This is a genomic window from Nocardia aurantiaca (assembly GCF_009708175.1).
Lineage (GTDB): Bacteria > Actinomycetota > Actinomycetes > Mycobacteriales > Mycobacteriaceae > Nocardia > Nocardia aurantiaca.
In genome coordinates this window covers 1-57,671 of the sequence record NZ_WMBB01000021.1, presented here as the reverse complement: position 1 = coordinate 57,671, position 57,671 = coordinate 1, and the positions used below count along the sequence as shown (strand labels likewise).

Here is a 57,671-nt window from a genome sequence, read left to right as displayed (position 1 = left end):
CACTACGCGGCGTGGCGGTTCGAGGGCCTCCACGGTCCACTCGACCCGGTCGGCCATTCCCAGCATCAACACGTCGGCAATGATCGTCGACCCCACGCTGAGCCGGTCCGGTGGCGGGACCACGAAATCGCGGTGGAGGCTGAACCAGTGCTCCCAGGTCGAGGGTCGAATCAGCGTGTCGAACACGGCATCCGGCGTGCCGGGTAGGTCCCGGCGGATTGCGATGAATCCCATGAAGCTCCTCGTCTCGAGCCCCGCACGGTGACCATGGGCGACGACTCGTCGAAATCGCGTGCACAGCACAGGGTTTCGCGCATCGTTGCGGAGAAATAGATGACCGGCGCCGCGGTGAAGCATGGCGCGGTAAACCGATTTCAGGAGATCTTGGCACGCTATCAGTGCATACGCAACCTATAAGTTAATGAATATTCTCATTGTCGGCCAGAGGGTCGCGATGTGCCGACGGCATCGTGGCGACAGGCCGCGCGACAAGGGAGAAGACGCGCTGCTCGATCTGGTGGCGGCGCTGCGGGCGCGCCGGCACTCAGTCCCACCAGAACGAGATGGCGGCGATGTCGTACTGCGGGGCGACGGGAATCCGGCTGTACTGGCCGCCTTCACACCGTGGCGCCCTCGGCGATAGCGTTGTACGCCACTGCCTCGGCTCGAAAGACGCGGTGGCTGACATCCGCGGCAGCCAGCAGCGCCCGCGCCAACCTCATGCCCGGTATTGACGGAGTTCTCGGCTGCTCGAATGGCAACGCGCACCGGTCGTGAAACCGCCCGCTTCGGTTACAGGAGTTTTCAGACCTCGTCACCGAAACGACCGGTCGCCAAAGCAGCATCGCGAAGTCGCGTTGGAAAACCCGGCCCCAGCCGCGCGGAAATATCCTCATGCCGCAAGGGCTCCCGGCAGTGCGCGCACACGACCTCGGCGTGAGTATCGTGGTCACAGGCATTGTGGTGCAGAACAACCGGCTCGCCGGATTCCGGGGCCAGGTACCGGTCCCCCCATGCCATCATGGCCGCGAGGACGGGAAAGAAATCGCGTCCCTGATCCGTCAGCCGGTATTCGTGGCGAACCGGCCGCTCCTGATACGGAACCTTGGTCAGCAGCCCCGTCTCCACCAATCGGTTCAGCCGCTGGGTAAGGATATTGCGGCTGAGACCGAGGGTGGACTCGAAATCGTCGAAACGTTTCGCGCCGTAGAAAGCTTCGCGCAGAATGAGCGGCGTCCACCAATCGCCCAGCAGATCGACGGTGCGGGCGACGGTGCACGGCCAATTCGCGAAACTTGTTCGTTTCATACGATCACGGTATCCAGGCGGGCGGGGACGTACTTGTGCCAGGGGGTGCCGACCCATTCGTCGCGGGCGTCGAAGGAGGTCAGCTCGTTAGGGGCGGTTCCGGTGGTGATGGAGACACCGTCGTTGTCGGCGACGGAGAGGCCGAAGCCATTGGGCAGGGACAGGTGGCCGGGGCGCATGCGGTCGGTGGGCTCGACGGGAACCTGCGCGGTACCGCGACGAGTAGTGATCTGGACCAGGTCGCCGGTCGTCAGTCCGAGACGCTCGGCATCGCTGGTGCTGATCCGCAGGGTGCCCGTCGCATCCCGCTTGCGCCAAGCCGGGTCGCGGAAGATCGTGTTGGCCGTGAATGCTCGGCGCTCACCTGCCGAAAGGATGAAAGGCCAGTCCGCGGTCTCGTCCTCGACAGCCTCGGGCAGGGTGGAGACCACCTCCAGCAGCTCCGGAATCTCCAGCCGGATCACCTTGTCGCGCACTCGATTCCAGGTCTCAGCGTAGTCGTCCTCGGAGATCACGATGCCGTGTTCGCCATGGAGGATGGCCTCGAACAGCCGCTCTCCCGCCTCCAAACCCGTTCCGTACCCGGCACGCTCGACACTGGCCGGGAACTTGCGCACCATGTTGTAGGCCGCCCCCCACAGCACCGCCGCCGACGCCGCACCGTCCGGCAGCGTCTCCCCCAACGTCCGGTACAGCAGCACTGGAGCGAGTTTCGACCGCACCGGGTCACCGAGAACGCCCAGGAACGCCATGGCGAAAGCCTCACGTCCCTGTGCGAGAGCGGCCCGCAGCGGCGCATAGTCCGCCTCGGTCAGCACACCGGCGGCCTCGACCAACCGGGCATGGATCTCGGGCTCGGGCAGCACCCCCTCCGGCGCGGGCAGCACCGGGTGCCGCAGGTGGAAGATGTTGCGCGGAAAGTCGAAGTTGAAGAAGGTGGCCTCGTACTTCTCGAACTGGGTGGGCGCGGGCAGCACATAGTCGGCCAGGCGCGCGGTCTCGGTCATGGCGACGTCGACGACCACCACCAGCTCCAGCGCCTCCAGCGCCTCTCGCATGCGGGCCGAATCCGCCAGGGAATGAGCAGGATTCGCACTCTCGATGAACATGGCCCGGTGGCGCGCCGGGTGATCGGTGAGGATCTCCTCGCTGATCACATTGCACGGCACCAGCCCGCTCACGATCTGCGCGCCGGCCACCGGACTCTTGGGCCCCTCGCCCGCCGGATGTCCGCGGTCATGGCCGATATTGGCGAGACCGGTGAAAGCGTATTGGGTGCCGGGCTTTCCGACATTGCCGGTGAGCAGCCAGACCAGCTTCTCGACATAGCTGACCACCGTCGAGTACCGGTTCATCTGCACGCCGAGGTCCTCGAGCGCGGCGACCGAGTTCGCACGAGCCAACCGGTGCGTCGCGGCCGTCACCAGGTTCAGATCGACATCGGCGATAGCGCAGTACTTTTCGATCGGCACGGCCCGCAACACCGGCAGCACCGCGTCCAGGCCGCTCGTGTGCTCCGCCAGCCATCCTTCGTCGATCAGGTTGTCGCGCACCAGGATCGCCGCCATGGCCGTCAGCAGGTACACGTCCGTCCCCGGCCGCAGCTGGAGGTGGAAGTCCGCCAGCTCCGCCGTCTCGGTGCGCACCGGATCGAGCACGATCATCGACCGCGCCGGATCCTTGGCGATCTCCTTCAGCACCGTGCGCGCCCGCGGAAACCCGTGCGACTGATACGGATTCTTGCCGATGAAGAACGCCACCTCGGCGTGCTCGACATCCGCCCGCATCGGGTAACCGGTCATCCGCGCGCCCACCCAGAAGTCACCGGTCTTCTCCTGCGCCAGCGCGCTGGACCGATACTTCATGCCGAATGCCGCCATGGTGGCCGGGGCGTACGCGCCGCCCAGGTGATTGCCCTGGCCGCCGCCACCGTAGTAGAAGATCGACTCCCCGCCGAAGTGATGCTCGACCTCGAGCAGCCGGGCAGACACCTCGGAGATCGCGGTGTCCCAATCGATTTCCTCGAAGCTGCCGTCCGCGCGCCGGCGCAGCGGCGCGGTCACCCGGCCGGTGTGCCCGTTCTGATAACGGTCCAGCTGCAGGGCCTTGTTGCAGGTGTAGCCCTCCGACGCCGGATGCAGCTTGTCGCCGCGGATCTTCTCGAAGGACCGGCCGTCCGGCCCGAGCAGCACCTGGATGCCGCAATTGCACTCGCACAGGATGCACGCCGTAGGCCGCCACTCCGTCATGTGAGCAGCGTAACGCGAGTTAGTTCACTAGCGCTACCGACTAGAGGTCCTTGACGGTGATTCCGAGTGCGTGGGCGAAGACGGGTGCCAGCTCGAGCAGTTGCGTATGGGTGACCATCGCACCGGACAGCGACTCGATCCCGCCGGAGATGCCGATCGACCGGGCTTCCCGCAGGTCGACCTGCTTCAAGGTGGCATTGCGCAGGGACAGCCCGGAGATCTCCGAACCCGGGAAGGTCACCGAGGTCAGCGTGGCCTCGGCGATGTCCACATCTCGCAGCACGCAGTCCACGAAGGTGACGTCGGTGAGCACCGCGCCGCGCAGGTTCACCGAGTCGAACTTGCAGTTGTGGAAGCTCACCCGCCGCAGCACCGAACCGAACGCTTCCACCCCGGACAGCGCCGCGAGCACGAATTCCGCTTCCAGCCAATTGGTTTCGGACAGATCGGTGCGAATCCACCGGGTGCTGCCCAGCCACACATCGTTGAATCTCGAGTGCCGGAAGAAGCCACCGTTCACGGTGGTGGCCGAGATCGCGCATTCGGTGAAGCTCACGCCGCGCAGGTGCGGGTCGTCGAGGGAGAGGCCCCCGAAATGGGCGCAGTCGTATGCGCCCTCGTCGAGCAGCGTGTCCTGTTGTTCCAGAAAACGCGCGAAGGGCAGGTCGGCCAGCTCACGTGGCATATCGGTTCCTCACCTGGTCGAGGTGGCGTGGATCGGGTCGCTGTCCCCGACCGTAGACCAATCTCCCGACAGCCGAGCACAGTCCACTCCGTCGACACGACCCAAGCGAGCTGTCGGCCCGGGCAGCGCCTTCAGCGGTCGATGCGATCTGCACTCCGAGATCGGAGACCTTCGTGCCCGACGCGCCGGGCCTGGGCACGCAGGGTCTGGCACTGATCCGGGGATCAGGGCCGCGACGATCTCCTCAGCCGTGTCGGGGCGCGCCACGGACGTGCGGGTCAGCGCGGCGCGGACTCGTCGGCGGTCAGCGCGGCGAGCAGATCGCGCAGGGTGTGCCGCTGGTCGGGGGTGAGGGCCGCGAAGATCTCCTCGGCGGCGTCGCGGCGGGCCTCGGACATACGGTTGAGCACCTGCCGCCCGGCCGCGGTCGGGGTGACGAGGGTGGCGCGGCGACTGGCCGGATCCGGTTCGCGGGCAACCAGTCCCGCGGCGGCCAGGGCGTCGACCACGGTCGTGGCCGAGCGCGGCACGATGCCGAGATGGTCCGCGAGGGCGGACATGCGCAGCGGTTCGTCGCCGTGTTCCGCGGCGCGGCCGATGATGCGCAGCGCGCGGGCCTGAGCCGGGGTGAGCCCGAGCGGGGACAGTCGCGCCGTCTGGGTGCGACGCAGGCGTTTGGTCGTGCGCAGGAAGAGTTCCACGAGGTCGTCATCGGGCACGGCACGCCTGTCACCCGGCGCGCACGGCTCATCTGCGGGGCTGCTCGACATGATCCCGAGCATAACTCATTGTCCTCGGAACAATTATGAGTCAAACTCAGTTACAGCGCATGACTCCCTGCGAAAGGAGGCGCTCATGGCTTCACAACCTGAACTTCGCCGGATCGTCCGGCTCTTTCATCCCTATCGCGGGCGCTTGACCCTGGTCGCGGCCCTGGTGGGTTTGGCCTCGCTGGCCGGTCTGGCTTCCCCGTTCCTGCTGCGCGGCATCATCGACGACGCCCTGCCGCACGGTCGCACCGGACTGCTGACCCTGCTGGCCGTGGGCATGATCGTGGTGGCCGCGCTGAACAGCGTGTTCGGCGTGTTCCAGACCTACATCTCGACCGCGGTCGGCCAGGACGTCATGCACGATCTACGGTCGGCCGTCTACGCGCGGCTGCAATCCATGCCGCTGTCCTTCTTCACCACCACGCGCACCGGTGAGGTGCAGTCTCGAATCGCCAACGACATCGGCGGCATGCAGTCCACGGTCACCTCCACCATCACCTCGCTGGTCTCGAACTTCACCTCCGTCGTCGCGGCGGTTATCGCCATGTTCGCGCTGGACTGGCGACTCACGCTGGTGTCGCTGGTCATGCTGCCGCTGTTCGTGTGGATCAGCCGGCGGGTCGGCTCCGAGCGCCGGCGCATCACCGCGGAGAAGCAGCGCAAGCTGGCGGGCATGTCGGCGATCGTGGAGGAATCGCTGTCGGTGAGCGGAATTCTGCTGGCGCGCACCATGGGTCGTTCGCCGGCGCTGGTCGAGGATTTCACGCGGGAATCGCGAGGGCTGGTGGATCTGGAGATCCGCTCCAGCATGGCCGGGCGGTGGCGGCAGTCGACCATCTCGATCGTCATGGCCGCCATGCCGGCGGTCATCTACTGGGCGGCCGGAATGACCGTCGCCGACGGTCATCCGCTGGTGTCGATCGGCACGCTCGTCGCGTTCACCACCTTGCAGAGCGGACTGCTGCGGCCGACCGTCATGCTGCTGTCGACCGGCGTGGACATTCAGAGCTCGCTGGCGCTGTTCGGGCGCATATTCGAATACCTGGATCTGCGACCGGATATCCAGGAGCCGGAGCGGCCCACTCCCCTGCCCGCTCGGGTGACGGGCGCGGTGCGGTTCGACAAGGTCGGATTCGCCTATGACTCGGATCGAGAAGTATTGAGCGACATCGATATCGAGGTGCCTGCCGGGACCAGTCTGGCCATTGTCGGCGAAACCGGTTCGGGGAAGACGACTCTAGGATATCTGGTGGCGCGGCTCTACGATGCGACCTCCGGTCGGGTGACCGTCGACGAAGTGGATGTGCGGGAACTGACCTTTGCCGACCTGTCCTCGGCCGTGGGTGTGGTGTCGCAGGAGACCTACCTGTTCCACTCGTCGGTCGCCGACAATCTGCGCTTCGCGAAACCCGATGCGACAGAGGAGGAATTGCATGCGGCGGCTCGGGCGGCACAGATCCACGACCACATCCTGAGCCTGCCCGATGGCTACGACACCCTGGTCGGCGAACGCGGGTACCGGTTCTCCGGTGGCGAGAAGCAGCGGTTGGCGGTGGCGCGGGCCATCCTGCGCAATCCGCCGATCATGGTGCTCGACGAGGCGACCAGCGCGCTCGACACCAAGACCGAGCGGGAGGTGCAGGCGGCCATCGACGCGCTGTCGGCCGATCGCACCACCATTACGATCGCCCACCGACTGTCCACGATTCGCGACGCCGACCAGATCGTGGTGCTCGACCACGGGCGGGTCGTGGAACGCGGCACGCACCGGGAACTGGTGGAGCGCAATGGTTTCTATGCCGACCTGCTGGCCCGCGACGCCTTCGAGGACGTGGTGAGCACGGCGGACGTGGTCGAAGCGCTCGAATCCTGAACAGCGGAAAGCCCTGCCGTCGACGCTGATGACAGGGGGCGCGCCCAGCGCTCGTTTCCCTGATTCTTCCGGACTTCATCCCGATCCGTGGCCGAGGAACCTCTGTGCACCCGACGGTGGGCCGTAATGGCCGCCACTCTCGATCGCAATCACGGCGGCTGTCATATGTTGACCGGGTGAACACAGCAGCAGGCGAATTGACGGGGCGGGTCGCACTGGTGACCGGCGGCGGGCGCGGCATCGGGCGCGCCATCAGCCGCGCGCTGGCTGCCCGCGGCGCCACGGTCGCGGTCAACTGGGCACGCGACGAGCGATCAGCGAATGACACTGTGGCCGAGCTGAATTCCGCTGGGGCCACCGCCCTCGCCGTCCACGCCCCGGTCGACGACACGGCCGCCGTCACCGCCATGGTCGACCGCGTCACCGGCGACCTCGGTCCGATCAGCATACTCGTCCACAATGGCGGCATCGCCAGCCGCGGGCTGCTGGTCTCCGACACCGATCCGGCCGAGGTCGAGCGACTCCTGCGTGTTCAAGCCATCGGCCCGCACCACCTGACCAAGCTCGCCCTCCCCGGTATGCGCGCGTGCGAGCGCGGCGACATCATCATGATCAGCAGCGTCGCCGCCCGCGCGCTGGGCGCGGGTGGAGCGCCCTACAACATGGCCAAGGCCGCCCTGGAGGCCCTGGCCCACACACTGGCGAAAGAGGAGTCCCGCAACGGAATCCACGTGAACATCGTCGCCCCCGGCCTGGTCGCCTCGGAGATGGGCGACCGCCTCACCGCCGCTCTCAGCGGCGGCGCGCACCGCCACGCCGCCGACCTCGACGCCACCTCGCCCTTCGGCCACGTCTGCCGTCCCGATGAGGTGGCCGATGTCGTCGCCTTCCTGGTCTCCCCCGCCGCCGGCTACCTCACCGGCCAGCGCATCGTCGTGGACGGCGGCGCCTACCCCTACCGACCCTGAATCGACCCCGGCTCGGCGTCGCGGAGCCGTTCGACACGAGTTCACGGCCGGTCGGTATTCCGCGACCGGAAGGCCGGAAAGCATGGTTAGCTGACCATGTGCCTGCTCTCCGACAGGCCGCCACCGACCGATTCTCGGGAGGATCCGTATGCCCACCACAGACAAGGCTTGGCCACAGGGAACTCCGTGTTGGGTCGACTGTTCGGTCGACGATCCCGCCGCCGCGCGGGGCTTCTACTCCCAGTTGCTCGGCTGGGAGGTCCTCGACAGCCCGCCCGAGGCCGGCGGGTATCTGATGGCCATGCTCGACGGCAAACCCGCCGCGGGCATCGGGCCCAAGATGGGTGAGGCGTCGGCCATGCCCTCGGTATGGACCACCTATCTCGCCGCCGACAACGCCGAAGCCGTCGCGGGCGCGGTCACCGCGGCCGGGGGCACGGTCTTCATGCCGCCCTTCGACGTCATGGACGCCGGCCGCATGTTCATCGCCGGGGACCCGGGCGGCGCGGCGTTCGGCGTGTGGGAAGCCAAGGCGCACAGTGGCGCCGGCATCTTCAACGAGCCCGGCGCGTACTGCTGGAACGACCTGCACACGGGCGCGTATGCCCCGTCGCAGCAGTTCTACAAGCAGGTCTTCGGCTGGTCCTTCGACGAGATCGGCAACGAGCAGATGCCGTACTCCACCTTCGCCGGCGCCGACGGCCGTCCGATGGGCGGCATGGCCGACAGCACCGGGCAGCCCGGCGCGGGCCCCAACTACTGGTTGACCTGGTTCCAGGTCGCGGGCGCCGACGCCGCCCTGGCGAAGGCCGAGCAGCTCGGCGGCACCGTGCTCGCGGGGCCCGATGACAGCCCGTTCGGCCGCATGGGCATCGTGCGAGGACCGCAGGGCGAGGTCTTCGGTCTCATCGACACCACCGTCACCATCGGCTGACCCGAACAAGGCCGGAGCGAAGGCCGAGTGGCACCAGCCACTCGGCCTTGCGCGTCAGGAGAACAGCCGGGCCACGAAGGGGACGCTGTCGGCCAGCGAGGCCAGCATGGCGCCGCTGTGATCCTTGCCCGGATAGACGTGCACCTCGGGATGCGTTCCCGCGACGGTCATGTCAGCCACCAGCTTGGCGGTGAGCGGTGCCGGCACGTCGGTGTCATTGGTGCCCTGGCCGATGAACAGCGGCCGGTCGTAGCCGGTCAGCGGCACATCCATGACCGATCGCGCGGTGGGCACGAAATCGCCGTCGGCCAGCGGGCGCGACACCAACTGATTCAGCGACACACCCGTGGCGCGCTCGGCCATCGAGGTGAAGCACAGGGTCTGAGCGTCGGTCACCAGCTGTTTGCCCAGCGGGGTGAGGTAGCTGTCCAGATCGAAGTCCGGGCGGGCCGCCTTCAGGCCGTTGAGCACATAGGTGGCGTAGGCGGTGATGTGCGAGGATCCGATGGGCGGGGTGCTGGGCCCGATCAGGGTCGCGGCGTCGACGACATTGGAGGCCGGGCCGGTTGCCACCGCGCCGCGGTAATCCAGTTCGGGCGCATAGCGAGTCGCGAGCGAGGCGGTGAAAACCGTTGCGCCGCCGCCCTGCGACTGCCCGATGGCCACCCATTTCGGGGCCAGCGAATCGTCCACGGCGCGGGCCGCGCGCACCATATCGATGGCCGCGTGCGCTTCGGCGCGGCCGTCGAGGTAGGCATGCACGCCGGGCGTGCCCAGGCCGATGTAATCGGTGGCGACGATGGCGTAGCCCTGCTTCATCCAGGTGGCGAGGAAGCCCATGTCGCGGTCGGAGCGACCGGCGACCGAGGGCGCGCAGTCGTCGCCGACGCCGACCGTGCCGTGCTCCCACGACAGCACCGGCCAGCCGCCGGGCGGCGGGGTGCCCGCCGGGGTGAAGACGACGCCGGTGGAGAGCGCGGGCTGATCGGAAGAGTCGCGGGTCCAGTAGGTGAGCTTGCGCGCCGAGCCGGCGCCGTCGATCCAGAGGTTCTCGGCCAGGGCCTCATTGCCGACGACCGTGCCCGCGGCCGCGCCCTCAGCAGGGGCGGGCGGGGCGGCGGTGGCGGTGGCGGTGAGCGGCCCGGTGGCCAGCACGGCCGCCGAGACCAGGGTGATCACGGTTCGTCGCGTCATCGGAGGAGTCCTCTCGTACTCGTCTCACTCTCGTGTCACATTGAGACACTTCGAACAGACTATCCTGAGAACTGTCACTTTGAGACACCAGGGTGGATGACACGGCTACGAGAGGGCGCGATGACGGCATCGACCGGATTGCGGGAACGCGAGAAGGCCAGGGTGCGGCGCGAATTGATAGACGCCGCGCTGCTGCTGTTCGAGCGCCGCGGCTTCGAGCAGACCACCGTGCAGGAAATCGCCGACGCCGCGCAGGTCTCGCGGCGCACCTTCCACCGCCACTTCCCGTCCAAGACGGCCGTGGTCTTCAGCCACGAGGAGGACGTCATGTCCTACCTGCTCGCCGCCCTGGACCGCCGCCCGCCGCACGAGGCGGTCTTCGTCGCGCTGCGGGCCGCGCTGCGCGACTTCCTACTCGACGACTCCGAGGCCGAACTGCGCCGCCGCCAAGCCGACACAGCCCGGCGAGCCAGGCTGGTGCTGATCACCAATCCGCAACTGCGCCAAGAGAATTTCACCGGCACTTTCGGCCGCCGGGATGCGATGACCCGGAGTTTCGCCCGCCGGGCGGGACTGCCCGAGGACGATCGACGGGCGAAACTCGCCGCCGCGGCCTGCTTCGCGGCATTCGGCGTCGGACTCGACGACTGGGTGGCCGGCCCCGATCCGTCGATCGGCAACCTCTACCAGATCCTCGACAGCACCGTCGCCGCCCTCCAGCACGGTCTGGAAATCCCCGCGGCGGCAAGCGAATACGAAGGCTGACCACGCGGGTCAGCGCAGCGACATGCCCGGTGGGCGCATCGGTCCGCCGATCACCTGCCCGCGCTAGAGCAGGTTGCGCAGTTTCAGGTCCTTCACGTACTTGTCGATCAGTTCCTTGGTCAGGTGCGGAATGTCGGCGTTCGGCCCGAGTTTCGCCTGCTGAACGGCCGTCTGGAAGCGCTTGGCCGGAAGCGCCGCGCCTGGAATGGGCGGGGACGGGCGGCGGTAGGCGTGCAGCAGTGGCAGGACCGAGTGGGTGCGTTGGTGTTCCGGGAGTGCGCGCAGGGCGGTCTCGAAGCGGGTGAGCCAGTCCTGGTAGGAGTCGATGCGGTCGATGGGGTGGCCGGATTCGATGAGCCAGTCGACGAATTCATCGAGGGAGATGCCATCGTCGTGGGGGTTGAGAACATCGTAGGTCTCGAAACCGGCGGTGACGCGGGCGCCGAGGGTGGTGATGGCGGCGGCGGTGAAGTCGGCGGGCAGGCCGTCGTAGTGGGCGCGCTGCCGCTCACCGCGAGAGTCCAAGGCGTAGAACGACTTCGGAGCCAGGCCGGTAGCGAGGACGCTGAGCAGCAGGCGGGTGAACATGTCGGGCAGGTTGAGCTGTCCGGCGAAGGTGCTGTGCGCCAGGATCATATCGGAGCGGAAGACCGCCACGGGCAGCCCGCACAGGTCGTGAGCCTCGCGCAGCAGCACCTCACCGGCCCACTTGCTGTTGCCGTAGCCATTGGCGTAGCCGTCGTCGAGCACACGCACCGCGCTGATCTCGCGGATGTCGCCGTCCTCGGTGAAGACGGCGGGATCGACCTGCGCGGCCACGGCGACCGTGGACAGGTAGGTGACCGGCTTGCGGGTGGTGGTCAGCGCCAAGCGGATCACCTCGGCGGTGCCGACCACGTTGGGACCGAACAGCTGGTCGTAGGGCAGCACGTGATTGACCAGCGCGGCCGGGTGCACGATGAGGTCGACGGTATCGGCGAGTTCCTGCCAGACTGCTTGGTCCAGGCCGAGATTCGGGGCGCCGATGTCACCGGCGAGCACCCGCAGGCGGTGCGCGGCCAGCTCCCGGTAGCGCCGCGACAGCTCCGGATCGCCGCTGTCGAAGACCTCGTCCAGTCGCCGTCGCGCCGAGGCCGCGTCGTGGCCGCGAATGACGCAGACCAGCGTGCCGTCGGATTCGTCGAGGCGCTGCAGCCATTCCAGACACAGGAACCGGCCGAGGTAGCCGTTGGCGCCGGTGAGCAGCACCGTGCGCGGCGGATGCGCCGCGAGCGGCAGACCGGGTGCGGCAGCCAGTGTCGCCGCGTCGACGAACTTGTCGAGGGTGAGGTCGGCGGCGCGAATCTCGCTGCCGCCGTGCACTGTCGAGGCCGTGGGACGGCCACCGCCACCGTGGCGTTCGCCCTCGATGTGGGCGGCCAACCCGGCCAGGTCATTGGCGGGGCTGACGATGACGCCGACGGGGACCTCGACGCCGAAGATCTCGCGCAGCAGCGTCGAGAACGACAGCGCCGACAGCGAATCCCCGCCCAGATCGATGAAGTGCGCGTCGGCCTGCGGCTCACCGCCGCCGAGGACGGCGCGGGCGGCGCGGCGCACCGTCTCGAGCACCGGCCGGTCGGCGGCCTCGCGGCGCAGCATGAGCAGCTCGTTCTCCTGCTGCCGTGCCTGCGCGCGGTACAGCTGCTCGAGCCGGTCGCCGTAGCGTTCCTTCAGCTTGGGCCGCAATAGTTTTCCGATGCCCGACAGCAGGCCGTTCTCCTGGGTGAAGGGCTCGGTCTCGAGCAGGAAGTCGCGCGGGATCTCGTAGGATTCCAGTTCGGCGTCCCGGGCGATCTGCTGTAGGGACTCGGTGATGGCCGCGGTCATCTCCGCGGGAGCGAGGGCGCGGGCCGCGTCGGTGGGCACGATGACGGCCAGCAGGTGCGAACGCTCGCTGGATCCGTACACGAAGATCTGGGCGATGAGCGGGCTGGTGGCGTAGACGGCCTCCAGCTTGGCCACGGTCACGAACTCACCCTGCGACAGCTTGAGCACATTGTTGCGGCGGTCGACATAGACCAGATGATCGGGCCGCACCTCGGCCACGATATCGCCGGTGCGGTAGTAGCCGTCCTCGTCGAAGATCTCGGCGGTCACCTCGGGACGCTTGAAATAGCCCGGGATCTGGAGGGTCGACTTCACCAACAACTCGCCGCGCGGATACGGCTTGTCGGTGGCGAAGTAGCCGAGCTCGGGCACATCGACCAGCCTGTAGTCGATGACCGGCGGCCGGCGGATCTCATTGTCGATGAGCAGGCCGCCGCCCGCCTCGGTGGAGCCGTAGCCGTCGATGAGCGGCTGATCCAGCACCGAGTTCATGAACTCCTTCATCTCCGCGGAAATGGGCGCGCTGCCGACCATGACGCGGACCAGGCGGCCGCCCAGCAAGTCCTGCCGCAGCGCGTCTTTCGCGGCCACATCCGCCGCCTCGGCGGCTTCGCCCGCCGCGATGCGGCGCCGCACATCGCTCTGATAGCGCTGGAACACCATCTCGCACACGCGCGGAACGAAGAACGCCTCGGTGGGCCGGACCAGGCCGAAGTCCTCGAAGAGGGTCGACATATCACTGGCGGCGGCGAAGAAGGCGGTGCCGCCGCGCGCGAAGGTGCCGGTAAGCACCATCCGCCCGGCGACGTGGCTCATGGGCATGTAGCAGAAGTTGAGAACGGGTGCGGGGATCACCGTGGGCCCCAACCACATACCGGCCACCAAGCGCTGCGGGTACATCGCGCCCTTGGGGGTGCCGGTGCTGCCGGAGGTGTAGATGAGCAGGGCGAGCTCGTCCTCGTCGGCGGGGACGTGCAGCGGGACCGCGGGCAGATCCCGCCCCCGATCCTCCACGGCGGCAAGCGATTCCAGCCCGACCCCGGCCCCCGACGACGCTATGCGACGCTGCGCGGCGGCGAAGATCTCGGCCTGCCGCTCATCGCCGGGTTCGAAGTCGAAGACCACCACCGATTCCACCGGAGTGCCGTCGAGCACACACTCGAGCGCGGGCTCCAGCAGCTCCAGGCTCACGGCGAGCGTGCGCGCACCGGTCTCGGTGAGGATCGAATGCCATTGGGCCGCAGCGGCGCTCGATTGCAGCGGCACGCTCACCAGGCCCAGCCGGATGGCGGCGAGTTCGATGGCGGTGAAGTCGCCGCTGGCGAAGCCCAGCGCGCACAGGAAATCCCCGGCACGCAAGGGATTTCGCGTGTTCGCGTGCCAGGCCGCCGCAATGGCTCCCGAGCGCGACCACAGCTCGCGGTAGGTGACGGTCCGATACGCCGGCAGCAGCCGCCGGATGCGCCGGCCGTCGGCGTCGACCGCGATCTCGCTGGCCCGCTCGCCGATGGCGGGACGGTCCGCGTAACCGTCCATGAGGACCGCGACCGCACCGGCCAGCCCCTGCCCGGACTGCCGGGCCGCCTCCGCGACCTCGGGTAGCGGCATGAGCGCGCGCACCTGGTCGTCGGCCAGCAGGGCTTCGAAGCGCTTCGCGATTTCGGCCGATGCGAGCCGATCGGCGAATCGCTGGGTAAGCTCCGCGCGCGGGGCGTCTTCGACCATCGATACCTCCCTGGATCTCCAGCGATCGCGCGCCGCGAACATGTTCGGGCGTCCGGACCTCTCCCCATCAATTAGCTTTGCTAACAAATCCACGATGATGCGCCGGCCGGGGAAAGTCAAGAACTCGGCGGCGTATCCCCTTGTCCAGGATGCGCCTCGTATCAGGGGCGTGCCAGCCGTGGCCCAGATCGGCGAGCGCGGCGTCGTTCAGATCGGCGATGGCAACCGGCCGCCAGGCCACAGAGGCGTGACTCGCGGACAGTTCCAGGGTTCGGCGCGGGTCCATGTGCTCGGCCGTGCGGCGCTGCCGATGCCGCCGCGCCCGGCCGACTCACCGCCGCCCTGGATCCGGCGCCGACTCCGGTGCTCACCGCCATTCACCGCGTTCACCGAGACCGACCGGTTCACCCACCGCTTGGGCCGCCGCCCATCTGGCCGACGGCCCTGGCCCACCAGGTCGGCTACGACTCCGATGAGCCTTCATCCCGAGCGTTCCGCCTCCGACACGAGACGCCGCCACTGCGCGACCGCGAGGGCGAAGGCCCTGGTGTCGGACTGACAGCGCGGCCGTTCAGCACAACCGGTCGAACTCCGCGCCGCGATGGGTCACACTCGATCCGCACGCATCCGACGACCTCTTTGAGGAACCATGCAGAACCTGCCCGACGACGCCGTGCGCGTCGAATCCCCCGTGCGCTATCGGATGTCGAACTCCTCGGCGTTCTGGCTGCTGTCGATCGCGCTGGGGCTCTTGCTGTTCGCGTCGGCGGCTCCGTCTCCGATGTACCCGGTATACCAGCAGATGTGGCACTACTCGTCGGTGGTGTCGACCGGGGTGTACGCCGCGAATGCCATTGCGCTGCTGGTGACTCTGCTGTTCGCGGGCTCGCTGTCCGACCACATCGGACGGCGGCCGGTGCTCATCGCGGCGGTGCTGGTGGAGCTGACCGGAACGCTGACCTTCGCCGAAGCGCAGTCGGTGACTTGGCTTTTCACAGCCCGCATCGTGCAGGGCATCGCGACCGGACTGGCCACCGGGGCGATCACGGCGACCCTCATCGACCTGCAGCCCGCGGAGTCCCGGCTGGGCGCGCTCATGACGAATGTGGCGGCAGGCGGCGGCTTGGCCGTGGGCGCGATCAGTTCCGGGCTGCTGGTGGCCTATGCGCCCGCGCCCACCCGGTTGGTGTACTGGCTGCTGGCGGTGGCGTTCACCATCATCGTGATCGGCGTGCTGGTGATTCCCGAGACCGTCGCGCCCGACGGGCGGGGTTGGGAGTCGCTCGAGCCCAAAGTGTCGGTGCCACAAGAGGTCCGGGTGGCCTTCATGACGTTGATGCCATCGATCGCGGCCACCTGGGCGCTGGGCGGGCTGTATCTGGCGCTCGGCGGCACGCTGATGAAGGTGCACTTCCACGTCAGCACACCGCTGGCCGGAGGTCTGGTGGTGGTCGCGTTGCAGGGCACCTCGGCGGTGACCGCGCTGCTGGCCCGCGACTGGACCATCGATCAGGCCCTGCTGCGCGGGCCGATCCTGCTCATGTCCGGCGTCGCGCTGGCGCTGCTGGGCGCGGCGACGAATTCGGTGTGGCTGTTCTTCGGGGCCAGCGTGGTGGCCGGGGTCGGATTCGGGCCGTCGTTCTCGGGTGCGCTACGCCTGCTGACCGGGCTGTCACCGGCCGAGACCCGGGCGGAAGTGGTGACCGCCATCTACGTGGTCTCCTACCTGTCGCTCAGTGTGCCGGCGGTCATCGCGGGGCTGTGCGTGCAGCGTTTCGGCCTGGCCGTTACCACCTATGGATACGGCCTGATCGTGATCGCGATGGAAGCGCTCGCCCTGATCGGTTCGGCCCGCCACCGCAATCCGCACACCGCGCTGGCCGGACACCTGTGCCCCGCGCCGTGTCCGGGCTCGGTAGCGCCCATGCCTCGGGTGGTGTCGGCACACCCCTGACACGCGATCGCGGGCGCGACTTGTTAAGGTGGGCAGGTGATTCACACTCGGCAGGCATGGCGCTGGCTGCGTTAGCAGCCCGATGAACCATGACCACGGGCTGTACGCGGCCCGTGATTCCCGACGGAACGCCCCGCTCGTGCAGCCCTCCATGAACTTTCAGGAGTTGTACGGTGACCACCCCTTCGGATTCCTTCGCCGCCACCCGCGAGCGCAGCGACGAACTGGCCGCCGAGGTGGCCGCCCATCCGGACCGCTTCCGCGTCCTCACCGGCGAACGGCCCACGGGCAGACTGCATCTGGGGCACTACTTCGGCACCATTCGGGAACGCGTGCGGTTGCAGGAACTCGGCGTGGAGCTGTTCGTCATCCTGGCCGACTACCAGGTCATCACCGACCGCGACACCCTCGGCCAGGTCCGCGACAACGTCTACCACGCGGTACTGGACTACGCCGCCTCCGGGATCGACATGAGCCGGGCTACGGTGTTCACCCATTCCGCGGTGCCCGCGTTGAATCAGCTCATGCTGCCGTTCCTGAGCCTGATCACCGAGTCGGAGCTGCACCGCAATCCGACGGTGAAGGCCGAGCTGGCGGCGTCGGAGCGGGCACTGAGCGGCCTCATGCTCACCTACCCGGTGCATCAGGCGGCCGACATCCTGTTCTGCAAGGGCAATCTGGTGCCAGTGGGCAAGGACCAGCTGCCGCATCTGGAGGTGACCCGGGTCATCGCGCGGCGGTTCAACGAGCGCTATGGCCGGGTATTCCCGGAGCCGCGGGCACTGCTCACCTCCACCCCGGAGATCCCGGGCCTGGACGGGCGCAAGATGTCCAAGAGCTACGGCAATGCCATCTCGCTGTCCATGACCGCCGACGAGACCGCTGCGCTCATCCGCCGCACCCCCACCGACTCCGACCGCCGCATCACGTTCGATCCGGACACCCGGCCCGGCGTCTCGGCACTGCTCACCACCGCCGCCCTATGCCTGGGCAGTGACGAGCACACGCTGGCGGACAAGCTCGGCGACGGCGGCGGCTCGGCGCTCAAGAAGCTGGCCACCGACGCGGTCAACGACTTCTTCGCCGGCCACCGCGCCCGCCGCGAGGAGCTGGCCGCCGACCCGGATTTCGCCAGCGGCATTGTGCGCGAGGGCAATCGGCGTGCCAACGAGATCGCCGAACGCACCCTGGACGAGGTGCACTCGGCGATGGGGACGGTCTACTAGTCGACCAGGGCCCCGTAGACCCCGGTGAGGAAGTCGTCGCCGAGCGGGCTGCGCCATTCGGCGGCGATGATGATATTGGCCGATTGGACGAAAAGCAGTGCCACCAGGTTCTTTTCGGGGTCGGCGTACCAGGCGGTGCCGAAGCCACCCGGCCAGGAGAGGGTGCCGACGCCGGGGACGCCGGTGCCGGGTTCGGTCTGCATCTTCACGCCGTAGCCGAAGCCCTGATCGGCCCAGATGAACTGGCCCAGTGGCGGATTGAAGGGGGCGGCCGCGTGTTGTTCAGGGGTGAGGTGATCGCGGCTCAGGGCGGCGGCGGTCTCGGCCGACAGGATCCGGACCCCGTCCAGCTCGCCGCCCTCGATCAGCATGCGGGCGAAGCGGCCGTAGTCGTCCACCGTGGAGACCAGGCCCGCACCGCCGGAGGGGAACAGCGGCGGTTCGCCCCACGCCGTGGTGGCGGGCCGATCGAGCTCGGCATCGTCGGGGCCGTACAGCACGCTGAGGCGGTCTCGTTCATGTTCGGGGACGGTGAATCCGGTGTCCGCCATGCCCAGCGGGTCCAGGACTCGTTCGCGGAGCACGGTTTCCAGCGGCTGCCCGGCCACCCGGCTGATGAGGATGCCGAGGATATCCGAGGCCGTGTGATAGCGCCAGATGGTGCCGGGCTGCGCGATGAGCGGCAGCTCGCCGACCCGGCGCAGCCACTCGTCCGGCGCGAGCCGCTCCGCGTTCGCGACGCCGATCGCGCTCGCGATGGGATCGGCGGTGAGGGCGAACAATTGGGGCGCGAGGCTGGAGCGGCCCCAGCCCAGACCCAGCCGGTACGTGAGCAGATCCTCGACCGTGATCGGGCGTTCGGCGGGCACCACGTCCTCGGGCGAGCCGTCCGGATCCCGCATGACCTTGCGGTCGGCCAGTTCCGGCAGCCAGGTATCGACCGAATCCGAGAGCCCGATCCGGCCCTCGTCCACCAGTGTCAGCGCCGCCACGGCGGTGATCGGCTTGGTCATGGAGGCGATGCGGAAGAGCGTATCGCGCCGCATCGGCTGCCCGGCAGCCCGATCCCGCCACCCGGACGTGTCCACCTGCACCGGTTCCCCGTGCCGGTAGATCGCGGCCACCGCGCCGACCACCTCGCCCCGCTCGACGTACCCGTCGAGTACCTCGCTCACCTTCTTCAGGCCATCGGCCGAAAACCCGTTCACCGCAGTCACTCCCTTCCATCGGCAGCCACGATCAACCGCTGGCGGTCGCTGATATTCCCGGCGGGCCGGGATCTTCCGGAGCGTTGGCGCAGTCAGGCGCCGACATACTCGGCCAGGTGCTCACCGGTCAGCGTGGAACGCGCGGCCACCAGATCGGCGGGAGTGCCCTCGAAGACGATGCGGCCACCGTCGTGACCCGCACCCGGGCCGAGATCGATGATCCAGTCGGCGTGCGCCATCACGGCCTGGTGATGCTCGATGACAATGACCGATTTGCCAGAATCCACCAGGCGGTCCAGCAATCCGAGCAGATTCTCGACATCGGCCAGGTGCAGACCGGTGGTCGGTTCGTCGAGGACGTACACCCCGCCCTTCTCGCCCATGTGGGTAGCCAGCTTCAGCCGCTGCCGCTCACCGCCGGACAACGTGGTCAGCGGCTGACCCAGGCTCAAATAGCCGAGGCCCACATCGTTGAGGTGCTGCAGGATCTTGTGCGCGGCAGGGATTTTCGTCTCGCCCGCAGCGAAGAACTCCAGCGCCTCGCCGGCCGGCATGGCCAATACCTCGCTGATGTCGCGGCCACCGAGCTTGTATTCCAGTACCGCAGCCTGGAAGCGCTTACCCTCGCACTCCTCACAGACGGTGGCGACACCGGCCATCATGGCCAGGTCGGTGTAGATCACGCCCGCGCCGTTGCAGGTCGGGCACGCGCCCTCCGAATTCGCGCTGAACAGTGCCGGTTTCACGCCATTGGCCTTGGCGAAGGCCTTGCGAATGGGCTCGAGCAGCCCGGTGTAGGTGGCCGGATTACTGCGCCGCGAACCCTTGATTCCGCCCTGGTCGATGGAGACCACGCCCTCACCGGCCGGAATCGACCCGTGCACCAGGGAACTCTTGCCCGAGCCCGCGACGCCGGTGATGACCACCAGCACCCCGAGCGGCACGTCGACGTCCACCTTCTGGAGGTTGTTGGCCGTCGCGCCGCGGATCTCCAACGCCCCCCGGGGCTTCCGCACCGAGTCCTTGAGCGCGGCCCGGTCGTCGAAGTGACGGCCGGTAATGGTGCCGCTGCCGCGCAGCCCGTCGACGGTGCCCTCGAAACACACGGTGCCGCCCCCTGCGCCCGCCGCGGGCCCGATGTCGACGACGTGGTCGGCGATGGCGATGGTCTCCGGCTTGTGCTCGACAACCAGCACCGTATTGCCCTTGTCCCGCAATCGCAGCAACAGATCGTTCATGCGCTGGATGTCGTGCGGATGCAGGCCAACGGTGGGCTCGTCGAAGACGTAGGTGACGTCGGTGAGCGCCGAGCCGAGATGGCGAATCATCTTGACGCGCTGGGCCTCACCGCCCGACAGCGTGCCCGAGGCGCGGTCCAGGCTCAGGTATCCCAGCCCGATCTCGACGAACGAGTCCAGCACCTGCTGCAGCGATTCCAGCAGCGGCGCGACCGACGGCTCCTTCAGACCGCGCACCCAATCGGCCAGATCGCTGATCTGCATGGCGCACGCGTCGGCGATGCTGATCTTCTCGATCTTCGAGGACCGGGCCGGTTCGCTGAGTCGGGTGCCGTCGCATTCGGGGCAGATCTGGAAGGTGACCGCGCGCTCCACGAACGCGCGCACGTGTGGCTGCAGCGAGTCGATGTCCTTGGACAGCATCGACTTCCGGATCTTGGGGATCAGCCCCTCGTAGGTCAGGTTGATGCCCTCGACCTTGATCTTGGTCGGCTCCTTGTAGAGCAGATCGTCGAGCTCGCGCTCGGTGTACTTCTTGATCGGCTTGTCCGGGTCGAAGTACCCGCTGCCGATGAAGATCCGCCCGTACCAGCCGTCCATGCTGTAGCCGGGAATGGTGAACGGACCCTCGGTGAGCGACTTGTTGTCGTCGTAGAGCTGCGTCAGGTCGATGTCGTTCACCGCGCCACGCCCCTCACAGCGCGGGCACATGCCGCCGGTGACGGAGAAGCTGCGCCGCTCCTTGACCTGTTTGCCGCCCTTCTCCACGGTGACCGCGCCCGCACCGCTGACAGAGGCGACATTGAACGAAAAGGCCTGCGGCGAGCCGATATGCGGCGTCCCGAGGCGGCTGAACAGGATGCGCAGCATGGCATTGGCGTCGGTGGCGGTGCCGACGGTGGAGCGCGGGTCCCCACCCATCCGCTGTTGGTCCACGCTGATGGCGGTGGTCAGGCCCTCGAGCACGTCGACGTCGGGGCGGGCCAGCGTCGGCATGAAGCCCTGCACGAACGCGCTGTAGGTCTCGTTGATCAGCCGCTGCGACTCGGCGGCGATGGTGTCGAAGACCAACGAGCTCTTCCCCGAACCGGATACGCCCGTGAACACCGTGAGACGGCGTTTGGGAAGGTCGACTGAGACGTCCTTGAGGTTGTTCACCCGCGCGCCGACCACCCGGATGAGGTCGTGGGCGTCGGCGGCGGGCAGGGCGGTCTGCCGGGACTTACTCGGGGCCATGCGGGTCTCCATCTGTGGGGCGTGGCGATAGGACGGTCAGGAAGCCTGCTGGATGCGGACCAAGTTGCCCGCGGGGTCGCGCACGGCGAAGTCGCGGATGCCGTATGGCTGATCGGTCGGTTCCTGGACGATCTCGACCACCTCGTTGCTCTGCAACTTCTCGAAGGCGGCGTCGACGTCCGTCGAGGCCAGCAGCAGGCTGCCGTAGGTGCCCTTGGCCATCATCTCGACGATAAGCTTGCGCTCGTCCTCGGTGATGCCCGGATCCACGGCCGGCGGGTGCAGCACGATGGAGGTGCCGGGCTGTTCGGGCGGGCCCACCGTGAGCCAGCGCAGCCCGTTGTAGCCGACATCCTTGCGGAGTTCGAAGCCGAGCGCGTCGCGGTAGAAGGCGAGCGCGGCGTCGGCGTCATTGTGCGGGAGGAAGCTCGCTGAAATGGTGATATCCATGTCGATCAGGCTAGTTGCGGGGCAATCGCCTGGGCTTCTCGATTCCTGATCGGTCTGGTCACCTGTTTCTCGACGCAGGAGGGCATGCCCTCGGGGGCATCGGCCATCTGCTGCTTGTAGACGCTGGGCGGCATCCCTACCAGTTCGGCGAACCGGGTGCTGAAGGTGCCCAGCGAGGAACAGCCGACCGCGAAACAGATCTCGGTGACGCTCAGATCCCCGCGTCGCAACAGGGCCATGGCCCGCTCGATGCGCCGCGTCATCAGGTAGGCGTACACCGATTCGCCGTAGGCGGCCCGGAACTGGCGGCTCAGATGCCCGGCCGACATGTGGGCGTCGCGGGCCAGCGCCTCCACATCCAGCGGTTGTGCGTACTCCCGATCGATGCGGTCCCGGACGCGACGCAGCCGCGCCAGATCACGCAGACGCTGTTCCTCGGCGGGTTTGCTGGTCACCTTTCGATGGTCGCATGCTGGGCCGACACCGTCGCGGCGGCGTGCCCGGCGTTTTAGGGCTACCCTGCAAACGCTTTGTCAGGTAACAGTTTTTCCTTGACACAAGACATAGCGTGTCGGGGGACCGGAAAATCCGGGTCCCGGCACTGATCGACGATGAGGCCGAGCGTGGCCCGAGGACTGGAATCAGCTGTTCGATGAAGCTCTCTGCACTCCGTAATAGGACCGCCCTGCGGACCGCCGCCGTGGCCCTGACCGCCGCCCTGTCCGCGGCGCTGGCCGTGGGTACCGGCTCGGCCGACCAGGACAAGGCCCCGGCCGTCACCTCGGTCACCAAGGACGGCCGAACCTGGCATCTGAAGGTCTACTCCGCGGCCATGGACAAGGACATCACCGTCGACGTGCAGCGTCCGGTCGATGAGTCCCAGCCCGCCCCCAACCTGTACCTGCTCAACGGGCTCGATGCCGGCGAGGGCACGGCCAGCTGGAACGCCCAGACCAATGCCCTCGGCTTCCTGGCCGACAAGCAGGTCAATGTCATCCAGCCGATCGGCGGGCGCGGCAGCTACTACGCCGACTGGCAGCAGTCGGATCCGCAGCTCGGCCTGAACAAGTGGCAGACCTTCTTCACCCAGGAGCTGCCGCCGCTGCTGGACACCACCCTCGGCGCCACCGGCGTCAACGCGCTGGCCGGACTGTCCACCTCCGGCACCTCGGTGCTGCAGCTGGCCGAGGCCAAGCCGGGCCTGTGGAAGTCGGTGGCCGCCTACAGCGGATGCGCGCAGATCTCCGACCCGATGGGCCGCCAGTTCGTGAAGCTGGCCGTGGAGACCTGGGCCGGTGGCAACACCAACAACATGTACGGCCCGGCCGACAGCCCGCTGTGGGCCGCCAACGACCCGGTGGTCAACGCCGAGAAGCTGCGCGGCACCCAGCTCTACATCTCCAGCGGCAGCGGCATCCCGCTGATGCGCGACGTGGAGTACTACACCAAGTCCTCCCCGGGCATCCAGGGTGACGTCAACCTGGCGCTGGGCATGATCATCGAGGGCGCGGTCAACTCCTGCACCCACAACCTGCAGGCCAAGTTGGACTCGCTGAACATTCCGGCCACCTACCAGTTCGACCCGGTCGGCACCCACTACTGGCCGTACTGGGAAGCGGCGCTGCACAACTCGTGGCCTATGATGGCCGCGAGCATGGGCATCCCCGCCTGATCCAGCCGCCGCGAAGCGCCGCATGCCGTCGAATCGGCCTGCGGCGCTTCGCCGTCTCGGGGGCGGTTATCGAGGGGCGGGGTCGGGGACGCTCATCGGCGAACGGGCGATGCGGCCGCCAAGGCGTTCATTGACCGCGAAGCCGTGGTTGCGGCACCAGGCGGCGAGGATGGGGACGGCGGAGTCGTCGTCGCGGAAGGTCGGGACCAGCTGCCCGACGATGTAGAGGTGATGGGCGTCGGCGGCCCGGCACAGCTGTTGCAGGACCGCGGTGCCCAGACCGGCGCCGCGCAGTTCCGGGTTCACCGTGATGCTGTCGAGTTTGACGGTGTCTGCGTAGATCTCGAAGACCACCTCGACGAGCGAGTCGGAGCGGCGCAGGGATTCGATGTCGAAGGGCACCGGTCTGAGCACGCCGGGCAGGTGGTCGGAAAGCTCTTGCCGCGCGGCCTCGTCCGGGGCGGTGAGAGTGACGGCCAGCAGGTCCTCGGTGAGGTCGGCGACGACGGCACGATCGCCGACCGCGGCCAGGGGGCGTGCCTGTTCGGTGGCCCGGGAGAGGACGCGCAGACGGCGGGCCCAATGCGGGGCCGCGCCGCCGTACCGCAGGGCGAGGCCGGAGAGGGTGTCCTCCAGACAGTAGGGGGTGCCGAGGCTGCGGATGAAGGCGCCGGACAGCGCTCCCCAGCGATGGTCGTCGGCGCCGACACCGTGCACGGACAGATCCCGGACCAGGGCGTCACGGCGAGCGGTGGCGCGGGTGACCGGCGAGCGGGGCAGCTGTTGCAGCCAGCGCTGCCAGCCGCTCAGATTGGCGCGGATGCGGGTGGCGGCGATATCGGCGCTGGCGTCGAGATAGTTGCACAACGCTTGCTGGCGGCGTTGCAGTAGCTCCTCCGCCCGCGCTTGCGGAGGCTCGACGGGCGGCGTCTGACCCTCACTCATACTGACTCACGCTAGCGTCCAGCCATTCGGCGCTGGTCATCGGCACGCGTGAAATCCGCTACCAGCTGTAACGCCCACCCCCGCCACCGGGCCCCATCCCGAACCCGCTCAGCGGTGAAGGTTGCTGTGGCGCAACCAGATCCAGGTCGGTGACTCGGTCCAACAGCCCGCGCTCGTAGGCCAGGACCTGTTTGCGGGTCCATCCGGTCGAATGCCGCAGGGCGGCACGGGCTTTGCGGCGGCGGTGATAGGTGAGCAGTGGTTCCAGCCCGGCCTCGGTGCCGACGCTGCGGGCGGCCGGGCGGCCGATGAGCTCGCGGAACCAGCGGCGCTCGGTGGTCAGGACCCAGGCGTAGGCGATGGCGAAGATAACCAGGTCGATGAGGATGGGAAGGTAGGTCGACAGCAGGGCTGGACCGGGCGGACGCGGTGCGTCGAAGAGGAAGTGCATGGTGAAGGCCAGCGCGTAGAACAGCGCGAAGACGCCCAGCCGCCACAACCAGGACCGGTCGGTGCGAATGAGCGCCAGCACGATGCCGACGCCGGCCAGCGCCGACATGACCCAGTGCGAGGTGAGCGCGGTGACCAGCCGCAGCACGGCCACCAGGATCACATCCACCACCGGGTCCTGCGGAGAGGACAATGCGGTCTGGGTGCTGTAGAGGCAGTCCTCGGCGATCTGAGCGCCCAGCCCGACCGTCGCGCCGAGCAGCAGGCCGTGCATGGGCCGGGTCAGTCGGGCCCGGAACAGGGTCGCGACCACGGCGATGCCGATCGCCTTGATGTACTCCTCGTCGATGGGCGCGGCGATGGCCGCGCTCCAATTCACGGCGAAACGGTCGCCGAACAGGTTGGCGATGACGCGGCTGAGGTGGTCGTTGGCCCACATGGCCAGCCCGGTCCACACCGTGGCGCCCCACATCGCGCCCATCACCATGGGTGCGCCGAGGTGGCGGCGGGCCCGGAAGGGATCCAGCGCGAACAGGATTCGCCCGATCACCAGCAGGGTGGCGGCGGTGATGGGCAGCGCGGCCAGGGCGGGCGCGCCGGCGAACCACACCTGTCCCGCGGCCTGCAGCAGGAACAGCAGGGGCCCGGCCATGACGGCCAGGCAGTAGACCCAGAACAGCAGCGAGCGCGGCTGGAACCAGCTCATGCCTCGATCGCCTTGCTCGAGCTCAGCACGGCCGCGATCACGCGGAATCCGGCTTCCCGGGTTGGGCCGGTGACCAGGACGGTCACGCCCACGTCCGCGCTGCCGGCCACCGCGCACACCCCGCCCGCGGTGTCGGGCAGCACGCAGGTGAGGCCGTGGAAGTCGCCGGCGTCCACCACTCCCCCGTCGAAGCGCACGGTGACTCCGGCCGCGCGCAGCGGCAGCAGCATGCGCGGTGCGGCGGTGGCGAAGTCGGTGATGCCGTCGACCACCGACACCGACAGCCGCTGGTCGCCTATATCGGATTTCAGGACCGCGATGGATTCGTCGCCGGTCGCCAGCCGCCGCATCTGCTCGGGCGTCCGGAAGACGATGGCATTGGCCGGGTCGGTGCCGCCGTGCACGGACCCGATGCCGGTCGCGGTCAATGTGATGCTGGCCCCGGCGGCGACGGCGGTCTCGCGGACCGGCACCGCCGCCGACAGCAGCGGAGGCACCACCAGGGCGACGGCCAGTGCTCCCACCGCCCCGATCGCGGGGACTACCGAATGTACAAGGCGCACCATGCTTTCCACCCTCTCGGCCTTCTGGGGCAACGTCGGGGAGGGCTGATGCGTTCCGGCCACCCGGCGCTTGCCGCGAGTTAACCATACCGGCAGGGCGGAGTGCGTCCGCAGCACCGGGCGGTCAGCGGGTCGGGCGATGACGGCGTCGGCGATGCTCCGCAGACCGGACACCACGGCGGGCGGGAAGGGCGCGTGGGCGAGGTGCGCTGCATGAGCAACCATCGGTCATGGGTTATCCGCTCCACCCTGGGAAGCGCTGTGGCGCTGAGGATCTCGCGACGGAGAGTGTCGCCGTGCAGGTACAGGCGAGGATTGCCGATCAGCGCGTCGCGCCGATCGGGGCTCGCGTAACGCGGTGCGAGCGCGAGCAATACGGTGCGTTTGCCCGCGCGCAGGTCGAGCGTAACCGCCCAGCATCGTCGCGAACGAACCCCGGACGCGGAATGAGGGCGCCGGGTGCGGAATCTCTCCGCACCCGGCGCCCCTCGCAGGCTCCTATGACGAAATCCGCTGTCCCCCAACAGCGGAGCTGACTACAGCAGTTCTGCCAGACCCTTCAACGGTCCGGGCAGCCCGGCCACGTGCTTCTTGATGCCGGCGGCCACCGGGTTGGGGGTCTCGGCGCGCAGCCGGTCCAGTTCGGCCTGCATGGTCTCGACAGTCCGGGCGTAGTACCCGTCGACCAGATCGGCGTTCTCCGGATCGCCCGGCTCGGTGGACCAGTCCAGGGCGGGCAGGAAGCTGACGGTCACCGCGGCGGGCAGCGGAAGCTGCGGCAGAATCGGCGCGACACCGAAGGGCACACCCACGGTGTACGGAAACACCTTGGCGCGCAGCAGCTTGTTCAGCCGCAGCAGTCGCGCGGTGCGTTCGCCCCGGCTGAGCACGAAGATGGAGTCGTGGCCGCCATTGGCCACCGCGGGAATCACCGGGACGCCCATCTCCAGGGCGAGCCGCACGAAGCCCTTGCGGTCGGCGAAGTCGATCTTGCCACGATCGGTCCATGGGCGGCAGGCCTCCCAGTCGCCGCCGGGGTACACCATGACCGCACCGCCGTCCTTGAGGCCCTTCGCCGCCGACTCGCGCGAGGCCGGTATAACGCCGAACTGACGCAAACTCTGACCGAGAATCGGTGCGCGCAAAAGGATGTCGTGCGCGACGCCGTAGCTGGGCTCGTCGGGACGGCGTTCCAGCATGGCCATGAAGGTGATCCACACCTCGGGGGCCCAGTAGATGGACGAGTGGTTGCCGATGACCAGCGCCGGTCCGGACACCGGCAGGTTCTCCAGCCCGGTGACGGCCGGGGTGAAGTAGTCGGTGTAGGCCCGGGCCAGGGTCAGCAGCGGGTGGTTCGGGTCGGGAATTACCTTTGTTTCGGTCATGAGCCATTCCTGTCGATTGCTATGCCGGGGACGGGCGGCACGCAACGACACCCATGACGCCGATGAATCGACGTCGAGCCGAATTGAATTACCCCCGGGTCACATCCCCATTGATCGCTCCGACGGCCGCAAATGCGCGGTCCGGTTCAGCGTACGGACGTCGCTGCGTTGCGACAGATGCCCGTCACCGTCCTCCTGCCCCATCCACGTTAGCAACCCAAGCGCTTGCTTGTTAGCCAGTGTGCGAAACCCAACATTCATCCCACTACTCCGGTTTCGCGCGGCGTCCGATTCAGCCTGACGAAATCCTTACGCCCGGATGCTTGCCCGGCGGGGCGATCGGATCGACCATGACGGGAGTGCCACAAGCGTGACGCGGCGATTCGGAAGGACGTGCCGATCATGGTGATGACCGCTGGCCTGGGCGGCCACCTCGGGACGATCCTGCTGGCCACCGGCTCGGTGCCCGACCAGGTTCCGGACTACAGCGACACCGAGATCTGGGTAGGGTCGGCCATCCTGCTACTCATGCTGGCAGGGCTGCTGGTCGCTGTGCTACGCCGACGCTAGGCCCGTGCCGATGCGCAACCCGCGACCGGTCCGGCATGCAGCATTTTCATGCAATAATGCGCATATCAGAGTATAGACATCTTATATTTCGCCCGCGAAGTCCGGTAGCAAGAGCGAGCGGCGATGCCAGCGGCGAGAAGATGAGCACGGCCTCCACGATCCAGATCGCGGGCCCGCAACACGGGCACCTACGGCCGCAACAGGGCTCGCCGGCCGAGCCTGAAATGGTGCGCTTTTCCGGACACTGCCAGGGTGGGTGTCGCGGGGTTCCCGAACGGGTACACAGTGCGAAACACCCGGGCTTTCTTGGCATGGAGCCCGGAGAAGCGGTGGGGACATGTCGAAGAGCCGGGTGCAGAAGAACTTTCGAGCGATACGCGCCAATATCCGGCTGCTCCGCGGCCAGCTGGCCGACAAACCCGAGGCTTTGGTGGCTGTCGGTTATCTACTGTTGCGCAGCAAGTACCCATGGCAGCAGCGTCTGGCCGAATATTCGTTTCTGGGGGCCGCCGAGAAGGGTGACCCCGTCGGGATGGCCATGGTGGCGAAGATTCTCTTCGACCGCGGCGACGACGCTGCGGCCGAGGACTGGTATCGCAAGGCCGCCGCGGCAGGATTGCCCGTTGCCATGCATAACCTTGGCGTGCTGGCGAATCGGCGAGGAGCGCGCGAGGATGCGACCCGATGGTTCCGGATGGCCGACGAGGCCGGCGACCCGGATTCGGCGGTAGCCCTGGCCCACCTCCTCGGCGATACGGCGGAGGCCGTCGCGCTGCTGCGTCGCGCAGCCGACGCCGGGCATCCGAGTGCCATGAACGATCTGGGTGTGCAGTTGCAGAGATCCGGCGACTACGTGGAAGCCGAACTCTGGTTCCGCCGAGCCGAAGAGACCCGGCCCGACCCGCTCAGCCAGCGCAATATCGGTGTCTGCTGCGCGCAACGAGGCGATCACGCGGCCGCGGAACACTGGTACCGCAAGGCGGCCATGGCGGGAAGCATCGACGGCATGAATTCCCTCGCTCATCACCTCAATGAGCGGGGCGACTTCGCGATGGCCGGATTCTGGTGGCGCAAGGCCGCCGAGGAAGGGGATATCGATGCCATGTTCGATCTTGCGGTCACCTGCAAAGAGCAAGGGCGCATCACCGAGGCCGAACGCTGGTATCGCATGGCTGCCATGGCAGGTGACCCTCGTGCCATGAACAACCTGGCGATCCTGCTCGCCGAACGCCACGGTGACGACGCCGAGGTGGAGTCCTTGCTACACAATGCCGCCGCAGCAGGCAATATCCGCGCCATGCGGAACCTGTCCGCCCGGTACCAACGCCGCGGCGACGATCACCAGGCACAGTACTGGTCGAATCAGGCCGCCATAACCGACAAGAACCTCGGCTGAAAGACATCGACGCCCCGCGCCGGAGCGTGATCCAGATCTCGACCGGATTGCGCTGGGCGGAAACCATATAGGCCGCTGCCGGCGGCTCGTAAACATCGTGCAAACGGGGACCGCTATGGCTTGACCGTCTTGGCGCCGGACCCGACCATGGCTTCATGAAGGGCATGGCCGTAGTCGCGTGGACGCGTTCCACGACTGCCCTTCCCATGCTGGCGGCGGGGGCCATGGTCCTCGTTCTAGCTGGGCTGACAGCGGCTTTCGTCTATGGAGCCGTGCCCGCCGTCGCCGGTCCCGCGGGGCGCGCTCCCGCACCCGTCGAGGTGCGCACCGATACCCCGGCCGTCGCGCCCGCCTGCACCGAGATCACCGAGGACAGCCCGAATCCGGCGTGCACGAACACCGGCACCGATATCGGCGCCGAGCCCGCGCCGGCCGACCAGCCGTGACCAGCGACGCCAGCAGCAGCGCGGCGATCATGAAAAGCGCTGCCACACAGGCCACCAGGCCGATCCAGCCGCCGCCCGCGTAGGCGATCCCGGCCGCGCTGCCGACCACGGCGCTGCCCAGGTAGTAGGCGAACATGTAGAGAGACGATGCGGCGCCGCGGTTTTCGGCCAGGGCGCCCACCCAGGCACTGGCCGTGGTGTGCGCGGCGAAGAATCCGGTGGTGAACAGCAGCACGCCGATCAGGACCGTGGTCAGGTGATCGGGGATGGTGACCAGGACACCGGCCGCCATGAGCGTTACCGCGGCGGTGAGCACGCGCGCATGACCGCGGCGATCGGTGAGCCTGCCGGTACAGGCGGAGGCGATCGTCCCGGCGAGGTACAGCACGAACACCGATCCGGCCAGGGCCGCGGGCAATTCGAAGGGGCGGTGAGTCAGGCGGTAACCCAGGAAGTTGTAGACGGAGACGAAGCTACCCATCAGGAGAAAAGCCAGGCCGAACAGCGCGATCAGGCCGCGATGGCGCAGCTGCGCCGTGAGATCGCCGACGACGGTGCCGAAACCCGCTGGGCGCGCGACGAATCCACGTGAGGGCGGCAGGGAGCGCGCGAACCAGACCGTGCACGCCGCGGCCGCAAGGGAGACGGCCAGTTCCGCCCAGCGCCACGACGTCAGCCCGAGTGCGAGTGAGGGGATCAGCCGGCCCGCGAGTCCGCCGATGGTGGTTCCGGCGATGTAGATGCCCATGGCCGCGCCCAGCTCGGCCGCCCCGATCTCCTCGGCCAGATAGGCCATGGCCACCGCGGGCACCCCGGCCAGCGCGACGCCCTGTACGGCCCGCACGGCCAGCAGCGTGTCGAGGGTCGGGCACAGCGGTAGCAGCAGACCCAGGGCCGAGGCCACCACCGCCGACCCGATCATGACCCGCGTGCGACCGACCCGCGCCGACAGGACGCCCGCCGGAATGATGGCCAGGGCGAGAAAACCCGTGGTCAGCGAGACGGCCAGGGCGGCATGCGCGGGCGGGACCGCGAAGGCGGCCGACAGGCTCGGCAGCAGCGACTGGGTGGAGTACATGGCGGCGAAGGTGGTCAGCCCGGCCGCGAAAAGGGCTGCGGTGACCCGCTTCTCGTGCACGACACCGGGCCCGGCGAGCGCTGCGGTGCGGGTCGGCCTCGGCACGGTGCTCATCGGTTCCTCTCGCGGACGACGGGTGCGAATTCCAGGGTGCGATGTCAGCGTTTAGAACGGAAATGCATGATGATCGGGAAGCTCATGCTGTGGTGACATAACGCGAGGAGGCAGCGTGCTCGGTGGGGACCTGGAGTGGTTTACGACACTCGCCGAAACGGAGAATGTCAGCGCGGCCGCCGACCGGCTGCACCTGGCCCAGCCCACGCTCTCGCGCATGCTCGCCCGCCTGGAGAAACGGCTCGGCACGCCCCTGTTCGACCGGCACGGCAAGCGGATCCGTCTCAACGAGTACGGCCGCCTCTACTACGAACACGCCCGCCGCGCCCGCGCCGAACTGCTCGCCGGGGAGCAGGCCGTCGCGGACCGTATCAATCCGACCAAAGGGGTGGTGCGGCTGTCGTTCCTGCACTCCTTCGGCAGTCATCTGGCGCCCCAACTGATCGGCGAATTCCGGCGTGGCTCCGGGCGTATCCATTTCACGCTCTTTCAAGGGGCCGCCGAGGTCATCACCCGGCAGGTGCTCGACGGCGAGGCCGATCTGGCGCTGGTCTCGCCGCGGCCCAGTGAGCCCGGCATCGGGTGGCGAACCCTGCTGAATCAGCCGTTGGTACTGGCGGTTCCGGCCGATCACCGGCTCGCAGGGCAGCGGCAGATCCACCTGACCGAGCTGGCCGACACCGAATTCGTCACCATGCACGCGGGATTCGGCATGCGGCGGATCTTCGACGAACTGTGCGCGGCGGCCGGGATGCGGCCGCACATCACCTTCGAGTCCAGCGATCTGGTGACGGTCTCCGGGCTGGTCGCCGCCGGGCTCGGGGTGGCGTTGGTACCGGCGGAGGAACCCGTGCCGCCCGGGCTGGCCGTCGTCCCGCTCGCCGACGCGGGCGCATCGCGGGATGTCGGGCTGATCTGGTCGGCCACCGCCGGCCCGTCCGAGGCCGTGCGGCGCTTCCGCGATTTCGCCGCGGACTGGGCGGCCCGCCGACAAGCCCGGTGAGGACGTGCACTGTTACGGTTGCTGGACAGTAACTGACCTGTCGCTTCAACCTCTGGGAGCCGCCCGTGCAGCGGTATCGTGCGGCCCTCGATACGGCGGGCGGATACGCCGCCGCCGCTATCGCGGGCTTGGCGCTCATCGTGCCCGTCGGCACCGGGTGCGACACCGACTCGTCCGCACTACAGATGATGCTGCTCACCATTACCCTGCCCCGGGCCACCGCCGCGGGCGCGGTCGTCGCGGTCCTGACCGCGGTGTGCGCGCGGATGTTCGGCACCCGCGCCGCCTGGGGCACCGCCACCGTCGCGACCCTCGTCCTGGCGACCAACCACCTGCTGGTGACCACCACCTCCGCGAGCCTGGCGACCGCCAACTTCGCCGATGCGCTCGCCGCGGGCGTGCTGCTGGGCGCGGCCGGGGCGGCGGCGCTCGAACACCGGCCGCCCACCATCGGATATCTACTCGGGGCGCTGACCGGCGTCATAGTGGGCGACAACATCGAGACCGTGGCCGCCGAGACCGGCGGCCAGTCACTGCTCGAACGCGCCTTCGTGGATCTGCCGCCGGATTGGCTCACCATTCCGACGGTTGCGTTGCTGGCCGTGTGCTTCCTTCTCTGCCATCGGACCGAAGCGTCGTCCTACCCCACCACGCTGAATCTGCCGTTCGGCCCGATCCTTTCCGCGGCGGTGGTGATCACGACCACGGCCGTGGTGTCGGAACGGCTGACCTCGGAGACGACCGACACGACCGCCATCGCCCTCGGTGCGCTCGCGGTGCTCGTTGCCGCCGTGGTCGCCGCTTTGCTGCTGCCGGGACGCGACGGCACCCTCGCCCTGCTCGCGGTGTCGCTCGCGGCGACCGGCAGCGCGATCGCCATTGCGGCCCAGGCGCATTGGAAGCTCGCGCCGATGCTGGTGGTCATGGCGCTCGGGCTGGCCGCGGGCCTGCTGCGCCCGGCCCCGGTCGTCGCGGCCGGCGCGATCGTCCTCATCGGGATATTCGCGCTGCTGGCTCCCGGTGTGCGGCACGATGATTCGTGGACCGCGCTGATCGGCAGCTGCGCCATCGCCGCGCTCGCCGGGTACAGCTTCGGGGCGGTCATCACCGGCAACGCGGCAGGGACCGTGCTGGCGCTCGGCATCCTGTTCGTCCCGACGGCCGTGCTGACACTGGAATACCGTGGCTGCGAGGCGCTTCCCGACCGGGCCGCCGCCTCCGGAAACCGCGCGGCCTGGACGGCCATCGCACTCGGCGTCGGGTGCGTGGCCGCCATCATCGCGCTGCGGCGATGGCGACCTGAGCGGGTCGAGCAGGACTAGGAGACTCGGTACAGCCAGAGCATGGGATCGACCAGCTCGCCACCCCCTACGGCCGGGTACGGTTCGCACCCTGTTCGCAGAGTCTGCGATGAGTGGGTGCTCGCGCCGGCGGGACGATTGCGAAGAGTTCGTCTGATGAGCCGGCGGCGAGGACGCGGTTGCCGCCGGGAAGGACGAGCTGCTTGCGGAGATTCCGGACAGCCGGCCGAGATTCGGCGCTCGCGCGGCATGACGCGGCAGCAGCTTGCCGAGCGAATGGGACCGACCGCAGGGCGGATCTCCCGGATCGAAACGAGGTTCGCGTGAGGAACGGTGTCGCAGCCGACTTCGCGGTGCTGCGCGCCTCGTCCGCCGGTGGGCTGCCGACGGCCGCCGAGTTCGCCCGCGCGGGTGCGCTGATATCGTGGTCGTCCGGGCCGCGGTGTCGCGGTTGGCGGCTCGGGGCTTAGCGTGGACGATCGCCATCAGGGTCGATGGCAGCTCACCCCGAGGAGGCAGGGCGTGTGGGCCGCGAAGGGCAGGCGGCTCACCCGGTAGGGCATCGACTGTGCCGGATCGGACAGGATTCGGAGAAACCCCCGCTGATCTCCCGCAGTCGTAGTGTATAGCCCGTAACCTGCTGTCCCACAACCGAAGAATGCCCCCGACCAGACGGAAGTCCGACCGAGGACACCCTTACCCTGTCTGAAGTGCAGGTTTAGGGTGCGTGTCCGAACGTTGGTCTTGCGCGAACAGGCGGTAGCGTCTTGGACGGACCCGATCGCACATGCGGCCGGGCCGCGTCGTCCACGGCAGACGGTGGGTGGGGCAAGGGCAGGAACGTCGAAGGAGCAGCGGACGTGACGACTACCGGTGGTGCGGGCCAGCGGATCGAAACCGCCGCGCAAACACTGTGGGAGGCACCCGATGTGGTGCACGACGGCACGGCAGTCGGTCCTACCGGGCGCCCCGTGCGCGAGATCCCCGTGCCGGTCGAGGCCGATCACAGCAGCCCTGCCCTGATCGTCGCCATGTGCAATCAGAAGGGCGGCGTCGGCAAGACCACCTCGACCATCAACCTCGGTGCGGCGCTGGCGGAATACGGGCGCAAGGTGCTGCTGGTGGACCTGGATCCGCAGGGCGCGCTGTCGGCGGGACTCGGTGTGGCGCACCACGATCTGGACGTCACCGTACACAACCTGCTCGTCGGCCCCGGCAAGGTCAACGTCGACGACGTGCTGATGAACACCAAGGTCGAGGGCATGGATCTGCTGCCCAGCAATATCGACCTCTCGGCGGCGGAGATTCAACTCGTCAACGAGGTCGGCCGCGAGCAGACATTGGGCCGTGCGCTCGCGCCGCTGCGCGACCGCTACGACTACATCCTCATCGACTGCCAGCCGTCGCTGGGCCTGCTCACCGTGAATGCCCTGGCCTGCGCAGACGGCGTCATCATTCCGATGGAGTGCGAATACTTTTCGCTGCGCGGCCTGGCCCTGCTCAACGACACCGTGGAGAAGGTGCGGGACCGGCTGAATCCGGAGTTGACCCTGTACGGCATCGTGGTCACCATGTTCGATGCCCGCCTATTGCATTCGCGTCAGGTGATGACGCGCGTGGTCGAGGTGTTCGGCGACCTCGTGTACGACACCGTGATCTCGCGGACCGTCCGCTTTCCCGACGCCAGTGTGGCCGGTGAGCCCATCACCACCTGGGCACCGAAATCCGGTGGCGCGGAAGCCTATCGGGCCATGGCCCGGGAAGTCATCCAGCGGTCGGGCCGTTGAGCGATCCTCTCGACGCAGCGTCCGAGCATGATCCGGCGGACGCGGATATCGGGCTGCCCACCGGCGAGACCGCCCTGCCCGCCGGAGCCCCCGCTTCCTCGGCGCCTGCCGACAGTGTCGCGGCCGGCGCCGAGGAGGGCCCATCGGCCGGAGCCGAATCTGCGCCGAGTGCCCCGGTCGTGGCTGATATCGCCGGATCCAGCGGCACGGCGGACGGTGCCACACCAGGCAATTCGGACGCACCAGGCAAGTTTCATTTGAAGCTGGCCAACTTCGAGGGACCCTTCGACCTGCTGCTGCAGCTGATCAGCCAGCGGCGGCTCGACGTCACCGAGATCGCGTTGCACAAGGTGACCGACGAGTTCATCGCCCACACCAAGGCGCTCACCGCCCGGCTGTCCGAGGAACAGGGCCTGCGCGCGGACAAGGTCCTCGACCAGACCACTGAATTCCTCCTCATCGCGGCCACCCTGCTGGATCTGAAGGCGGCCCGGCTGCTGCCCTCGGGCGAGGTGTCCGACGAGGAGGACCTCGAACTGCTGGAGGCCCGCGACCTGCTGTTCGCGCGGCTGTTGCAATACCGCGCGTTCAAACAGGTGGCGGCGCTGCTCGGCGAGCTGGAGGCGGCGGCGCTGCAACGTTATCCGCGCGCGGTGTCGCTGGAGGAGCGGTATCTGCAGCTGTTGCCGGAGGTTACGCTGGGGGTGGACGCCGCGGGATTCGCGGAGGTCGCAGCCGCCGTGTTCCGGCCGCGTCCCAGACCGAGGGTGGGATTGGATCACATCCACGCCCATGCGATTTCGATCGCCGAGCAGGCCGCGCTGGTCCTGGACATGCTGAAAAGCCGTGGCGCGGGCGGCTGGACGACCTTCCACGAACTCTGTGCCGACTGCGAACTGCCGATCCAGATCGTGGCCCGCTTCCTGGCGCTGCTCGAGCTCTACCGGGGCAAGACCATCGAGTTCGACCAGCCCGACCCCCTGGGACCGCTGTCCATCAGCTGGATCGGCGAGTGCGCGGACCAACCTGCCCAACCGGTGACGATCGAGGAGGATTACGGGTGACCGAGGTACACGACCTGGGAGACGACGTGCAGGAACCGGCCGCCGGCGACCAGGGAGTGCTCGCCCCCGAACCGGACGCGCCGGCCCTCGATCCCGAGGACTTGGAAGATGAGGACGCGCTCACCGAGGAGCAGTTCCGGGCCGCGCTCGAGGCCATGCTCCTCGTGACCGACGCGCCCGCACCCGTCGAACTGCTGGCCTCCGCGCTGCGCGATCATCCGATCCGGGTGGAGACCGCGCTGCGCGAGATGTCGGCGGAACTGACCGTACGACGCAGTGGCATCGATCTCCGATTCGTGGGCGACGGGTGGCGTTATTACACACGGACTGAATTCGCCCCCTATGTGGAACGTATGCTGTTGGACGGCGCCCGGTCGAAGCTCACACGCGCCGCTTTGGAAACCTTGGCGGTCATCGCGTACCGTCAACCGGTTACCCGAGCACGCGTGAGCGCGGTGCGCGGCGTGAACGTGGATGGCGTGATCCGGACCCTGCTGGCGCGGGGCCTGATCGCGGAGGCCGGAGCGGACCCGGAGACCAACGGCACTCTGTACATCACCACCGAGCTGTTCCTGGAACGGATCGGACTTGCGTCACTGGCAGATCTGCCGCCATTGGCCCCGCTGCTTCCGGGCGTCGATCTGATCGACGAGATCAATGAGAGCTTGGACACCGACCCCCGGTACACCAGGCTGAAGAAACCGGCCGAGGCCGATATCGACCTTGGCACCGAGGACTGAAATAGGACAACGTGAATACACCCGCTCGCCGAGATGGCACACCGGATCGTAGGAAACGTGGCAGCGAACCGCCCCGCGGCGGTTCGCGGGCCGCCCGCGGCCGGACCGGAGACGACCGGTCCGCGCGCGGCGGCGGCTCATACGGCGGAGGCGGCTCCGCGAACACCCGTGGCGGCTCCGCGAATCGCGGTGGATCGCGCGGCGACTCGCCCTCGTGGGGCGGCGATTCTCGCGGCGACTCGCGCGGCCGCAGCGGCTCGTACGGCGGCGGACGCGGGGGCAGCGGATCGTACGACTCGCGCTCCGACAAAACCCGCGGTGGCTCGTACGGCGACTCCCGGGGCGGAGCTTCGCGCAGCGGCTCCGGCTCGTACGGCGACTCCCGGACCGGGGCGGCGCGTGGTGGCGCCGGATCCTACGGCTCGCGCGGCGCTTCGGGCTCGCGCGGCGAAGGTTACGGCTCACGCGGCGAAAGCCAGTGGGGCGGTGGCGGTTCGCGCGGTGGCGCGTACCCGCGCGGCGGCTCCTCGTTCGGAAACTCCGCGCGCGGCAATCAGTCTCGCGGTGACTGGGGTTCCGATTCACGTAGCGGTGACAGCCGTGGCGGCCAGTCGCGCACCGGATTCGGCGCTGACCGTGCCGGTTTCGGCCAGGATCGCAATGCGTCGCGCGGCCGGATCGGCGGCGGCAGCCCGCTGGCCCCGCACACCTCGCCGAGCACTCCCGCCAAGAAGAAGGCCAAGCCGGTCAAGCAGGTCGTCACACCGGTCCTGATCAGCAATGCCAAGCCCGCCCGCCGCCAGCATGTGGACGCCGACGCGCTGGGCCCGAAGAAGCTGCCCTGGGGGGAGGGCGAGCGCCTGCAGAAGGTCCTCGCCAAGGCCGGGGTGGCCTCCCGCCGCGCGGCAGAGGAAATGATCGAAGCCGGCCGCATCGAGGTGGACGGCAAGATCGTGCGCGAGCAGGGCCTGCGCATCGATCCGCAGACCGCGGTGGTCCGGGTCGACGGTGTGCGCGTGGTGATCCGCGACGAGCAGGTGTACCTGGCGCTGAACAAGCCCAAGGGCTGGCAGTCGACCATGTCCGACGAGATGGGCCGCCCCTGCGTGGGCGACCTCGTCGCCGAGCGGGTCGCCTCGGGCCAGCGGCTGTTCCACGTCGGCCGCCTGGACGCCGACACCGAGGGCCTGCTGCTGCTCACCAATGACGGCGATCTCGCGCACCGGCTCATGCACCCGTCCTTCGAGGTGTCCAAGACCTACCTGGCCACGGTCAACGGCGAGGTCAAGAACCGCGAGGTCGGCAAGCTGCTCAAGGACGGCGTCGAGTTGGAGGACGGTCCCGCCAAGGTGGACCGGTTCCAGGTGCTCGAGGTCGGCCAGGGCAAGTCGCTGGTGAAGGTGGTGCTGCACGAGGGGCGCAAGCACATCGTGCGCCGCCTGCTGGCCGAGGTCGGCCACCCGGTGACCGCGCTGGTGCGCACCCACATTGGACCGGTCGCACTGGGCGATCAGCGGCCGGGCACGCTGCGCGTGCTGGGCCGGGACGAAATCGGGAAGCTCTACGAGGCGGTGTCGTTGTGAACGGTGTGGGAAGTCTGATCGACGCGGCCGGCACGCTGACCGGTTCGGCGCGGCTGGTCGTCGCCATGGACGGCCCGTCGGGCACCGGCAAGTCGAGCGTGTCGCGCAAGCTCGCGACCCGTCTCGGGGCCAGCTACCTCGATACCGGGGCCATGTACCGGGTGGCGACCCTGCGCGTGCTGCGCAGCGGCGTGGACCTGGACGATGCCGCGGCCATCGCGGTTGCGGTCAAGGAGCTGCCGTTGACCATCGGCACCGATCCGAGCCGGGAGGTCATCCTGCTCGATGGTGAGGATGTCTCGGGCGAGATCCGCGGCAATGCGGTGACCAAGGCGGTGTCCGCGGTGTCCGCCGTGCCCGAGGTGCGGGAGCAGCTGGTGGCGTTGCAGCGCGATCTCACCGCGGCCGCTGGTCGAATCGTGGTCGAGGGCCGTGATATCGGCACCGTGGTGCTGCCCGAGGCCGATGTGAAGATCTACCTGACCGCCTCGGCCGAGGCGCGGGCGGAGCGGCGCAACGCGCAGAACATCGCCGAGGGCCGGGGTGATGATTTCGCGGGCGTGCTGGCGGACGTGCAGCGCCGCGACACCCTGGACTCGACGCGCAAGGTGTCGCCGCTGCGTCCCGCCGAGGACGCGGAGCTGGTCGATACCAGCGACCTGAACAAGGACGAGGTCATCGACGAGCTGTATCGCGTGGTGGCCGAACGGATTTCGGCGGGAGGCTCGCAGTGACAACGCAGGACACCTTCGCCGGTGATGGCATCTGGTCGGACGAATCCGACTGGGACATCGCCGAATTCGAGGGCGAGCAGGACGCCGAGCATATTCCGCTGCCGACGGTGGCCATCGTCGGGCGGCCGAATGTCGGCAAGTCGACGCTGGTGAACCGCATTCTCGGGCGCCGCGAGGCCGTCGTGGAGGATATTCCGGGCGTGACCCGGGACCGCATCTCCTACGAGGCCACCTGGGCCGGACGCCGATTCCTGGTGCAGGACACCGGCGGCTGGGAGCCCGATGCCAAGGGCCTGCAGCAGTCGGTGGCCCGGCAGGCCGAGGTCGCCATGCAGACGGCCGACGCCATCGTCGTGGTGGTGGACGCCACCGTGGGCGCCACCTCCGCCGACGAGGCGGTGGCGAAGACGCTGCGCCGCAGCAAGACCCCGGTTCTCCTGGTCGCCAACAAGGTCGACAACCAGAAGCTGGAGTCCGACGCCGCCGAGCTGTGGTCGATGGGCCTCGGTGAGCCGCACATGATCTCGGCCGCTCATGGTCGCGGCACCGGTGATCTGCTGGACAACATTCTGCAGGTGCTGCCCGAAACCCCGCGGGAGGGAACGGGTCTCACCGGCGGTCCGCGCCGCGTGGCGCTGGTCGGCAAGCCGAATGTGGGCAAGTCCTCCCTGCTGAACCGGCTGGCCGGCGAGGAGCGCTCGGTCGTCCACAATGTCGCGGGCACCACCGTCGACCCAGTCGACTCGCTCGTCGAATTGGGCGGCAAGCCTTGGCGTTTCGTGGATACCGCGGGCCTGCGCCGCAAGGTGGGCAATGCCAGCGGCCACGAGTTCTACGCCTCGCTGCGCACCAAGTCCGCCATCGAGGCCGCCGAGGTGGCGGTCATGCTGATCGACGCCTCGGAGCCGATCACCGAGCAGGACCTGCGCGTCATCTCCATGGTGGCGGAGGCCGGTCGCGCCCTGGTGATCGCCTACAACAAGTGGGATCTGGTCGACGAGGACCGCCGCGAGATGCTCGAGCGCGAGATCGACCGCGAAATGGTCCAGGTCCGCTGGGCCCAGCGCGTCAATATCTCCGCCCATACCGGCCGCGCCGTCCAGAAGCTCGTCCCCGCCATGGAAACCGCGCTGGACTCCTGGGACAAGCGCATCTCCACCGGCCGCCTGAACAACTGGCTCAAGGAAGTCATCGCGGCCACCCCGCCGCCGATGCGCGGCGGCCGCCTCCCGCGGGTCCTGTTCGCCACCCAGGCCTCCACCCGCCCCCCGACGTTCGTCCTCTTCACCACGGGCTTCCTCGAGGCCGGCTACCGCCGCTTCCTCGAACGAAGGCTGCGCGAAGAGTTCAACTTCGACGGCTCCCCGGTCCGGGTGAACGTCCGCGTCCGCGAAAAGCGCGACCGCAAGAAGTAACGTCACGCACCGAACGAAACCAACGCCCGGGTGACGAATCCATCGTCCCCCGGGCGTTCCCGTCTCGAATTTGCCCCGAATCAGCTCCAGGGCCACGCCCCGGTATCGACCTCGCCCTGCCCCTCAGAGCGAAGCACCAGATCCTTGGGGTCTTTCGTCGTTTGTGTCCGCAAACTCCAGATCACGCAGTGGGCCAGGTGTTCATAGTCGCGAGACATTGCGGGGAACGACAGTCGTTGCAGCCACCGGGGTCGAGTCTCGGTCGGTGGCGTCCAGCCCTGGTAGTTGATCATGTGCTTTCTCGTCCCCTCGCTGAACTGCGAGGTTGCGCCGTCTGGGTCGTCCAGTTCGAGCATGAGAGCATCTGACAGGGCGCGGAATCGCGCGGACAAGTGGTCTGCTCCCTTGACGACCAGGTCGGATCCGGCGGCAAGGGTGGCCACGAGCGCGCCCAGATCCTCGGTCACCTGGTTCCACGCCGTGCGCTGAATGTCCTCGACCGCGTGCCGCAGTCGTATCTGGCGGCTCTCCTCGCGGCGAGCCGGGTTGACGAGTTCGAGGATGATGCAGTGCTGGTCGTTTTGCACGCCGACATGGACGCCCGGAAACTCCCAGCACAGGCTCTTGCCGTATTGCAGACTGCCGTGGACCGGTTCGCCCAGTGCGTCGCGCAGTCCGTGTAACGCGGCGCGCATGGTGTGGACCAGCTCGTCCTTCAGGTATGCGTAGCCGGGGTCCTCGAGATCGTAGTCGGACATATCGGCACTGATGGTGACTTGCACGCGCTCCAGCGCTTCGCCGTCGAGCCAGAAAATCGCCTGCGGAAAACTCAATTCGAGGTTCGTTCCGGCGTAGATCATCCGGTTGAGCTTCAGGTCCGTGCGACTGCCCCAGCCAGCATGGTCGGCGAACCTTTCCACATCGGCACGAGTCCAGGTCCAGTCGAAAGTCGATGCGGCGCGGATCAATCCGAGGGTGCCCGGCAGGTCGAGTTCCATGTCGTCGGACGACTGCGCGGGCGCCAGCTCCTCGAAAACTTCATGAGAACCGCCCGAGCGAACCACAACCCACGGTGAGTCGTCGGCGGGTGCGAGAGCCGTCGTGTCCAGATCGCGTCCGCCCTGACGCCAGCCGTGCGGCTCCAGTTCGCCCGGCGAGGCCACACCCATGGCGCTCAGACCAGCGACGACGCGCCATGCGAGATGGCTGTAGTCGGCGGTGCGGACCGGTGCCGCGTAGCTGCGATGCCAGTTGGCGGAATTGCCGTCGGGCGGCTTCCACCCGTCGGCCGCGAGAATCAGATCGACCTCAGGGCCGTAGCGCCAATCCTCGTCGGCGTGGGCAGACTGGCTCAGCTCGGCATACAGCAAGTCGTCGTTCTTGGCGAACTGGGCGTACATACCGCCGGGCGCATCGATGATCAAAATGGTGTCGGAGTACACGTCCTCCAGGTAGTGGGCCAGGGATTCCGCGTACCGATCCCACTCGCTCATCCCTGACCGGCGTGCGACCCGTCGGTTGTGGCGCTCGTCCCAGAACTGCTGCCACCGCGAACTCACCACCATCAGCTCGACGGTTTTTCGTGCCGTGGTGATGCCGATCGCCAACCCGTCGAACTCCCACGCCACCCCGCGATCGGCGCCGATCATCGCCAGCGTGGGCGCACCCCACACCTCGGTGATCGCCGCTCGCACCGAATCCGCCGCCGCGGCAAGCAGTTCCGCATGCACCGGTGCGAAATGATCAGGGCTATCGGACACATTGACATGCACCTGCCACAGTCCGTTCTCCCCGTGCCAGAAGATCGCCGAGGGATCCCAAACCCGCATCGCCGTGCGCGAGAACAACGCGTGTTCATCGGTGGTCTCGATACGCTCCGGCGCACTCCACCCCACCGCCGCCGCGAACCGCGCGCCGTCGCCCGCCGCCCACATCCAATCGAACGACCGTGCCGCCCTGGCTATCTCGACCGCACCCTCGACGTCCACCCGCACCGCAACCTTCATCATGCCCGCGACGCTAACGCACCCGGACGACAAACAACGGCCTCGCAGCCGCCGGAAGACCTCCCCCGAAATCCCCGCCCGGATCGCCTGCCCGTCACTGTCAGCAGCGCGACCGGGCCTAGCCGCACAAGGGCCGCAGCAGCATCGCGACAGCTCGGCCCACCAGCGTGTGGCCGAGCCGCGCACCGCCGAGGCGCCCAGGCCGCCAGCGGCCGTGATGCCGTGGCGGCGGCCGCACGACCGGCACTGGTCACGCGCATCGGCACCGCGACGCCGCCGACTCGGCGCTCAGCGCGAGCGAGAAGATCTTCGCCGACTATCTGGCGTCCGAGCAGACCGGCGGCCGCCTGCCGGCCGATCAGGACGCGCGCACCCTCGTCTTCGCGCTCGTCGGCTCGATCCACCATCTGTTCTTCACTCGCGGGGCATGGCATTCGATTCCGCCCGCGTCCGCCTGATCATCCGCACCGTCCTGCGTCTCTGAGCGCGGGACTCCGTCGGCTCAGCGGGCGCGCGGATGCGCGGTGGCCCAGACCTCATGGAGGGTGCCGACGGTGACCAGGGTGTAGATCTGGGTTGTTGTGACCGAGGCGTGGCCCAGGAGTTCCTGGACGACACGGACGTCGGCGCCACCGTCGAGGAGGTGGGTGGCGAAGGAGTGGCGGAGGGTGTGGGGGGAGACCTGGGCGGCGATACCGGCGCGCTCCGCCGCGGATTGCAGGACCTGCCAAGCGCTCTGGCGGGAGAGCCGGCCGCCGCGGTGGTTGAGGAACAGGGCGCTGTTGCCGCGGCCGTGCGAGGCCAGGGCGGGACGACCTCGGACGAGGTAGTTGTCCAGGGCAGCCCGGGCGGGGCGGCCGATGGGGACCATGCGTTGTCTGCCGCCCTTGCCGTGCAGCACCACGGCGCGTTCGGCGACGTCGATATCGTCGACGTCCAGGCCGACCAGTTCGGAGATGCGGGCGCCTGTGGAGTACAGCAACTCCAGCAGGGCCCGATCGCGCAACCCCCGCGGCCCGTCCGCGAGGTCTCCCCCGGCCGCCTCCAGCAGTCGTGAAACCTGTTCGTAAGGAAGGGCTTTCGGCAGCCTACGGGCCGGGGTGGGCGGTTTCACCGGGTGGGCCACATCGGCATCGGTGATGCCCTCGGCCGTCGCGAACCGATGGAGGCCGCGCACGGCGACCAGGGCCCGTGCGGCCGACGACGCGGCGAGGGCGGGATGCTCGGCATCTCCGGCCCGCAGCGAGATCATGTAATCGGCGATATCCGACTCGGCCACGCGCGCAAGCGTTTCCACCCCGCGCCCGGCCAGAAAGTGCTGATAGCGCCCCAGATCCCGACGGTAGGCGGAGAGTGTGTTGCGCGCGGCGCCGCGCTCGACCGCCAAATGGTCGAGGTACGCGTCGATCTGCCGCTTCAGCACGGCTCACATCATTGCAGCCGCCACCGACGAACTCCCCCAGCCCGAACCGGCAAATCGAACAAGTATCCTAATCGGGATCTACTGCGAGGCCTCCCGCTCCTTGCGGGCGAGGAAAGCGGTCGACATCCCTGGCCAGGGCGCGTCGGCCGGTCGAAGCTGCGCGCCCGTGGACCGGGCCGTCATCAGCGCGGTCACCCCGGCCACCGCTGTGGCATTGGTGATTTCGCCCGTCAGCGCGGCCCGCACCGCGTCCGCCAATGGCATTCGGAGAATCTGGAGATCGGCCTCTTCCAATTCTGGGTCGGGGCGGTCGGTTTCATACAGCCCGGTTGCCAGATACACCCGCAGCGCCTCATCGGTGAACCCGGGCGACAGCGCCACATCGACCAGCACCGACCACTCCCGCGCGGCCAGGCCGGTCTCCTCGGCCAATTCGCGCTTGGCCGTTTCGAGGGGATCCTCGCCGTGCTCGTCCAGCAGGCCGGCGGGCAGTTCCAGCAGCCGCCGCCCGACCGGGTGCCGGTACTGGTTGATCAGCACCAGATTGTCGTCGTCGTCCAGCGCCGCGACCGCGACCGCCGCGTGGTGTTCGACCACCTCGCGCTCGGCGACCTTGCCGCCGGGCATGACCACCTGGTCCAGCCGCAGCGCCACGATCGCACCCGAATACACGGTGCGACTGGACAGGACATCGAAATCATGGGTGCCGGGGACCGGATCGGAGGAGGTCATTCCAGAACCGTAGCGCGAATACGCGGAAAGCCATGGCCTGGGATGACCCACGCGCCACCCCACCGTGGCGCACGCGATGCGCACCGGTCGCCGAATGACACACTGGCGCCGCACATCCGGATGAATACCCGGCTGTGCCACACGGCGATCAGGTGCCGGAATGGGGCGGTCGGTAATGCGAACCCGCCCGAGCGCTCGTCGGACGCTCGGGCCGGTTCGCATTCGGAATCCCGCCTTGGGGCGAAGGATTACTTGGCGACCTTCTCGGCCTCGACGGCGGGAATCTCGTTCGGAATCTCCACCGGAAGACGTTCGGCGGCCTTGTAGTTCAGCGCCGCCGAGATCAGCGCCGCGAACAGCGGGTGCGGGCGCGTCGGGCGGGACTTGAGTTCCGGGTGCGCCTGGGTGGCGACCAGGAACGGGTGCTGATCCTGCGGGTACTCCACGAATTCGACCAGGTGGCCGTTCGGGGAGGTGCCGCTGAACTTCAGGCCGCTCTTGGCGATCTTGTCGCGGTAGGTGTTGTTGACCTCGTAGCGGTGGCGGTGCCGCTCGGAGACCTCGGTCTCGCCGTAGGCCTGCGCCACCAGCGAATCCTTCTGCAGCACAGCCGGATACGCGCCCAGGCGCATGGTGCCGCCCAGATCGGCCTCACCGGCCACGATCTGCTCCTGGTCGGCCATGGTCGAGATGACCGGGTACTTGGTGTCGGGCTCGAACTCCGCCGAGTTGGCGTCCTTCAGACCCACCGAGCGCGCCGCCTCGATGACCACGCACTGCAGGCCCAGGCACAGGCCCAGCAGCGGAATCTTGTGCTCGCGGGCGTAGCGGATCGCGCCCACCTTGCCCTCGATGCCGCGAATGCCGAAGCCGCCCGGGATCAGCACGGCGTCCACGTCGGCCAGGTGCGAGCGGGCGCCCGTTTCGGTCTCGCATTCGTCCGACTGCACCCAGCGGATGTTCACCTTGGCCCGCGAGGCGAAACCGCCCGCGCGCAGCGCCTCGGTGACCGACAGGTAGGCGTCGGGCAGGTCCACGTACTTGCCGACCAGCGCGACGGTGACCTCCTCGCGCGGATTGTGAACGCGGTCCAGCAGATCGCCCCAGACCGTCCAGTCCACGTCGCGGAAGGGCAGGCCGAGCTTGCGCACGACATAGGCGTCCAAGCCTTCCCGATGCAGCACTTTCGGAATGTCGTAGATGGACGGCGCGTCCGGCGTGGAGATGCAGGCGTCCACATCCACATCGCACATGAGCGCGATCTTGTTCTTCAGCGGCTGCGGCACCTCACGGTCGCAGCGCAGGATGAGCGCGTCGGGCTGAATTCCGATATTGCGCAGCGCCGCCACCGAGTGCTGGGTCGGCTTGGTCTTCAGCTCGCCCGAGGGACCCAGGTAAGGCACCAGCGTGACGTGCAGGAAGAAGCAATTCTCCCGACCCACCTCATGGCGGATCTGCCGCGCCGCCTCGAGGAACGGCTGGGACTCGATATCGCCGACGGTGCCGCCGATTTCGGTGATCACCACATCCGGCGCCTGCCCGTGCAGGTCCGGTCCGGTCATGGCCAGAATGCGGCTCTTGATCTCATCGGTGATGTGCGGGATCACCTGCACGGTGTCGCCGAGGTACTCGCCCCGGCGCTCCTTGGCGATCACCTTCGAGTACACCTGGCCGGTGGTGACATTGGCGTCCGCGGATAGATCGCGGTCCAGGAAGCGTTCGTAGTGGCCGACATCGAGGTCCGTCTCCGCGCCGTCCTCGGTCACGAACACCTCACCGTGCTGGAAGGGGTTCATGGTGCCGGGATCGACATTCAGGTACGGATCCAGCTTCTGCATCGTGACGCGGAGTCCGCGTGAAGTGAGCAGCTGACCGAGGCTGGAGGCGGTCAGACCCTTACCGAGTGAAGAGGCGACGCCACCGCTGACGAAGATGTGTTTCGTGGCCGCGCGCGCCGGAATCCGTGATTGACCCACGGGACTTCACGGTAACACGGATCGGGGATGCCGATCGAATACCACGCGCGATGGTTGCCCGCGATTGGCTCGATCCTGCGCGTCGCAGGCGACTTTTCCCGTGTCGAGGTCGATGCGGCCGGGGTTTTTCTCAGTGCGGCATGGCGGCGACTGTGAGCGATGTCGCCTTCGCGCCCGTGCCATAACGACCGGTACCACCGTTCAGCTGCTCGGTGAGCCCGAGCACAGTCGTGATCCGCCCGATCTCACGATCGACATTGTCGACGGTCGTCACCGCCGACAGCCCGCCCTCGGAGCGCGCCACCGCGATGGCTCCCGGCCCCTCGGCGGCGCCGTGACGGCCCGCCAGCAACACACCCGCGCTGTGCGAGCGCAGCCCGCCGGCGAACCGCGCGATGATCGTGCCGCGATTGTTCTCATCCGCGCGCGCGCCGTCCCCGGTGACCACCACGGCCAACTGGGCGGGCTGCACGTCCGCGAAGGTCAGGAAGCCGCCCCCGCGCAGCGTTTCGAGGGCCAGGCCGCGCTCCTGCGGGGTGCCGCGCGGCTGTCCGGTGGCCGGATCGTCGAGCAGCACCTGGCCGAGCAGATCCCCCGCGAGGCTGCCCTGGTCGACCGCGTCGACCTCGAGCTGGGCGCCCGCGGGGACCACGTTCAGCAGTGCGGTGCGTAGTCGATCACCCTCGGAGGAGTCGGCGAACGCGCCGGTCAGGCCGATCCGGCCGGTGACGGCGGCCCCGGCGGTAGTCAGCGCCGCGGTGACCGCGTCGACGTCGCCGCTGTCGGCGTCCGGAGTGGCGAAGACGAGAACCGACCGGTTGGCCAACGAGCCTGCCAGCAGTTTGCCGGCCGCGCCCGAGAGGAAGGCGTCGGCCGCCTTCACCTGTTCGTTCAAACGGCTGTTCCCGGCGCGCAGATCGTCCATCTGCTGCCGGTCGCCCGTGCCGGGAAACAACCCGTCGCCTTGCGTGCGGGTGCCCAGCACCACGCCGACCGCCAGGGCCAGGAATACCGCGGCGATCGAAATCGCGTGGTGGCGAGAGGAAATCATCAGTCCCTTACTTCTGCCGGTCCAATAGCCGCTCTGCCCAATGCGATCCGCGATGCCAGGTGCCGGCGGCCCAGGTCAGCGCCTCATCGCCCATGTGGGTGGCCAGCAGCGCGACCGCCAGGGCCACCAGCGCGGCGAGCACCACCAGCGCGACCGCCCACCCGGAGCCCCGATGGCTGTACAGCGACGCAACGGCTTTCGCATCCATGAGCTTGGTGCCCATTTTGAGGCGAGTCAGGAAGGTTGCCGGATGCGAATCACGCCGACCGCGGTCGAAGAAATCGTCCAGGGAGGCCGCCGCGCCGACGGTGACGATCAACGACGCACCATGATGATCGGCCAAGAGCAACGCCAGATCCGCGGGCGCACCCGAGGACGGGAAGGTGGTCGCGCCGATGCCCAGATCCTGGATACGGTCCAAACCCTTGGCGTGTCCGTCGGTGTCGGCGGGCAGGATGACCTCCGCGCCGGACTTGAGCGTGGTGGCGGTGATCTCCTCCGGATCGCCGACGATCAGGTCGGGCCGATACCCATGGCGAGTCAGGGTGTCCGCGCCGCGGCCGACGCCGATCAGGATCGGCGCGTACTCCTTGATGAACGGCTTGATGCGCTTGAGGTCGTCGATGTGTCCTGGGCCGTCGGCCACCACCACGACATGCCGCTTCTTCATGACGACTTCGACATCGGGCACGCCGATGCCATCGATGAGCAGGGAGGATTCGGTGCGGATGAACTCGATGGTGTTGCCGGAGAAAGCTTCCAGATGGTCGGCCAGCCCATTGCGCGCCTCGATCATGCGCTCGGCGATGGCGGCCTCGGTGAGCTCGATGCCCTCGACGAGGGCCTCGGGTTCCTTCTTGGACAGCTTGTCCACATAGACGACACCGCCCTCGACGCGAACCTTGGTGCCGTCCTTGATCTTCTTGAAGACGTCCGAGCTGACGGCGTCCACCAACTGGATGCCATTGGCCACCAGCACTTCCGGACCAAGGTTCGGATAGCGCCCGGAAATGGAGGGTGAGGCATTGATGACCACCGCGACCTGGGCCTCGACGAGCCGATCGGCGGTGAGCCGATCCAGGTCCATCTCATCGAGCACCACCACGTCGCCCGGCCCCACGCGCTGCAGCAAACGCCTGGTATTGCGGTCCACCCGGGCGATCCCGGTCAGACCCGGCAGCGTCTCAATATTCCGCGACAACAGGGCCATCATCTTCATAACGATCGATGATTACCGCAAAGTCTGAACCATGGATGTAGGCGCGCCGGACTTTTCCCGCCTCTCCGAGACTTCATCGGACGGCCAAGAGCCGCAACCGGTCCCCATATCTGCGCTTGGTCAGGCACCGAGCCAATCTCGAGCGAACCCAGTGAGTTGCCCCCGTCGGCACGAAATCAGTGGCTGCGGTCACCGACGCCCACCGCGGGTGCGGTCCGATCGGCCTTCCTTCCTACTGGACGGTAAGGATATGCTCCGGGCATGGCCAGCACCACAGTCGATACTGTTCTCCCCGCCCCGCGTGAGGTCGTCTACAAGCTCTTCACCGAGCGCGACAGCCTCAATCCTTTTCTGCCCATTCAGATTTCGCTGAAGAAGCCGGGTATCGGCAGCCCGTCCGGCGTCGGCGCGCAGTATCACCTGGGTATCGCCGGCGTCGGCCTGACCGAAGAGACCACCGAGCTCGTCCCCAACGAGCGCATGGTCTACCGCGTCATCGCGGGCGCCCCGGTCAAGCGCCACGTCGGCACCATCAATTTCTCCGACGCGCCCGGCGGCACCCGGGTCGTCTACACCATGGAGTCCGAGCCGAGCCTTCCCCTGCCCGCGCAGATCCTCGAGCCGGGCCTGCGCGCCCTGACCAACGTCCTCATCGGCAGCGTGCGCAAGGCGATCAAGTAGGACCGGCCGCCGCGCATCTTCGACTCGGCGCGACGAGACAGCGAACCGGCCGGGCCCCGAAGGGCCCGGCCGGTTCGCTGTCTCGGTACTCGCTATTCGCCGGAGGCGGCAGCGCCGACCTTTTCGGCGTGAGCGGTGGTGAGCAGTTCCCAGGCGTGGGCGCGGCCGGTTTCGGTGTCACCGAGACCGGCGAGCATGCGGGCCAGTTCGACGACGCGCTCGTCCTGGGTGAGGGCCCGGACGCCCGATTTCACGCCCTTGCCATCGTCGACCTTGTCGACCACCAGGTGGGTGTCGGCGAAGGCCGCCACCTGCGGTAGGTGGGTCACCACGATGACCTGATGGGTCCGGGCCAAACGAGCCAGGCGGCGGCCGATCTCGACCGCGGCACGGCCGCCGACACCGGCGTCGACCTCGTCGAAGACCATGGTGGTGCCGTGCTCGGAACTGGCCAGCACGACTTCCAGCGCGAGCATGATGCGCGAGAGCTCACCGCCGGAAGCACTGCGGCTCAAGGGCAGTGGATGCGCGCCGGAATGCGCGGCCAAGCGGAATTCCACCTCGTCCACACCGGTGGAGCCGGCGTGCAGTTCCTTGCCGTCGATGACCAGCGGGGCCGAGTCCCCCACGCCCGCGAGGACGGGTCCGACCCCGACCTCGAGCCGGGCACGACCCATCGCGAGACCGCCCAGTTCGGTGCTCACGGCGGAGGCCAGCTTCCCGGCCGCCTTGCTGCGGGCCGCGGTCAGCTTGCGCGCGGTTTCGCGCACCTTCTCGGCCGCGGTCTCCACCTCGGCGGCCAGCGCCGCGAGCGCCTCCTCGGACACATCCAGCGAGGCCAGGCGCGTGCGCGCCTCGTCGGCCCACTTGATGACCCCGTCGATATCCGGCGCGTACTTGCGGGTCAGCGTCTTCAGCTCGGCCTGACGGGTCAGCATGGACTCCAACGCGCCCGGATCCGACGGCAGGTCCGACAGGTAGGAGCTGAGCTCGGTGGTCAGGTCTACGACCACCGAAATCGCCTCGCCCAGACGGGGAGCCAGCGCGGTCAGGATCGGATCGTCGGAGGATTCGATGCGGGCGCGAGCGGCGCCCAGCAGATCCAGCGCGCCGGCCTCCTCGCCCGGTGAGTCGGACGGACCGGCCAGCGCGTCGTGCGCGGTGGAGGCGGCCTCGCGCAGCGAATCCAGATCCGAGAGCCGGCGCACCTCGGCCATGAGATGGCCGTCCTCACCGGGTTCCGGTGCGATGGCATCGATTTCGGCCAGCGACTGCGTCAGATGATCGGCTTCCAGCGCCAGTTCCCGGCTACGCGCGGTTCGCTCGAGCAGCTGATTGCGCTTGTCCAACCAGGCCTTTCGAGCCTTCTGATACTTGGCCAGCAGCGGTGCGACCGCGTCGGAGGCGAACTGATCCAGCGCGTGCAGCTGTTGGTCGGGCCGCTGCAACCGGAGCTGGTCGTTCTGTCCGTGCACGGTGAGGAGCGGAGTGGTGAAGTCCGCGAGCACCGCGGCGGGCACGCTGCGACCGCCCAGGTGGGCGCGGGAGCGGCCGTCGCTGCCGACGGTGCGAACCGCGATGATGCTGCCGTCGTCATCACGTTCGGCGCCGGTGGATTCCAACACCTCCTCCACCTCGGCGAGGGCGCCGTCGTGTACCTCGTCGACGGTGAAACGGCCCTCCACCACCGCTCGCGAGGCCCCCAGACGCACCCGGCCCGCGTCGGCGCGGGCGCCGCTGAGCAAGTGCAGGCTCGTCACCACCATCGTCTTGCCCGCACCGGTCTCACCGGTCAAAACGGTCAAACCCTCGTGGAATTGTGCGGTGGCGGTGGAAATTACGCCCAGCCCGTCAATCCTGATCTCTGTCAGCACTCGTGCTCTCCGTTCGGCGGTCTTCGATCTCGCCTGCGCTCGGGCGCTCCGTAGTTACGCGAGCAAGCGTGGAGTGGCGGAGCGACGCCTCCGCGTCCGACCGCGCAGACGGGCGGCCTCGCCAGCCTGTCACGGGCAACTGGAATTTGCGCACCATCCGGTCGGCGAACGGCGCGGAATCGAGCCGAACCCACCGCACCGGTTCGGTCCCGCGGACCGCTTCGACCCGGCCGCCCCGCGGCAATGCGAGGGTGCGTCGGCCGTCGAGGAAAACTATCGCATCATGACCCGTCGCAACGGTTTCCACCGCGATCCGCGACTCCGGGCTGGTCACCAGGGGCCGCGCGAACAGGGCATGGGCATTGGACGGAATGACCAGCAGCGCTTCGAGTTCCGGCCACACCACCGGCCCACCCGCCGAGAAGGCATAAGCGGTGGACCCGGTCGGCGTGGCGATCAGCACACCGTCGCAGCCGAAGGCCGATACCGGCCGGCCGTCCACTTCGAGGACCACCTCCAGCACGCCCATGCGCGCCGCGTTCTCGATGCTGGCCTCGTTCAAAGCCCAGCCGCGCTCCACCACCACATCGTCGACGCGCACGGTGACATCGATGGTCATCCGCTCCTCGACGGTGTAATCGCGGCGCACCACCTGAGACAGCGCCTCGTCCAGATTCTCGGCCTCGGCCTCGGTGAGAAAACCGATGCGGCCCAGATTGATTCCGAGCACCGGCACCGAGGCACTGCGGGCGAGTTCCGCCGCGCGCAGGAAAGTGCCGTCGCCGCCGAGGGCCAGCACCATCTCGGCACCGACCGCGGCGTCCAGGTTGTGTTCCATCACCCGCGCCGGGTAGCCGTCGGTATGGCCCTCGTCGTCGACATCGAAGCGAGTGCTGTACGCCTCGTCCTCGAGGACTCGCAGCCCGATCCCGGCGCCGCACAGGATCTTCGCCACGCGGTGCGCGGTATCGGTGATCTCCGGCCGTCCGGGATGCGCGACCAGCAGAATTTCTCTGGCCGGGCTAGCCGCGTTCACTGTGGACCCTCCTGCACCGCACGCTCGATCAGCGCCGCCACACGCGCCGCCTCGTCAGCATCGTATGCGCCCCCACCGACGTCCGCGCCGTCGCCGGTGTCCACTGGCTCGGACTCCTTGCGCAACCAGAGGAAATACTCGACATTCCCGGACGGACCGGGCAGCGGGCTGGCGGTCACGCCATGGGTGCGCAGGCCGAGTTTCGCTGCCGCGGCGGCCACTTCGCGCACCACCTCGGCACGCAGGGCCGGATCACGCACCACGCCACCGGATCCCACGCGGTCCTTGCCCACCTCGAACTGCGGTTTCACCATGGGAAGCAGATCCGCGCCCGGCGCGCAGCAGGCGGCCAGCGCGGGCAGCACCAGGCCGAGGGAGATGAAGGACAGGTCGGCGACGACCAATTCGACCGTGCCGCCGATGAGTTCGGGCGTCAACTGTCGCACATTGGTGCGGTCGTGCACGTGGACGCGGTCATCGTTCTGCAGCCGCCAGATGAGCTGCCCGTACCCGACATCGGCGGCCACCACCTCCTTCGCGCCACGCGAGAGCAGCACATCGGTGAAGCCGCCGGTGGACGCGCCCGCGTCCAGGCAGCGCTTGCCCTCCACCGACACGCCCTGCGGTTCGAACGCCTCCAGCGCGCCCAGCAGTTTGTGCGCGCCGCGCGAGGCCCACTGCACCTCGTCGGGCTCGTCGCGCACCAGCAATGGGGTGCCGGCCTCGACTCCGGTCGCCGGTTTGGTGGCAACCGATCCATTGATCAGGACGCGGCCCGCAGTGATCAGCTCGACCGCGTGCTCCCGCGACCGCGCCAATCCGCGGCGAACCAGTTCCGCGTCCACCCGCGCGCGTCTGGCCACTTCAGATCTTGTCCACCGTGGCCAGAGCCTGCACCAGCACCTCGTGCGCCTGCTCGAGAATCTTGGCCCGCCGCACGATATCGGTGCCCTCGGAGTTCATGCTCGGCGCACCCGGCCAGCCCGGATTGGGCGCTCCCGACGACAATTCGGCGAGCAGCGCGTCCACCTCCGCCTTGACCCGCTGGGGGTCGGCGAACTCCTGATTCGCGCCCGGCAGATGCTGCCCGGGCAACGGCGCCCCAGGACGGGGACCCGGCGCGGGGAACTGCGGGCGAGGCGTGGGCATAGTCATCGTGGCGACAACGCTACCCGAACTCGCATTCGAACACACGTACACCGCCGCATCCATCACGGCACGGACCGGCCGGGTCCGCGCGGCTCGGCCGGGGTCCCTGCGCACGATACGGAAAGGCCATTGCCGGCTGCTGACAACACGGGGCACATGGACGACGACTTCGAGAAACTGATCGTCGATCCGGACGAGTCGCCGCTCCCCCGATGCGGCCTTCGACCTCGTCACCAGCCGTCATCCCGCCATGGTGCGGTGGACCGAGATCACGCGGGTGCCGGAACCCGGCGGCAGCTACTTCGCGGAGCATGTCGGACCGACCAGCGTGCCCGATGTGTTCCTCGGGCCGCAGCCGGAGTCCCGCGCCGTACGCGATCCGCAAGCCGAGGCACCCGCCGCTGGACCGGAGACCATGCGGGCGCGGCCGGAACGGCTTCGGGCGGAATTCACCGACATCGCGGCCGTCGTCTACTTCCTGCGCAAGGTGATCTGACCGGTCCCGGGTTCACCGGCGGCGAATACCGGGACCCGCTCTACGACCTGCACCGGCAGATCACCAGCGACGGCCCCTTCGCCCCCACTCCGCTCGCACTCGTTCTAAAACCGGTGTGAGACTTGATACTCCGGCCGAGTAATGGCTATCGGACCGGAAGCGACGTGACGGCGATCGCACGGCCCGAGGCCGCACGCAGGCGGTCGGCGATCTCCTTGGCGATGTCTCCGCCGCCGGGCACGACCGGGTCGAGGTCGGCGACCGGATGGTTCAGGGCATCAAGGGATTCGGCGATATAGGTGGGCATGCGGTCGGCCGGCTGGTCGCGCAGATCTTCGAGGGTGCTCACACCGGTGAGCACCATGAGCGACTCGAGTCCCGCCGCGCCGGCACCATCGATATCCGTATCGAGGCGGTCGCCGACCACCAGCGCGTCGCGGGTTCCCGCGCGCTCGAGCGCGTCCTCCATCAGCGGCGCGTATGGTTTGCCCGCCACGATCGGCTCCAGGCCCGACGCCTGCCGCAGCGCCGCGACCATCGAGCCGTTGCCGGGGGCCAGGCCGCGCTCGGTGGGCAACGTGGCATCGGTGTTCGCGGCCACCCACAGCGCGCCCGAGCGCAGCGCGTAGGCGGCCTCGGCCAGATCCGCCCAGGCGGTGTGCATCGAATGGCCCTGCACCACCGCGCTCGGCACGACGCCATCGAACCGGCGGATCGCTTGCAGACCGACGTTCTCCACCTCGGCCACCAGGTCGTCGGTGCCGACGATGAGCACGGTGGAGCCGGGCGCGATCCGCTGCGCCAGCAGTCGCGCGGCCGCCTGCGCGCTGGTCACCACCTCGTCCTCATGGGCATCGAAGCCCAGGTCCCGCAGGTGCAATGCCACCGCGTCGGCCGAGCGGCTCGCGTTATTGGTGACATACATCAGGCGCTGCCCAGTGCGACCCGTCGAAAGTGCTTCCGACGCACCCGGAATCGGCTCATGGCCGCGGAACAGCGTCCCGTCCAGATCCAACAGCAATGCCTCGAACCGGTCCCGCAGTCGCATTACGGCGTCCCTCTCGTCACTCTTCACAGAAACAAAACGACCGTGCGGCTGCGCTATTGCGCGGCCGCACGGTCGAAATCATTTGCCGGTCCTCAGTTCTCGGTGCTGTCCGCGGACTTCTCGCCACTGCTTGCGGACCTTTCGGCACTGCCCGCGGGCTGCTCGGACGCCTCGGCGGCGGAATCATCCTCCGCCCCAGCGGAATCCGCCTCGTCCTCGTCCTCGTTGTCACCGTCATCGTCATCGTCATCGTCGTCGTCATCGAAAGCCGCGGTCCAGTCCACGCCGTCGTCACCTTCGCCGGAGAGTTCGGCGGCACGGTCCTCGGCATCGGTCTCACCGTCCAGGTCTGCGGAGGCGGCGTTCATGAACCAGGTCAGCGCGTCCTCCTCACGACCAGCGGCCAACAGGGCCTCCGCGTAAGCGTAGAACAAGCGCGCCGCGGCCGAACCGGTGCGCGCCGGGTCCAGCTCGGCGGTCTGCAAGGTGACCACGGCCTGGTCGTACTGGCCCAGATCCATTCGCGCGCCGGCGACCACGATGCGCAGCTCGCTGGCCTCGTCGCCCTGCAGGGCGCGGGCCTCGTCACTACGACCCAGCTCGATGGCGCGCTCGGGACGACCCAGACCGCGTTCGCAGTCCGCCATGACGGCCAGCAGACCCGCACCGCCCGACATGCGGCGCGCGGTGCGCAGCTCCGACAGCGCCTCGGCCCACTCACCCGCGTGATAGGCCGCGACACCGGCGGTCTCGCGCACCACCGCGATGCGCCCGGCGCGCTGCCGCGCCGCCCGCGCATGCGCCAGCGCCAGCTCGGGATCCTCGTCCAGCAGCTGCGCCACCATCACCAGGTGCCGGGCCACCGCCTCGGCATTGCCCTTGTCCAGGCTCAGCAGATCGCGCCGCACCGCCGGCTCGAGATCGGAGGCCTGCACCTCGTCCGGCAGGTTCGGCTCATCGGGACGACCCGAACGCCGCTCCCCCGGCCGGCCGCCGCTGACCCGTGCGCCCTCGCCGCCCCGGCGACGCTCCTGCCCGCCGTCGAACGACCGCTCGCCCGCACCGTTCCCGGCCTGCTCGAAATCCTTGTCCTCAGCGGAAATCTCCCGGCGCGCGTCCTCGGACCCGTTGCGCGCGAAACCCTTCCGCTCCTCGCGGTCACCACGGTCCCGGCCGAATCCGCGTCCGCCACCCCGATGCTCACCGCCCCGGTCGAAACCGCCCTCCCGGCGCCCACCGCCACGGTTGAAACCGCCTTCACGACGCTCACCGCGGTCGAAACCGCCCTCCCGACGGTCACCGCGGTCGAAACCGCCCTCCCGACGGTCACCGCCACGGTTGAAACCGCCTTCACGACGCTCACCGCGGTCGAAACCGCCCTCCCGACGGTCACCGCCACGGTTCAAGCCACCTTCACGACGCTCACCGCCACGGTTGAAGCCACCTTCACGGCGCTCACCGCCACGGTTGAAGCCACCTTCACGGCGCTCACCGCCACGGTTGAAGCCACCTTCACGACGCTCACCGCCACGGTTGAAACCGCCTTCACGACGCTGACCGCGATCGAAACCACCCTCACGACGCTCACCGCGTTGGAAGCCACCCTCACGACGCTCACCACCGCGATCGAAACCACCCTCACGGCGCTCACCGCGGTGGAAACCGCCCTCACGACGGTCACTACCACGGTTGACACCACCGTCGCGATCGGCACGATCGAAACCGCCCTCGCGGTTGTAGCCACCCCGGCTGCCGTCACGATCGAATCCACCGCGGCCGCTCTCGCCCCGATAGCCGCCGCGACCGCGGTCACCTTCGGAACGGTTCCAGCCGCCACGCTCGTTGTCGCGACCCCGATTGAACCCACCGCCCCCGCCGCGGGTGAAGCCGCCCTCACGGCCACCGTCGCGCTCGCGACGTGGTCCGCCGGACGACCGACTCTGGTCGCGGCGTTCGCCTTCGTCGCGCCGGTCGTAGCCGCTCTGTCCGGTTCCACCGGTGTTGCGGCGGAAGGGTTTGCGACCGTCGTTCTGCTCCGCCACGGTGATCCCTCTCTGTTCTTGTAGCCTGCGGTACCCGGCCACGGCGCTGGAGCGCGTGAGGAGGGTCGGTGGGCGATCCACACCTACCCAAATTCAATCACGCCCCGTAAGCGTCAACGTGTCGGCGTACCTTCCCGCCGTATTGCGCCCGGACCCTTGTGGGTAAAACGCGGAAAGGGGACCCGGTATGGGTCCCCTTTCGCGAAGGATGTTCCGGCGGTGTCCTACTCTCCCACACCCTGTCGAGTGCAGTACCATCGGCGCAGGTGGCCTTAGCTTCCGGGTTCGGAATGGGACCGGGCGTTTCCCCACCGCTATAGCCGCCGTAACTCTA

The 57,671-nt window shown here is 68.3% G+C and carries 49 protein-coding genes, 1 rRNA gene and 1 pseudogene (1 of these 51 running past the window's edge); 21 read left to right on the top strand and 30 right to left on the bottom strand.

Translation table 11 applies throughout. The features are described 5' to 3' along the window. The 5 genes from GLP40_RS31535 to GLP40_RS31515 all read right to left on the bottom strand — a co-directional run. Window positions 1-234, bottom strand: the 5' portion of a protein-coding gene (locus GLP40_RS31535; RefSeq protein WP_196054868.1) for a type II toxin-antitoxin system Rv0910 family toxin. Its footprint begins 210 nt before the window's first position; the window shows 234 of its 444 coding nt (coding positions 1-234); the start codon lies at window positions 232-234; the stop codon falls past the left edge of the window. 570 nt (window positions 235-804) lie between these two features. Continuing rightward, a complete protein-coding gene (locus tag GLP40_RS31530) occupies window positions 805-1,308 on the bottom strand; it encodes a winged helix-turn-helix transcriptional regulator (protein WP_154791660.1) in 504 nt (167 codons plus the stop codon). Then, complete coding sequence (locus GLP40_RS31525) at window positions 1,305-3,557, bottom strand: molybdopterin-dependent oxidoreductase (RefSeq protein ID WP_154791659.1); 2,253 nt, start codon at window positions 3,555-3,557, stop codon at window positions 1,305-1,307. The genes GLP40_RS31530 and GLP40_RS31525 overlap by 4 nt, the downstream gene beginning before the upstream one ends. Window positions 3,558-3,597: 40 nt before the next feature. After that, window positions 3,598-4,242, bottom strand: a complete 645-nt coding sequence (locus GLP40_RS31520; RefSeq protein ID WP_154791658.1) for a pentapeptide repeat-containing protein — start codon at window positions 4,240-4,242, stop codon at window positions 3,598-3,600. A 278-nt stretch (window positions 4,243-4,520) separates the two neighbouring features. Beyond that, complete coding sequence (locus GLP40_RS31515; protein ID WP_154791657.1) at window positions 4,521-5,012, bottom strand: MarR family winged helix-turn-helix transcriptional regulator; 492 nt, start codon at window positions 5,010-5,012, stop codon at window positions 4,521-4,523. A gap of 85 nt (window positions 5,013-5,097) precedes the next feature. Between GLP40_RS31515 and GLP40_RS31510 the strand changes: the two genes are divergently transcribed. The 3 genes from GLP40_RS31510 (at window position 5,098) to GLP40_RS31500 (ending at window position 8,787) form a co-directional block, all read left to right on the top strand. Then, complete coding sequence (locus GLP40_RS31510; RefSeq protein WP_154791656.1) at window positions 5,098-6,885, top strand: ABC transporter ATP-binding protein; 1,788 nt, start codon at window positions 5,098-5,100, stop codon at window positions 6,883-6,885. A 176-nt stretch (window positions 6,886-7,061) separates the two neighbouring features. After that, a complete protein-coding gene (locus tag GLP40_RS31505; protein ID WP_328290885.1) occupies window positions 7,062-7,853 on the top strand; it encodes an SDR family NAD(P)-dependent oxidoreductase in 792 nt (263 codons plus the stop codon). A 148-nt stretch (window positions 7,854-8,001) separates the two neighbouring features. Next, window positions 8,002-8,787, top strand: a complete 786-nt coding sequence (locus tag GLP40_RS31500; protein ID WP_154791655.1) for a VOC family protein — start codon at window positions 8,002-8,004, stop codon at window positions 8,785-8,787. Window positions 8,788-8,841: 54 nt separating this feature from the next. On the opposite strand, the gene GLP40_RS31495 is transcribed toward GLP40_RS31500, so the two are convergent. Continuing rightward, window positions 8,842-9,981, bottom strand: a complete 1,140-nt coding sequence (locus GLP40_RS31495; RefSeq protein WP_154791654.1) for a lipase family protein — start codon at window positions 9,979-9,981, stop codon at window positions 8,842-8,844. 120 nt (window positions 9,982-10,101) lie between these two features. Between GLP40_RS31495 and GLP40_RS31490 the strand changes: the two genes are divergently transcribed. Next, the gene (locus GLP40_RS31490) at window positions 10,102-10,746 is read left to right on the top strand and encodes a TetR family transcriptional regulator (RefSeq protein ID WP_196054867.1); all 645 of its coding nucleotides are present in this window, start codon (window positions 10,102-10,104) and stop codon (window positions 10,744-10,746) included. A 63-nt stretch (window positions 10,747-10,809) separates the two neighbouring features. On the opposite strand, the gene car is transcribed toward GLP40_RS31490, so the two are convergent. Further along, complete coding sequence (gene car, locus GLP40_RS31485; RefSeq protein WP_154791652.1) at window positions 10,810-14,340, bottom strand: carboxylic acid reductase; 3,531 nt, start codon at window positions 14,338-14,340, stop codon at window positions 10,810-10,812. Window positions 14,341-14,989: 649 nt separating this feature from the next. On the opposite strand from car, the gene GLP40_RS31480 reads away from it, so the two are divergent. Continuing rightward, window positions 14,990-16,294 carry an MFS transporter gene (locus GLP40_RS31480; protein WP_154791651.1) on the top strand — a complete coding sequence of 435 codons (1,305 nt, stop codon included), beginning with the start codon at window positions 14,990-14,992 and terminating at the stop codon, window positions 16,292-16,294. Between the two features lie 173 nt (window positions 16,295-16,467). Then, window positions 16,468-17,520 carry a tryptophan--tRNA ligase gene (trpS, locus tag GLP40_RS31475; RefSeq protein WP_328290884.1) on the top strand — a complete coding sequence of 351 codons (1,053 nt, stop codon included), beginning with the start codon at window positions 16,468-16,470 and terminating at the stop codon, window positions 17,518-17,520. On the opposite strand, the gene GLP40_RS31470 is transcribed toward trpS, so the two are convergent. From GLP40_RS31470 to GLP40_RS31455, 4 genes are all read right to left on the bottom strand, one after another. Further along, the gene (locus GLP40_RS31470) at window positions 17,517-18,728 is read right to left on the bottom strand and encodes a serine hydrolase domain-containing protein (protein WP_196054866.1); all 1,212 of its coding nucleotides are present in this window, start codon (window positions 18,726-18,728) and stop codon (window positions 17,517-17,519) included. The two genes, trpS and GLP40_RS31470, sit on opposite strands and share 4 nt — an antisense overlap. Before the next feature lie 92 nt (window positions 18,729-18,820). After that, window positions 18,821-21,202 carry an ATP-binding cassette domain-containing protein gene (locus GLP40_RS31465; protein ID WP_154791649.1) on the bottom strand — a complete coding sequence of 794 codons (2,382 nt, stop codon included), beginning with the start codon at window positions 21,200-21,202 and terminating at the stop codon, window positions 18,821-18,823. Window positions 21,203-21,238: 36 nt separating this feature from the next. Further along, window positions 21,239-21,652: a VOC family protein gene (locus tag GLP40_RS31460; RefSeq protein WP_154791648.1), complete on the bottom strand. Its 414-nt coding sequence runs from the start codon at window positions 21,650-21,652 to the stop codon at window positions 21,239-21,241. 5 nt (window positions 21,653-21,657) lie between these two features. Continuing rightward, on the bottom strand, window positions 21,658-22,107 hold the full coding sequence (locus GLP40_RS31455) for a helix-turn-helix transcriptional regulator (RefSeq protein ID WP_328290883.1): 450 nt from the start codon (window positions 22,105-22,107) through the stop codon (window positions 21,658-21,660). Between the two features lie 197 nt (window positions 22,108-22,304). Here GLP40_RS31455 and GLP40_RS31450 point away from each other — a divergent pair, with 197 nt between their 5' ends. Next, on the top strand, window positions 22,305-23,324 hold the full coding sequence (locus GLP40_RS31450; RefSeq protein WP_154791647.1) for an alpha/beta hydrolase: 1,020 nt from the start codon (window positions 22,305-22,307) through the stop codon (window positions 23,322-23,324). A 66-nt stretch (window positions 23,325-23,390) separates the two neighbouring features. Here GLP40_RS31450 and GLP40_RS31445 read toward each other — a convergent pair whose 3' ends face one another. The 4 genes from GLP40_RS31445 to GLP40_RS31435 form a co-directional block, all read right to left on the bottom strand. Then, window positions 23,391-24,269, bottom strand: a complete 879-nt coding sequence (locus tag GLP40_RS31445) for a GNAT family N-acetyltransferase (protein ID WP_154791646.1) — start codon at window positions 24,267-24,269, stop codon at window positions 23,391-23,393. A 58-nt stretch (window positions 24,270-24,327) separates the two neighbouring features. Next, the gene (locus GLP40_RS33445) at window positions 24,328-25,425 is read right to left on the bottom strand and encodes a PrsW family intramembrane metalloprotease (protein WP_196054865.1); all 1,098 of its coding nucleotides are present in this window, start codon (window positions 25,423-25,425) and stop codon (window positions 24,328-24,330) included. Further along, entirely contained in the window at window positions 25,422-26,213 is a 792-nt protein-coding gene (locus GLP40_RS33440; protein WP_196054864.1) for a hypothetical protein, read from the bottom strand. Before GLP40_RS33440 ends, GLP40_RS33445 begins: the two co-directional genes overlap by 4 nt. Before the next feature lie 311 nt (window positions 26,214-26,524). Further along, on the bottom strand, window positions 26,525-27,373 hold the full coding sequence (locus tag GLP40_RS31435; protein WP_154791644.1) for a lysophospholipid acyltransferase family protein: 849 nt from the start codon (window positions 27,371-27,373) through the stop codon (window positions 26,525-26,527). Window positions 27,374-27,775: 402 nt separating this feature from the next. Between GLP40_RS31435 and GLP40_RS31430 the strand changes: the two genes are divergently transcribed. The 3 genes from GLP40_RS31430 to GLP40_RS31420 all read left to right on the top strand — a co-directional run bounded on the left by GLP40_RS31430 (window position 27,776) and on the right by GLP40_RS31420 (window position 29,785). After that, window positions 27,776-27,943: a hypothetical protein gene (locus tag GLP40_RS31430; RefSeq protein ID WP_154791643.1), complete on the top strand. Its 168-nt coding sequence runs from the start codon at window positions 27,776-27,778 to the stop codon at window positions 27,941-27,943. 337 nt (window positions 27,944-28,280) lie between these two features. After that, on the top strand, window positions 28,281-29,339 hold the full coding sequence (locus tag GLP40_RS31425) for a tetratricopeptide repeat protein (protein ID WP_154791642.1): 1,059 nt from the start codon (window positions 28,281-28,283) through the stop codon (window positions 29,337-29,339). A gap of 155 nt (window positions 29,340-29,494) precedes the next feature. Next, complete coding sequence (locus GLP40_RS31420; RefSeq protein ID WP_154791641.1) at window positions 29,495-29,785, top strand: hypothetical protein; 291 nt, start codon at window positions 29,495-29,497, stop codon at window positions 29,783-29,785. Here GLP40_RS31420 and GLP40_RS31415 read toward each other — a convergent pair. After that, window positions 29,703-30,977, bottom strand: a complete 1,275-nt coding sequence (locus GLP40_RS31415; RefSeq protein WP_154791640.1) for an MFS transporter — start codon at window positions 30,975-30,977, stop codon at window positions 29,703-29,705. The two genes, GLP40_RS31420 and GLP40_RS31415, sit on opposite strands and share 83 nt — an antisense overlap. A gap of 115 nt (window positions 30,978-31,092) precedes the next feature. Between GLP40_RS31415 and GLP40_RS31410 the strand changes: the two genes are divergently transcribed. The 8 genes from GLP40_RS31410 (at window position 31,093) to der (ending at window position 40,604) form a co-directional block, all read left to right on the top strand. Beyond that, the gene (locus GLP40_RS31410; protein WP_328290882.1) at window positions 31,093-31,980 is read left to right on the top strand and encodes a LysR family transcriptional regulator; all 888 of its coding nucleotides are present in this window, start codon (window positions 31,093-31,095) and stop codon (window positions 31,978-31,980) included. Between the two features lie 65 nt (window positions 31,981-32,045). Further along, window positions 32,046-33,302 (top strand): hypothetical protein, encoded by a 1,257-nt coding sequence (locus GLP40_RS31405; RefSeq protein ID WP_154791639.1) that lies wholly within the window; start codon window positions 32,046-32,048, stop codon window positions 33,300-33,302. An 869-nt stretch (window positions 33,303-34,171) separates the two neighbouring features. Next, window positions 34,172-35,068 carry a ParA family protein gene (locus GLP40_RS31400; protein ID WP_328290890.1) on the top strand — a complete coding sequence of 299 codons (897 nt, stop codon included), beginning with the start codon at window positions 34,172-34,174 and terminating at the stop codon, window positions 35,066-35,068. Window positions 35,069-35,256: 188 nt separating this feature from the next. Then, a complete protein-coding gene (locus tag GLP40_RS31395) occupies window positions 35,257-36,132 on the top strand; it encodes a segregation and condensation protein A (RefSeq protein ID WP_407671738.1) in 876 nt (291 codons plus the stop codon). A gap of 56 nt (window positions 36,133-36,188) precedes the next feature. Next, a complete protein-coding gene (gene scpB, locus GLP40_RS31390) occupies window positions 36,189-36,872 on the top strand; it encodes an SMC-Scp complex subunit ScpB (protein ID WP_407671737.1) in 684 nt (227 codons plus the stop codon). An 11-nt stretch (window positions 36,873-36,883) separates the two neighbouring features. Then, window positions 36,884-38,455 carry a pseudouridine synthase gene (locus GLP40_RS34960; RefSeq protein ID WP_328290881.1) on the top strand — a complete coding sequence of 524 codons (1,572 nt, stop codon included), beginning with the start codon at window positions 36,884-36,886 and terminating at the stop codon, window positions 38,453-38,455. A 65-nt stretch (window positions 38,456-38,520) separates the two neighbouring features. Continuing rightward, the gene (gene cmk, locus GLP40_RS31380) at window positions 38,521-39,189 is read left to right on the top strand and encodes a (d)CMP kinase (RefSeq protein WP_154791694.1); all 669 of its coding nucleotides are present in this window, start codon (window positions 38,521-38,523) and stop codon (window positions 39,187-39,189) included. Continuing rightward, window positions 39,186-40,604, top strand: coding sequence for a ribosome biogenesis GTPase Der (der, locus tag GLP40_RS31375; RefSeq protein WP_328290880.1), 1,419 nt, complete (start codon window positions 39,186-39,188; stop codon window positions 40,602-40,604). Before cmk ends, der begins: the two co-directional genes overlap by 4 nt. 80 nt (window positions 40,605-40,684) lie before the next feature. Here the strand turns inward: der and GLP40_RS31370 are convergent, their stop codons facing one another. The 6 genes from GLP40_RS31370 to steA all read right to left on the bottom strand — a co-directional run bounded on the left by GLP40_RS31370 (window position 40,685) and on the right by steA (window position 49,011). After that, entirely contained in the window at window positions 40,685-42,613 is a 1,929-nt protein-coding gene (locus tag GLP40_RS31370; protein ID WP_154791638.1) for a DUF6301 family protein, read from the bottom strand. 499 nt (window positions 42,614-43,112) lie between these two features. Then, window positions 43,113-44,033, bottom strand: coding sequence for a site-specific tyrosine recombinase XerD (gene xerD, locus GLP40_RS31365; RefSeq protein ID WP_328290879.1), 921 nt, complete (start codon window positions 44,031-44,033; stop codon window positions 43,113-43,115). A gap of 78 nt (window positions 44,034-44,111) precedes the next feature. After that, a complete protein-coding gene (locus tag GLP40_RS31360; RefSeq protein ID WP_154791637.1) occupies window positions 44,112-44,765 on the bottom strand; it encodes an NUDIX domain-containing protein in 654 nt (217 codons plus the stop codon). Between the two features lie 248 nt (window positions 44,766-45,013). Beyond that, window positions 45,014-46,741 carry a CTP synthase gene (locus tag GLP40_RS31355; RefSeq protein ID WP_328290878.1) on the bottom strand — a complete coding sequence of 576 codons (1,728 nt, stop codon included), beginning with the start codon at window positions 46,739-46,741 and terminating at the stop codon, window positions 45,014-45,016. Window positions 46,742-46,871: 130 nt separating this feature from the next. Continuing rightward, window positions 46,872-47,792 carry a copper transporter gene (locus GLP40_RS31350; protein ID WP_154791636.1) on the bottom strand — a complete coding sequence of 307 codons (921 nt, stop codon included), beginning with the start codon at window positions 47,790-47,792 and terminating at the stop codon, window positions 46,872-46,874. A gap of 7 nt (window positions 47,793-47,799) precedes the next feature. Further along, complete coding sequence (gene steA / locus GLP40_RS31345) at window positions 47,800-49,011, bottom strand: putative cytokinetic ring protein SteA (protein ID WP_154791635.1); 1,212 nt, start codon at window positions 49,009-49,011, stop codon at window positions 47,800-47,802. Window positions 49,012-49,272: 261 nt separating this feature from the next. On the opposite strand from steA, the gene GLP40_RS31340 reads away from it, so the two are divergent. Then, a complete protein-coding gene (locus tag GLP40_RS31340) occupies window positions 49,273-49,692 on the top strand; it encodes an SRPBCC family protein (RefSeq protein WP_154791634.1) in 420 nt (139 codons plus the stop codon). A 92-nt stretch (window positions 49,693-49,784) separates the two neighbouring features. On the opposite strand, the gene recN is transcribed toward GLP40_RS31340, so the two are convergent. Genes recN through GLP40_RS31320 form a run of 4 tightly spaced genes read right to left on the bottom strand, consistent with a single transcriptional unit; the run spans window position 49,785 to window position 53,757 of the window. Continuing rightward, window positions 49,785-51,566 carry a DNA repair protein RecN gene (gene recN, locus GLP40_RS31335; protein WP_328290877.1) on the bottom strand — a complete coding sequence of 594 codons (1,782 nt, stop codon included), beginning with the start codon at window positions 51,564-51,566 and terminating at the stop codon, window positions 49,785-49,787. Further along, the gene (locus tag GLP40_RS31330; RefSeq protein ID WP_328290876.1) at window positions 51,544-52,602 is read right to left on the bottom strand and encodes an NAD kinase; all 1,059 of its coding nucleotides are present in this window, start codon (window positions 52,600-52,602) and stop codon (window positions 51,544-51,546) included. Before GLP40_RS31330 ends, recN begins: the two co-directional genes overlap by 23 nt. Further along, on the bottom strand, window positions 52,599-53,465 hold the full coding sequence (locus GLP40_RS31325) for a TlyA family RNA methyltransferase (protein ID WP_328290875.1): 867 nt from the start codon (window positions 53,463-53,465) through the stop codon (window positions 52,599-52,601). Before GLP40_RS31325 ends, GLP40_RS31330 begins: the two co-directional genes overlap by 4 nt. Before the next feature lies 1 nt (window position 53,466). Then, window positions 53,467-53,757 carry a hypothetical protein gene (locus GLP40_RS31320; RefSeq protein ID WP_407671735.1) on the bottom strand — a complete coding sequence of 97 codons (291 nt, stop codon included), beginning with the start codon at window positions 53,755-53,757 and terminating at the stop codon, window positions 53,467-53,469. A 244-nt stretch (window positions 53,758-54,001) separates the two neighbouring features. Here GLP40_RS31320 and GLP40_RS31315 point away from each other — a divergent pair, with 244 nt between their 5' ends. After that, the gene (locus tag GLP40_RS31315) at window positions 54,002-54,247 is read left to right on the top strand and encodes a hypothetical protein (RefSeq protein ID WP_154791633.1); all 246 of its coding nucleotides are present in this window, start codon (window positions 54,002-54,004) and stop codon (window positions 54,245-54,247) included. Window positions 54,248-54,392: 145 nt separating this feature from the next. On the opposite strand, the gene GLP40_RS31310 is transcribed toward GLP40_RS31315, so the two are convergent. The 3 genes and pseudogenes from GLP40_RS31310 to GLP40_RS34645 all read right to left on the bottom strand — a co-directional run bounded on the left by GLP40_RS31310 (window position 54,393) and on the right by GLP40_RS34645 (window position 56,898). Continuing rightward, a complete protein-coding gene (locus GLP40_RS31310) occupies window positions 54,393-55,295 on the bottom strand; it encodes an HAD-IIA family hydrolase (protein WP_154791632.1) in 903 nt (300 codons plus the stop codon). A gap of 296 nt (window positions 55,296-55,591) precedes the next feature. Next, a pseudogene (locus tag GLP40_RS34255) lies at window positions 55,592-56,701 on the bottom strand (hypothetical protein); the annotation flags it as partial. Next, window positions 56,698-56,898: a hypothetical protein gene (locus GLP40_RS34645; protein ID WP_154791631.1), complete on the bottom strand. Its 201-nt coding sequence runs from the start codon at window positions 56,896-56,898 to the stop codon at window positions 56,698-56,700. The pseudogene GLP40_RS34255 and the gene GLP40_RS34645, both read right to left, overlap by 4 nt. Here GLP40_RS34645 and GLP40_RS34640 point away from each other — a divergent pair. Next, entirely contained in the window at window positions 56,888-57,361 is a 474-nt protein-coding gene (locus GLP40_RS34640) for a hypothetical protein (RefSeq protein ID WP_154791630.1), read from the top strand. The two genes, GLP40_RS34645 and GLP40_RS34640, sit on opposite strands and share 11 nt — an antisense overlap. Before the next feature lie 187 nt (window positions 57,362-57,548). On the opposite strand, the gene rrf is transcribed toward GLP40_RS34640, so the two are convergent. After that, a 5S ribosomal RNA gene (gene rrf, locus GLP40_RS31290) occupies window positions 57,549-57,665 on the bottom strand. Between the last annotated feature and the right edge of the window lie 6 nt (window positions 57,666-57,671).

Bases quoted from the DNA above. Each gene is read 5' to 3' on its own strand.
- GLP40_RS31465 (WP_154791649.1), bottom strand. From the start codon at position 21,202: ATGGCCCCGAGTAAGTCCCGGCAGACCGCCCTGCCCGCCGCCGACGCC.
- GLP40_RS31460 (WP_154791648.1), bottom strand. From the start codon at position 21,652: ATGGATATCACCATTTCAGCGAGCTTCCTCCCGCACAATGACGCCGAC.
- GLP40_RS31520 (WP_154791658.1), bottom strand. From the start codon at position 4,242: ATGCCACGTGAGCTGGCCGACCTGCCCTTCGCGCGTTTTCTGGAACAA.
- GLP40_RS31350 (WP_154791636.1), bottom strand. From the start codon at position 47,792: ATGATTTCCTCTCGCCACCACGCGATTTCGATCGCCGCGGTATTCCTG.
- GLP40_RS31435 (WP_154791644.1), bottom strand. From the start codon at position 27,373: ATGACCGAAACAAAGGTAATTCCCGACCCGAACCACCCGCTGCTGACC.
- GLP40_RS31315 (WP_154791633.1), top strand. From the start codon at position 54,002: ATGGTGCGGTGGACCGAGATCACGCGGGTGCCGGAACCCGGCGGCAGC.
- GLP40_RS31510 (WP_154791656.1), top strand. From the start codon at position 5,098: ATGGCTTCACAACCTGAACTTCGCCGGATCGTCCGGCTCTTTCATCCC.
- GLP40_RS33440 (WP_196054864.1), bottom strand. From the start codon at position 26,213: ATGGTTGCTCATGCAGCGCACCTCGCCCACGCGCCCTTCCCGCCCGCC.
- GLP40_RS31450 (WP_154791647.1), top strand. From the start codon at position 22,305: ATGAAGCTCTCTGCACTCCGTAATAGGACCGCCCTGCGGACCGCCGCC.
- GLP40_RS31480 (WP_154791651.1), top strand. From the start codon at position 14,990: ATGCAGAACCTGCCCGACGACGCCGTGCGCGTCGAATCCCCCGTGCGC.
- GLP40_RS31420 (WP_154791641.1), top strand. From the start codon at position 29,495: ATGAAGGGCATGGCCGTAGTCGCGTGGACGCGTTCCACGACTGCCCTT.
- GLP40_RS31415 (WP_154791640.1), bottom strand. From the start codon at position 30,977: ATGAGCACCGTGCCGAGGCCGACCCGCACCGCAGCGCTCGCCGGGCCC.
- GLP40_RS31500 (WP_154791655.1), top strand. From the start codon at position 8,002: ATGCCCACCACAGACAAGGCTTGGCCACAGGGAACTCCGTGTTGGGTC.
- GLP40_RS31445 (WP_154791646.1), bottom strand. From the start codon at position 24,269: ATGAGTGAGGGTCAGACGCCGCCCGTCGAGCCTCCGCAAGCGCGGGCG.
- GLP40_RS31320 (WP_407671735.1), bottom strand. From the start codon at position 53,757: ATGACTATGCCCACGCCTCGCCCGCAGTTCCCCGCGCCGGGTCCCCGT.
- GLP40_RS31515 (WP_154791657.1), bottom strand. From the start codon at position 5,012: ATGTCGAGCAGCCCCGCAGATGAGCCGTGCGCGCCGGGTGACAGGCGT.
- GLP40_RS31525 (WP_154791659.1), bottom strand. From the start codon at position 3,557: ATGACGGAGTGGCGGCCTACGGCGTGCATCCTGTGCGAGTGCAATTGC.
- GLP40_RS31340 (WP_154791634.1), top strand. From the start codon at position 49,273: ATGGCCAGCACCACAGTCGATACTGTTCTCCCCGCCCCGCGTGAGGTC.
- GLP40_RS31495 (WP_154791654.1), bottom strand. From the start codon at position 9,981: ATGACGCGACGAACCGTGATCACCCTGGTCTCGGCGGCCGTGCTGGCC.
- GLP40_RS31425 (WP_154791642.1), top strand. From the start codon at position 28,281: ATGTCGAAGAGCCGGGTGCAGAAGAACTTTCGAGCGATACGCGCCAAT.
- GLP40_RS31490 (WP_196054867.1), top strand. From the start codon at position 10,102: ATGACGGCATCGACCGGATTGCGGGAACGCGAGAAGGCCAGGGTGCGG.
- GLP40_RS31370 (WP_154791638.1), bottom strand. From the start codon at position 42,613: ATGATGAAGGTTGCGGTGCGGGTGGACGTCGAGGGTGCGGTCGAGATA.
- GLP40_RS31530 (WP_154791660.1), bottom strand. From the start codon at position 1,308: ATGAAACGAACAAGTTTCGCGAATTGGCCGTGCACCGTCGCCCGCACC.
- GLP40_RS31360 (WP_154791637.1), bottom strand. From the start codon at position 44,765: ATGACCTCCTCCGATCCGGTCCCCGGCACCCATGATTTCGATGTCCTG.
- GLP40_RS31310 (WP_154791632.1), bottom strand. From the start codon at position 55,295: ATGCGACTGCGGGACCGGTTCGAGGCATTGCTGTTGGATCTGGACGGG.
- GLP40_RS31430 (WP_154791643.1), top strand. From the start codon at position 27,776: ATGGTGATGACCGCTGGCCTGGGCGGCCACCTCGGGACGATCCTGCTG.
- cmk (WP_154791694.1), top strand. From the start codon at position 38,521: ATGGACGGCCCGTCGGGCACCGGCAAGTCGAGCGTGTCGCGCAAGCTC.
- steA (WP_154791635.1), bottom strand. From the start codon at position 49,011: ATGAAGATGATGGCCCTGTTGTCGCGGAATATTGAGACGCTGCCGGGT.
- GLP40_RS33445 (WP_196054865.1), bottom strand. From the start codon at position 25,425: ATGAGCTGGTTCCAGCCGCGCTCGCTGCTGTTCTGGGTCTACTGCCTG.
- car (WP_154791652.1), bottom strand. From the start codon at position 14,340: ATGGTCGAAGACGCCCCGCGCGCGGAGCTTACCCAGCGATTCGCCGAT.